The 57,671-nt window shown below is 74.3% G+C and carries 46 protein-coding genes and 1 pseudogene (1 of these 47 cut by a window edge); 23 read left to right on the top strand and 24 right to left on the bottom strand.

The features are described from left to right. Window positions 1-140, top strand: partial view of an FxSxx-COOH system tetratricopeptide repeat protein gene (gene fxsT, locus ACFP3R_RS11550; RefSeq protein WP_380635362.1) — the 3' end only. The gene continues 3,736 nt to the left of window position 1, outside the view; 140 of the gene's 3,876 nt are visible here — the last part of the coding sequence; its start codon lies beyond the left edge, outside the window; the stop codon is at window positions 138-140. A gap of 4 nt (window positions 141-144) precedes the next feature. Here fxsT and ACFP3R_RS11545 read toward each other — a convergent pair whose 3' ends face one another. From ACFP3R_RS11545 to ACFP3R_RS11535, 3 genes are all read right to left on the bottom strand, one after another. Continuing rightward, window positions 145-1,938, bottom strand: a complete 1,794-nt coding sequence (locus ACFP3R_RS11545) for an HEXXH motif domain-containing protein (RefSeq protein WP_380635360.1) — start codon at window positions 1,936-1,938, stop codon at window positions 145-147. Window positions 1,939-1,998: 60 nt separating this feature from the next. Beyond that, the gene (locus ACFP3R_RS11540; protein WP_380635358.1) at window positions 1,999-2,187 is read right to left on the bottom strand and encodes a hypothetical protein; all 189 of its coding nucleotides are present in this window, start codon (window positions 2,185-2,187) and stop codon (window positions 1,999-2,001) included. Window positions 2,188-2,306: 119 nt separating this feature from the next. Beyond that, window positions 2,307-3,221 carry an effector-associated domain 2-containing protein gene (locus ACFP3R_RS11535; RefSeq protein ID WP_380635356.1) on the bottom strand — a complete coding sequence of 305 codons (915 nt, stop codon included), beginning with the start codon at window positions 3,219-3,221 and terminating at the stop codon, window positions 2,307-2,309. 131 nt (window positions 3,222-3,352) lie between these two features. On the opposite strand from ACFP3R_RS11535, the gene ACFP3R_RS11530 reads away from it, so the two are divergent. After that, a complete protein-coding gene (locus ACFP3R_RS11530; RefSeq protein ID WP_380635355.1) occupies window positions 3,353-4,711 on the top strand; it encodes a hemolysin family protein in 1,359 nt (452 codons plus the stop codon). 9 nt (window positions 4,712-4,720) lie between these two features. Here the strand turns inward: ACFP3R_RS11530 and ACFP3R_RS11525 are convergent, their stop codons facing one another. Beyond that, window positions 4,721-6,136, bottom strand: coding sequence for an aminopeptidase P family protein (locus ACFP3R_RS11525; RefSeq protein ID WP_380635353.1), 1,416 nt, complete (start codon window positions 6,134-6,136; stop codon window positions 4,721-4,723). A gap of 171 nt (window positions 6,137-6,307) precedes the next feature. Here ACFP3R_RS11525 and ACFP3R_RS11520 point away from each other — a divergent pair, with 171 nt between their 5' ends. From ACFP3R_RS11520 to ACFP3R_RS11505, 4 genes are all read left to right on the top strand, one after another. Further along, window positions 6,308-8,791 (top strand): hypothetical protein, encoded by a 2,484-nt coding sequence (locus ACFP3R_RS11520; RefSeq protein WP_380635351.1) that lies wholly within the window; start codon window positions 6,308-6,310, stop codon window positions 8,789-8,791. A 76-nt stretch (window positions 8,792-8,867) separates the two neighbouring features. Then, complete coding sequence (locus ACFP3R_RS11515) at window positions 8,868-9,248, top strand: hypothetical protein (RefSeq protein ID WP_380635350.1); 381 nt, start codon at window positions 8,868-8,870, stop codon at window positions 9,246-9,248. Beyond that, on the top strand, window positions 9,241-9,642 hold the full coding sequence (locus ACFP3R_RS11510; RefSeq protein WP_380635348.1) for a hypothetical protein: 402 nt from the start codon (window positions 9,241-9,243) through the stop codon (window positions 9,640-9,642). The genes ACFP3R_RS11515 and ACFP3R_RS11510 overlap by 8 nt, the downstream gene beginning before the upstream one ends. Window positions 9,643-10,033: 391 nt before the next feature. Next, a complete protein-coding gene (locus ACFP3R_RS11505) occupies window positions 10,034-13,123 on the top strand; it encodes an efflux RND transporter permease subunit (protein WP_380635347.1) in 3,090 nt (1,029 codons plus the stop codon). A 211-nt stretch (window positions 13,124-13,334) separates the two neighbouring features. Here ACFP3R_RS11505 and metH read toward each other — a convergent pair whose 3' ends face one another. The 4 genes from metH to ACFP3R_RS11485 form a co-directional block, all read right to left on the bottom strand. After that, a complete protein-coding gene (gene metH / locus ACFP3R_RS11500) occupies window positions 13,335-16,943 on the bottom strand; it encodes a methionine synthase (protein ID WP_380635346.1) in 3,609 nt (1,202 codons plus the stop codon). Between the two features lie 245 nt (window positions 16,944-17,188). Further along, window positions 17,189-17,785: a LutC/YkgG family protein gene (locus tag ACFP3R_RS11495; RefSeq protein ID WP_380635344.1), complete on the bottom strand. Its 597-nt coding sequence runs from the start codon at window positions 17,783-17,785 to the stop codon at window positions 17,189-17,191. Then, on the bottom strand, window positions 17,782-19,179 hold the full coding sequence (locus ACFP3R_RS11490) for a LutB/LldF family L-lactate oxidation iron-sulfur protein (protein WP_380635343.1): 1,398 nt from the start codon (window positions 19,177-19,179) through the stop codon (window positions 17,782-17,784). The genes ACFP3R_RS11495 and ACFP3R_RS11490 overlap by 4 nt, the downstream gene beginning before the upstream one ends. Beyond that, window positions 19,176-19,904: a (Fe-S)-binding protein gene (locus tag ACFP3R_RS11485; RefSeq protein ID WP_380635341.1), complete on the bottom strand. Its 729-nt coding sequence runs from the start codon at window positions 19,902-19,904 to the stop codon at window positions 19,176-19,178. The genes ACFP3R_RS11490 and ACFP3R_RS11485 overlap by 4 nt, the downstream gene beginning before the upstream one ends. Window positions 19,905-19,970: 66 nt before the next feature. Between ACFP3R_RS11485 and ACFP3R_RS11480 the strand changes: the two genes are divergently transcribed. Beyond that, on the top strand, window positions 19,971-20,675 hold the full coding sequence (locus ACFP3R_RS11480) for a FadR/GntR family transcriptional regulator (RefSeq protein ID WP_380635339.1): 705 nt from the start codon (window positions 19,971-19,973) through the stop codon (window positions 20,673-20,675). A 167-nt stretch (window positions 20,676-20,842) separates the two neighbouring features. Here ACFP3R_RS11480 and ACFP3R_RS11475 read toward each other — a convergent pair whose 3' ends face one another. Next, window positions 20,843-21,661, bottom strand: a complete 819-nt coding sequence (locus ACFP3R_RS11475) for an SDR family NAD(P)-dependent oxidoreductase (protein ID WP_380635338.1) — start codon at window positions 21,659-21,661, stop codon at window positions 20,843-20,845. A gap of 79 nt (window positions 21,662-21,740) precedes the next feature. Then, window positions 21,741-22,277, bottom strand: coding sequence for a TetR/AcrR family transcriptional regulator (locus tag ACFP3R_RS11470; protein WP_380635336.1), 537 nt, complete (start codon window positions 22,275-22,277; stop codon window positions 21,741-21,743). A gap of 164 nt (window positions 22,278-22,441) precedes the next feature. On the opposite strand from ACFP3R_RS11470, the gene ACFP3R_RS11465 reads away from it, so the two are divergent. The 3 genes from ACFP3R_RS11465 to ACFP3R_RS11455 all read left to right on the top strand — a co-directional run bounded on the left by ACFP3R_RS11465 (window position 22,442) and on the right by ACFP3R_RS11455 (window position 25,099). Continuing rightward, the gene (locus ACFP3R_RS11465) at window positions 22,442-23,362 is read left to right on the top strand and encodes an SDR family NAD(P)-dependent oxidoreductase (RefSeq protein ID WP_380635335.1); all 921 of its coding nucleotides are present in this window, start codon (window positions 22,442-22,444) and stop codon (window positions 23,360-23,362) included. A gap of 103 nt (window positions 23,363-23,465) precedes the next feature. Then, window positions 23,466-24,530 carry a DNA polymerase III subunit beta family protein gene (locus ACFP3R_RS11460; protein WP_380635334.1) on the top strand — a complete coding sequence of 355 codons (1,065 nt, stop codon included), beginning with the start codon at window positions 23,466-23,468 and terminating at the stop codon, window positions 24,528-24,530. A gap of 101 nt (window positions 24,531-24,631) precedes the next feature. Further along, complete coding sequence (locus ACFP3R_RS11455) at window positions 24,632-25,099, top strand: hypothetical protein (protein WP_380635333.1); 468 nt, start codon at window positions 24,632-24,634, stop codon at window positions 25,097-25,099. A gap of 93 nt (window positions 25,100-25,192) precedes the next feature. Here the strand turns inward: ACFP3R_RS11455 and ACFP3R_RS11450 are convergent, their stop codons facing one another. Continuing rightward, on the bottom strand, window positions 25,193-25,954 hold the full coding sequence (locus ACFP3R_RS11450) for an SDR family NAD(P)-dependent oxidoreductase (protein WP_380635331.1): 762 nt from the start codon (window positions 25,952-25,954) through the stop codon (window positions 25,193-25,195). A 47-nt stretch (window positions 25,955-26,001) separates the two neighbouring features. Beyond that, the gene (locus ACFP3R_RS11445; RefSeq protein ID WP_380635330.1) at window positions 26,002-27,660 is read right to left on the bottom strand and encodes a glycoside hydrolase family 99 protein; all 1,659 of its coding nucleotides are present in this window, start codon (window positions 27,658-27,660) and stop codon (window positions 26,002-26,004) included. A gap of 205 nt (window positions 27,661-27,865) precedes the next feature. On the opposite strand from ACFP3R_RS11445, the gene ACFP3R_RS11440 reads away from it, so the two are divergent. The 4 genes from ACFP3R_RS11440 (at window position 27,866) to ACFP3R_RS11425 (ending at window position 31,323) form a co-directional block, all read left to right on the top strand. Further along, window positions 27,866-28,411, top strand: a complete 546-nt coding sequence (locus ACFP3R_RS11440; protein ID WP_380635328.1) for a M20/M25/M40 family metallo-hydrolase — start codon at window positions 27,866-27,868, stop codon at window positions 28,409-28,411. Then, on the top strand, window positions 28,404-29,648 hold the full coding sequence (locus ACFP3R_RS11435) for a RecQ family ATP-dependent DNA helicase (RefSeq protein WP_380635327.1): 1,245 nt from the start codon (window positions 28,404-28,406) through the stop codon (window positions 29,646-29,648). Before ACFP3R_RS11440 ends, ACFP3R_RS11435 begins: the two co-directional genes overlap by 8 nt. A 21-nt stretch (window positions 29,649-29,669) precedes the next feature. Beyond that, entirely contained in the window at window positions 29,670-29,993 is a 324-nt protein-coding gene (locus ACFP3R_RS11430) for a RecQ family zinc-binding domain-containing protein (protein ID WP_380635550.1), read from the top strand. A gap of 106 nt (window positions 29,994-30,099) precedes the next feature. Further along, entirely contained in the window at window positions 30,100-31,323 is a 1,224-nt protein-coding gene (locus ACFP3R_RS11425; RefSeq protein WP_380635326.1) for an NAD(P)/FAD-dependent oxidoreductase, read from the top strand. A gap of 66 nt (window positions 31,324-31,389) precedes the next feature. Here ACFP3R_RS11425 and ACFP3R_RS11420 read toward each other — a convergent pair whose 3' ends face one another. The 6 genes from ACFP3R_RS11420 to ACFP3R_RS11395 all read right to left on the bottom strand — a co-directional run bounded on the left by ACFP3R_RS11420 (window position 31,390) and on the right by ACFP3R_RS11395 (window position 38,043). Further along, a complete protein-coding gene (locus tag ACFP3R_RS11420) occupies window positions 31,390-33,405 on the bottom strand; it encodes a xanthine dehydrogenase family protein molybdopterin-binding subunit (RefSeq protein ID WP_380635324.1) in 2,016 nt (671 codons plus the stop codon). Continuing rightward, the gene (locus ACFP3R_RS11415; protein ID WP_380635322.1) at window positions 33,402-33,872 is read right to left on the bottom strand and encodes a (2Fe-2S)-binding protein; all 471 of its coding nucleotides are present in this window, start codon (window positions 33,870-33,872) and stop codon (window positions 33,402-33,404) included. The genes ACFP3R_RS11420 and ACFP3R_RS11415 overlap by 4 nt, the downstream gene beginning before the upstream one ends. 191 nt (window positions 33,873-34,063) lie before the next feature. Next, window positions 34,064-34,930, bottom strand: a complete 867-nt coding sequence (locus tag ACFP3R_RS11410; protein ID WP_380635321.1) for an ABC transporter permease — start codon at window positions 34,928-34,930, stop codon at window positions 34,064-34,066. Continuing rightward, window positions 34,927-35,769: an ABC transporter ATP-binding protein gene (locus tag ACFP3R_RS11405; RefSeq protein WP_380635548.1), complete on the bottom strand. Its 843-nt coding sequence runs from the start codon at window positions 35,767-35,769 to the stop codon at window positions 34,927-34,929. The genes ACFP3R_RS11410 and ACFP3R_RS11405 overlap by 4 nt, the downstream gene beginning before the upstream one ends. A gap of 9 nt (window positions 35,770-35,778) precedes the next feature. Further along, window positions 35,779-36,156, bottom strand: coding sequence for a GntR family transcriptional regulator (locus tag ACFP3R_RS11400; protein ID WP_380635320.1), 378 nt, complete (start codon window positions 36,154-36,156; stop codon window positions 35,779-35,781). 306 nt (window positions 36,157-36,462) lie between these two features. Continuing rightward, window positions 36,463-38,043 (bottom strand): substrate-binding domain-containing protein, encoded by a 1,581-nt coding sequence (locus ACFP3R_RS11395; RefSeq protein ID WP_380635319.1) that lies wholly within the window; start codon window positions 38,041-38,043, stop codon window positions 36,463-36,465. A gap of 47 nt (window positions 38,044-38,090) precedes the next feature. Here ACFP3R_RS11395 and ACFP3R_RS11390 point away from each other — a divergent pair, with 47 nt between their 5' ends. After that, on the top strand, window positions 38,091-39,497 hold the full coding sequence (locus tag ACFP3R_RS11390) for a BNR repeat-containing protein (RefSeq protein ID WP_380635318.1): 1,407 nt from the start codon (window positions 38,091-38,093) through the stop codon (window positions 39,495-39,497). Window positions 39,498-39,579: 82 nt separating this feature from the next. On the opposite strand, the pseudogene ACFP3R_RS11385 reads toward ACFP3R_RS11390, so the two are convergent. After that, window positions 39,580-39,945: pseudogene (locus ACFP3R_RS11385) on the bottom strand (transglycosylase SLT domain-containing protein); the annotation flags it as partial. 1,027 nt (window positions 39,946-40,972) lie between these two features. On the opposite strand from ACFP3R_RS11385, the gene ACFP3R_RS11380 reads away from it, so the two are divergent. The 8 genes from ACFP3R_RS11380 (at window position 40,973) to ACFP3R_RS11345 (ending at window position 50,955) form a co-directional block, all read left to right on the top strand. Beyond that, window positions 40,973-42,193 (top strand): oxygenase MpaB family protein, encoded by a 1,221-nt coding sequence (locus ACFP3R_RS11380; protein ID WP_380635316.1) that lies wholly within the window; start codon window positions 40,973-40,975, stop codon window positions 42,191-42,193. A 199-nt stretch (window positions 42,194-42,392) separates the two neighbouring features. Beyond that, on the top strand, window positions 42,393-43,595 hold the full coding sequence (locus ACFP3R_RS11375; RefSeq protein ID WP_380635315.1) for an ROK family transcriptional regulator: 1,203 nt from the start codon (window positions 42,393-42,395) through the stop codon (window positions 43,593-43,595). A 258-nt stretch (window positions 43,596-43,853) separates the two neighbouring features. Continuing rightward, a complete protein-coding gene (locus ACFP3R_RS11370) occupies window positions 43,854-45,062 on the top strand; it encodes an ROK family protein (protein ID WP_380635313.1) in 1,209 nt (402 codons plus the stop codon). After that, on the top strand, window positions 45,059-46,678 hold the full coding sequence (locus ACFP3R_RS11365; RefSeq protein ID WP_380635311.1) for a sugar ABC transporter ATP-binding protein: 1,620 nt from the start codon (window positions 45,059-45,061) through the stop codon (window positions 46,676-46,678). Before ACFP3R_RS11370 ends, ACFP3R_RS11365 begins: the two co-directional genes overlap by 4 nt. Before the next feature lie 5 nt (window positions 46,679-46,683). Next, on the top strand, window positions 46,684-47,685 hold the full coding sequence (locus ACFP3R_RS11360) for an ABC transporter permease (protein WP_380635545.1): 1,002 nt from the start codon (window positions 46,684-46,686) through the stop codon (window positions 47,683-47,685). Window positions 47,686-47,735: 50 nt separating this feature from the next. After that, window positions 47,736-48,782 carry a substrate-binding domain-containing protein gene (locus ACFP3R_RS11355; protein WP_380635310.1) on the top strand — a complete coding sequence of 349 codons (1,047 nt, stop codon included), beginning with the start codon at window positions 47,736-47,738 and terminating at the stop codon, window positions 48,780-48,782. A 35-nt stretch (window positions 48,783-48,817) separates the two neighbouring features. After that, a complete protein-coding gene (locus ACFP3R_RS11350; RefSeq protein ID WP_380635308.1) occupies window positions 48,818-49,954 on the top strand; it encodes a Gfo/Idh/MocA family protein in 1,137 nt (378 codons plus the stop codon). Further along, entirely contained in the window at window positions 49,951-50,955 is a 1,005-nt protein-coding gene (locus tag ACFP3R_RS11345; RefSeq protein ID WP_380635306.1) for a sugar phosphate isomerase/epimerase family protein, read from the top strand. Before ACFP3R_RS11350 ends, ACFP3R_RS11345 begins: the two co-directional genes overlap by 4 nt. Before the next feature lie 125 nt (window positions 50,956-51,080). Here ACFP3R_RS11345 and ACFP3R_RS11340 read toward each other — a convergent pair whose 3' ends face one another. The 5 genes from ACFP3R_RS11340 to ACFP3R_RS11320 all read right to left on the bottom strand — a co-directional run. Continuing rightward, a complete protein-coding gene (locus tag ACFP3R_RS11340) occupies window positions 51,081-51,497 on the bottom strand; it encodes a DUF6892 domain-containing protein (RefSeq protein ID WP_380635305.1) in 417 nt (138 codons plus the stop codon). 100 nt (window positions 51,498-51,597) lie between these two features. Then, on the bottom strand, window positions 51,598-52,767 hold the full coding sequence (locus ACFP3R_RS11335; RefSeq protein ID WP_380635304.1) for a cytochrome P450: 1,170 nt from the start codon (window positions 52,765-52,767) through the stop codon (window positions 51,598-51,600). Between the two features lie 118 nt (window positions 52,768-52,885). Beyond that, entirely contained in the window at window positions 52,886-54,769 is a 1,884-nt protein-coding gene (locus ACFP3R_RS11330; protein ID WP_380635302.1) for a hypothetical protein, read from the bottom strand. 19 nt (window positions 54,770-54,788) lie between these two features. Next, on the bottom strand, window positions 54,789-55,892 hold the full coding sequence (locus ACFP3R_RS11325) for a VWA domain-containing protein (protein WP_380635300.1): 1,104 nt from the start codon (window positions 55,890-55,892) through the stop codon (window positions 54,789-54,791). Next, on the bottom strand, window positions 55,889-57,671 hold a 1,783-nt coding region (locus ACFP3R_RS11320; protein ID WP_380635298.1), incomplete at its 5' end, for a DUF5682 family protein. The genes ACFP3R_RS11325 and ACFP3R_RS11320, both read right to left, overlap by 4 nt.

The raw sequence follows: 57,671 nt of genomic DNA, 5'->3' as shown, positions 1-57,671 counted from the left end.
GGGAGGAGGAGGCGGACGCCCTGCACCAGCGGACCCTGGACGCCCTGCGCGACCGGCTGGGCGACCGCCACCCGGTGATCGCCCACCTGGACGAGCGCCGGGCGCGGGCCAACTGCGACATCGACCCGATGCCGCTGTGAGCGCCTAACCCGCCGTCCCGAGCCACGCGGCGAGCCGCTCGACGTCGGGCGCCTCGTCGCGGCGGTCCAGCTCGTCCCGCACCGCGCGGACGACGTGCGGGTGGTCGAGCAGCGCCCGCGACGCCGGGCCGGGGGAGAGCGCGTGCAGCGCCAGCGCGTAGCCCGACCACGTGCCCGGACGCCCCGGGCCGGTGGCGAGCTCGGCCGCGTACGACGCGCGGGCCCGGTCGTGCTCCCCGGCCACGAGGGCGAAGTCGGCCCCGGTCAGGTCCGCGTCGACCTCGCGGGCCTCGGCCCGGGGGTTCGAGCGCATCGCCTCGAACTCCGCCCCGCCGGCGAGCCGGACCCTGGTGAGGATCGCCTTGCTGTCCAGCTTGTCCGTCGTCGGGCCCGCGACCACGGGGGAGTGCGGCGTGGTCCCGGGCGCGGGCGCGCCCCTGGACCACCGGTGCGCGCACTCCAGCACGTGCGCCCTCATCGGGTGCAGGTGCGCGGCGCGCCACGCGGTGCGGTGGTCCTGGACGGCCACCTCCGCGGCGGCCAGCGGTCCGGCGGGCACCTCGGCGTCCCGCAGCGCCGCCAGCCGCCGCGCCAGGCGGTCCGCGAACCGCCTGCCGACGTCGGTCAGGGCGGGGTGACCGCGCAGCGCCCCCAGCGCCTCGGTGACCTGCGCCCGGACGAGGGCGAACTCGAAGTGCGCCAGCTCGGCGTCCGGTCCCGTCGACAGCTCGCGCTGCCGCGCCCAGAACTCGGCGACCGCGGTGAAGGCGTGGACGCCCTGGTACAGGCCGGACACCGGTCGGGGGTCGTCCCGCCACGGCGCGTAGCAGGTGGCGCCCGCGTCCGTGGCGGTGAGGGGTGTGAGGTGGCCGATCGCGGTGAGCTTGCTGTGCTGGTGCTCGTGCACCATCGTGACCGCCAGCTGCGTGGCGTCGTGCGGTTCGGAGATCACCGCGGCGCCGTAGCCGTCACCCACCGACCCGCTGTGCGGCCGGAAGCGGTGGGCCGCGGGCCGGGGCGTGATCACCGACAGTCCGGCGGCCAGCTCCCGCGCCCAGTGCGGGTGGTCGCGCGCCAGCAGCGCCCACGCGTCGGCGAAGACCTCGCCCCACCTCGCCGCCGACGATTCGGGCAACGGGTCCGGCCGTTCGGGTATCGCCGATCCCCGGTACGGTCCGGTGTCGTCGAGGTGTACGCGGGGTGCGGCCGCGCCTCCTTTGCCCCGGAGAATTCTGATCCGGCGCCATTCGAGGGGACGGGCCGCGTCGTCGCCCGTTTTCACGGTCGACCCGGACGTGTCCGAAACCAGCACGGCGTGGTCCCAGCCGGTCGAATCGGTTACCCGCGCGGCGCCGATACCGGGGAGCACCACGATTCCGTCCCACAGCGGAATCGTGGTGGAGAAGCGCAATTCTGCGGCCAGTCCGGCCGCGGCGGCCAACGCGTGCAGTTGACCGGTGTGGAACCACAGCGGAGCGGTGTCGGAGTCCTTCCGCCGCAGGCGGCGCAGCAGGTGCGCCGACCACACGCCGACCTGGGGGCGCGCCAGGAGTTCGGCCACGGCCGCCGGGCGGACGCGCTCGGCGGCGGCCAGCAGGTCCCACGCCTCGTCCACGGGGCGCAGGGGGCCGGTGGCCGACGGGTGGTCCCGGACGTAGCGCAGCACCAGCCGCAGGGCGAGCAGGCGCCTGGTGCGCTCGACGTCGCGCAGCAGCCCGGCGGCGTCGGCGTCGAACCGGCCGGAGGCCAGCAGGTCCAGCTGCTCCGGTGTCGTCCCGTGGTTCGGCGGCAACGTCACGTGCCCGGGATCCCGGTCTGTCACCTGGTCGTCCCTCGTCATGGGGGTGCCGCCCGCCGGTCAGGAGTTGTAGCCGCCGAAGCTGGCGCTGGCGTGGTCGACCTGTCTGAGGAAACGCTCCGCCGACGCCGCCAGCGCCTCGTCGTCGAATGCCTCCAAGGCGTCGAGGGGAACGTTCGTCAGGTCCACCAGACCGGAGTCGATCCGAATTGTGGATTCATCCACCAGCGAGCCTCCCGACTTGGCCACCAGGTAGGGCGTCCCCCGTGCGGGTGGGGGATTCACCCTCGACGGCATGACTCAGTGTAATGTCGTTGAAACGGAGCGGAAGAGGTGCGTATGGCGGTATTCGGTGCTGCCGGTGACAACTAGACGTCGTCGTCCCGTTCCCCCATCAGGGTGTCCAGTTCGGCCATTTCGGTGGTGCCGGCGGCGTAGAAGCGGATCGCCTCGACCAGCGCCTTGAGCCCGCGCGGGTAGTGCGCGCACGTCCGGACGATGCTCACCGTGTCCGGCCGGTCCGCGCCGTGGCGCGGGACGGCCCTGGCGAACGGCAGCTCGCGCAGCACCAGGTCGCGGCCCTCCCTGGTGTCGAAGCCGGTGGTCTTCAGCAGCACGGTCACCAGCGGGCCCAGCTCGGTCAGGGTGAGGGGCCGCACCGGGGCGGCCGGGGTGGTCGGGGTGGTCGGGGAGGCGGGGGTGAGCGGCCGGCCGTCCACCAGGCGCACCCACGCCCGGTCGTTGATCTCCTTGACCGCCACCGCCACGGGCTCGTACTCGTCCGGGTGGGCGGCCGGGTCCTGGCTGACCACCGCCTCGTAGAACCACCGGGAGACGATCAGCACCAGGGACGCGGTGGAGTCGCGCAGCGCCCGCTTGGCCTCCGCCGCGTCGAGGATCCGGTGCACCAGGACCAGCCCCGGAGCGGTCTTGCCGCGCGCGTCGTAGGCCAGTTCGTCCGCGTGCAGCGCCATCCGCATCCGCATCCGCGCGCCGGTGGAGTGGGCGGCGTTGTACCGGCGCAGCCCGGCCGCCAGCCTGGTCGGCAGGTGGTCGGCCAGGACGGTCTTCGACACCTCCGGCGGCACGACCACCAGCAGGCTGTCGCCCGCGTCGTCGACGTCGTCCTCCGACCACGGCACCCCGCACTCGGCGAACGCCTCGCGCAGCACCCGGTACATGCCCTCGCGCAGCACGAGGCGGTCGTGGGTCGTGCGCGCCAGGTCCCCGTAGCTCTCGACGTCCACGACGACGAACGACCGGTGGACCGCGCCTGACCCCATGGGACCTCCCCGTGCTTGTTGTAGCCCACCGGGGGCGCGTCGCGGCAGCCGTGCCACTCGAAATGACCAACGCGCGAGCGACGTTGCGCCCGGGGTGGTCTGGTTCGGCCGGGTTTGGGTAAAGGGTGGGTGTGGACGGGTACGGATTCACGCTCGCGCTGGTCGCGGTGCTGGTGCTGCTCAACGCGTTGTTCGCCGGGTCGGAGATGGCCCTGATCTCGCTGCGGGAGGGGCAGCTGAGGGGGTTGGAGCGCGACGGGAAACCCAGCGCGAAGACCCTCGTGCGGCTGGCGCGCGACCCCAACCGGTTCCTCGCCACCATCCAGATCGGCATCACCCTGGCCGGGTTCCTGGCCTCGGCGACGGCGGCGGTGTCGCTGGCCCGGCCGATCGTGCCGGCGCTGTCGTTCCTGGGCACCGCCGCCGACGCGGTGGCGATCGCCCTGGTCACGGTGGTGCTGACGTTCCTGACCCTGGTCTTCGGCGAGCTGGCGCCCAAGCGGCTGGCCATGCAGTACGCGCTGCGCTGGGCACTGCTGGTGGCGCGCCCGCTGCACGTGCTCTCCACGATCTCCCGGCCCGCGGTGTGGCTGCTGAGCTCCTCCACGAACCTGGTGGTGCGCGTGTTCGGCGGCAAGCCCGACGCCGAGTCCGAGGAGATGTCGGCCGAGGAGCTGCGCGAGCTGGTGCACGCCCAGCGCGGCCTCAACGCCGAGCAGCGGATGATCATGACCGGCGCGCTGGAGATCAACGAGCGCCGGCTGCGCGAGGTCCTGGTGCCGCGCCGGTCGGTGGTCACCCTGGACGCCGCCCTGGACGTGCCGTCCGCCCGCGCCGAGCTGGCCGCCTCCGGCCACTCCCGCGCCCCGGTGGCCCGCGGCGGCCACCTCGACGACGTGGTGGGCGTGGTGCACCTGCGCGACCTGCTCGACGACGACGCGGAGCTGGTCGACCTGGCCCGGCCGCCGGTGGTGTTCCCCGACTCGGTGAAGGTGTCCGACGCGCTGCGCCGGTTCAAGGCCGAGCGCGAGCAGCTGGGCCTGGTGGTCGACGAGCACGGCGCGGTGGACGGCATCATCGCGCTGGAGGACCTGCTGGAGGAGATCGTCGGCGAGATCCTGGACGAGACCGACCGGGACGTGATGGCCGTGCGCAACGGCGCGGACGGGTCGATGGTGCTGCCCGGCACGTTCCCCGTGCACGACCTGGGCGACATCGGGGTGGAACTGCCCGACGCGCCGGCCGGCGACTACGCCACCATCGCGGGCCTGGTGCTGGTGCTGCTCGGGCGCATCCCGGAGGCGCCCGGCGACCGGGTCTCGGTGTCCGGCTGGACCGCCGAGGTGCTGGCCGTGGAGCACCACGCCATCACGTCGGTCCGGTTGCGCCGCCAGGAGTCCGGCGCGGAGGAGCCCGGCGCGGAAAAGCCCGGTGGGGAGGAGTCCGGTGGAGGGAACGGGCCCGCCCCGGAGGACGGGCCCGGCCGGTAGGGCCCCGGGTCAGCGCCCGGCGGCCGCCACCCACGCCTCCAGCCCGGCGGCGTCGGACGGCAGGGCCGCGGACAGCACCCGGTTGCCCTCCGGGGTCACCACCACGTTCTCCTCCAGCCGCACGCCGATGCCGCGCAGCTCCGGCGGCACGGTCTCGTCGTTTGGGTGGAAGTACAGGCCCGGCTCGACGGCCAGCGCCATGCCGACCTCCAGCGTCCCGTCGTGGTACGCCTCGGCGCGCGAGTTCGCGCAGTCGTGCACGTCCAGGCCCAGGAAGTGCCCCACGCCGCAGGCGATGTAGCGGCGGTGGTGCTGGCCGTCCGGGTCCAGCGCCTCGTCCACCGACACCGGCAGCAGGCCCCAGTCGTGCAAGCCCTCGGCCAGCACGCGCATGGCCGCGCGGTGGAAGTCCCGGTACTCCGCGCCCGGCCGGACGGCGGCCAGCGCGGCCACCGACGCGCGCTCGATCAGCTCGTGCACCCGCCGCTGCGCCGGGCTGTAGGCGCCGGACACCGGCAGCGTGCGGGTGATGTCGGCGGTGTAGAGCGTGTCCAGCTCCACGCCCGCGTCCAGCAGCAGCACCGCGTCCTCCGGCACCGGGCCGTCGTTGCGCACCCAGTGCAGCACCGGCGCGTGCGGCCCGGCCGCCACGATCGAGGCGTAGCCGGGGCCGTTGCCCGCGGTCCGCGCCCGCCGGTCGAACGTGCCCTGCAACCAGCGCTCGCCACCGCCCTTGACCGCGGCGCCCAGCTCGGCGGCGACGTCGGCGAAGCCCAGGACCGTGGCGTCCACGGCGGCCTGGAGCTGGCCGATCTCCCAGTCGTCCTTGACCCGCCGCAGCTCGGCCAGCGTGGTCCGCAGCGCGGCCGTGTGGTCCGCGCCGGCCAGGGCGTCCAGCAGCGGGTCCACGCCCACCGTCGCGTGCACCGCGGGCAGCCTGCCGCGCAGCGCCGAGGGCAGCTCGTGCAGCGGGCGGCACCGCACGCCCAGCGCCCCGGACCACGCGCCCAGGTCCGGCACCGGGCCGATCCACAGCTCGCCGTCGCGGGCGTTGGCGAAGAAGTCGGGCTCGTCGGGGCCCGCGGGCGGGCGCAGGAACAGCTCCGCCTCGTGCCCGTCGCCCACCGGGTGCATGACCAGCACGGCGCCCTCGGCGGAGCAGCCGGTCAGCCAGGAGAAGTCGCTGTCGGGGCGGAACCCGAAGTCGGTGTCGTTGGACCGCACCGGCGCCCAGCCGGCCGCCACGGCGATGCGCGCGCCGGGCAGGGCGGCGCTGAGCCGGGCGCGGTGCGCGGCGGCGGCACCGGCGGCGCCGGGCGCGACGCGCGCGGTCCGGTCGGCCGGGCCCCAGCCGTCCCGGACGAACTCGCGGAAACCCCGGGCGTCGACGAGGTTGCTCGGGTCGCGGCGGGCGGGTTTGGTCACGGTCGGCAACCTTTCGGGGTCGGGGCTCGTCGCTCGTCCGGTCCCGATCGGCGAACGGACGCGCACGGGCATGCTCTCATCGTCACCCGTTCACCCGGCCGAGTGCCTCCCGGGGGGAAACGCCCTCGCCGGAGGGGGCGATCCGGTAGGCAACAGCCGGGAGGTGTCCGCATGAAGCCAGAGGAAGTCGTCGAACTGCGGGTCCACGGCGTCTCCGGCACGCCGCCGGAGCACGTGCTGGGCGATCCGTTCCCCACCCCCGTGGCGGGGGACGACGTGGCCAGGTTCCTGCGGGCGGGCCGGCCCGTCGCCACCCTGCCCGGCGAGCGGCCGGCGCGGGAGCGGGTGGTCGAGGCGTTCCACTGGGGCCGGTTCACCTCGGGCGGCGCGAGCCGGGCGCTGTGGCTGCTGATGGCCCCGTTCGCGGTGCTCAACCTCGCCCGCTACGCGCTGCTGGGCGCGGGCCGGTTCGCCGAGGCGGTGCTCCGGCTCCTCGGCCTGGTGCTGACCTGCATGTTCGTCACGACCGTCGGGTACGTGTCGCTGGAGCTGGTGGTGCGGCAGTGCGCGGCCGCCGCGGCGTGCCGGGCCGAGCACACCTGGCTCGGGTCCTTCGCCGACTGGCCGTTCGGGGCGCTGCTGCTGCTCGGGACGGCGCCGCCGGCGCTGGTCGTCGCGGTGCTGTGGTGGTTCGGCCGGCAGACCTTCCTGTACGAGCCGCGCGGCACGCACCACCGGTGGGAGACCCACACCGGCAGCCTCGGCGACTACGCGTTCTGGCACACCTCGCCGCGCACGCCGGTGCTGCGCGACGCGCACGTGGCCGCGTCCTGCGTGGTGCTGGGCGTGCTGCACGCGGGCGCGCTGCGGACCGCGCTGCCCGACGGCGCGCTGTCGTGGTCGGTGATCGGCCTGGCCGTGCCGCTGCTGGCGTGGGTGGTCGGCTGCGTGGTCACCTCCCCGGACCGGCGCGCCGCCAACACGCGGCCGCTGAAGTGGGCGGCGGCGGTCTACCTGCTGCTCACGGCCGGGTTGGCGGCGGCGTTCCTGTGGCGGCTGCCCACCGATCCCGCGCCGCCGCTGGCGGGGTTCGAGGCGGTGACCAACGTGCTGGCCGCGCTGGCGATGCTGCTGCTGGTGGCGCTGCTCGCGGCGTGCGCGCGGATGCGGCGCTCCCCGCGCGGGGTCGAGCTGATGGCGGTCGACGCGCGGTTCCGGCCGATGTGGCACGGGTACGGGGCCGCGGTGGTCGCGGCGCTGGCGACCACGCTGGCGGTCGGGTTCAGCGGCGGCCTGGCCTACCGGGTGGTCGAGTGGCTGGGCGACCCGGCCCCGACCGGGCGGCCGGGCCTGGGGCTGAGCACGAGCTACCTGTTCGGGGCCGGGCTGTGGGGCGTGCTGGCGATCGGGTTCGCGCTGCTGCTCGGCCCGGTCGTGGCGGCGATGGTGGGGCAGGTGTCCAGCGCGCTCGTGCTCGCGACCGGGTCCTCGCTGGCCTGCGCGGCGGTGGTGCTGCGGTGGGCCTCCGCGCCCGGCTGGGCGGTCTGGGGCGGCCTGGCCGGCGCGACCGTGCTGTACGCGGTGGGCGTGTGGTCGGGCGTGCACCACGCGGTGGGCGAGGCGGTCCGCGCCGGGGTGTGCGAGGACTACCCCGGCCCGCCCACCCGGCCCGGCGTCACCAAGGTCGCCCTGAGCAGGCGGCTGGCCTCGGCGAAGTTCCGCTACCACTGGGTGCTCGGCGCCCTGGCCGTGCTGGGCGGGGTGCTGGTGGTGGCGAGCGGCGGAATCGCGCTGGCGCGGCTGGCGCACCCCGGCTGGCGGGCCGCGCCGCCGCCCGGCCTGGCCGACTGGCTGTCGTCGCGGCCGGCGCAGGAGCTGGGCGGGCTGGGCAGCCTCGCGGTGTCCGGGTTCGTGGTGCTGCTGGCGGTGCTGGGGCTGCGGTCGTGGCAGAGCGGCAAGATGCGCACGGCGGTCGGCGTGGTGTGGGACCTGGTGGCGTTCTGGCCGCGCGCGGCGCACCCGATCTGCCCGCCCCCGTACGGCGGGCGGGCGACCATCGAGCTGACCTCGCGGGCGGTGCGGCTGGCCGGGCACCACGGGGTGGGGGCGGTCGTGCTGTCCGGGCACAGCCAGGGCAGCGTGGTGTGCTTCGCCGCGCTGGCGCTGCTGCGGCGGGAGGCCGAGCGGCCCGACCCGGCCGACGGGCGGCGCTACATCGGGCAGGCCGAGGCGGCGGAGGCGCTGCGCCGGGTGGGCCTGGTGACCTACGGGTCGCAGTTGCAGTGGGCGTACTCGCGGCTGTTCCCGCACTTCCTGGGGCACGCCGAGCTGTGCTCCCTGCACCGGGAGCTGGAGGGCCGGTGGTGGAACGTGCACCGGTTGACCGACCCGCTGGGCGGGCCCGTGGAGGCGTGGGAGGCGACCGAGGACGAGCGGGTGTGCGCGGGGGACAAGCTGTGGGGCGTGCGGTGCGGGTACGACGTGCGGTTGCGCGACCCGGAGTTCCTCGACCCCGACCCGGACATGGTCGCCTCGCCGCTGCGCGGGCACGGCGACTACTACCGGGACCCGGTGTTCCACGAGGTGGTGGCCAGGGTGGCGGAGGCGGTGGTGGAGCGGCGCGAGGCCGAGGTGCTCAAGGCGCTGAGCCCGTAGTGCGGGAAGGCCCCGGCGGGGCCCTCTCCCGCGCGGGGTAGGTTGCCCGGGTGGTCCACCACCCCGGGAAGACCCGATGATCGAAGTCCTCGCGACCGCGCTGGTGGTCGTGGCCCTCGTCGCGGCCGTGTGGTCGCTCGTGCTGGCCGTCGCCGACCGGCCCATCACGCTCGCCACCAAGCCCACCCTCGGCCTGGCCGGCGTGGTCGTGCTGCTGGAGGTCGGCCTGCTGGCGCAGCTCGTCGCCGGCGTCGTGAACGTGGTCGGCACCGATCGGGAACTCGACGTGCCCACCTTCCTCGGCTACCTGGTCGGCGTGGCGGTGGTGCTGCCGCTGGGCGCGTTCTGGTCCCTGGCCGAGCGGTCGCGGTGGGGTGCGGGGGTGCTGGCCGTCGCGTGCCTGAGCGTGCCGGTGATGGTGCTGCGGCTCAACCAGCTGTGGGCCGGCCATGGGTGACGCGCTGGCGGAGACCACGCGGTCGGGTCCGGGCCGGATGCTGATCGCGGTCTACGCGATCTTCGCGCTGGCGGCCACCTCGCGCTCGGCCGTGCAGCTGGCCACGCGCTTCGACCAGGCGCCGCTGGCCTACCTGCTGTCGGCGTTCGCGGCCGTGGTCTACGTGGTGGCGACGGTCGCGCTGGCGGGCGCGGTGCCCCGGGGGCTGGCCTACCTCGCCTGCGGGGTCGAGCTGGCCGGGGTGCTGCTGGTCGGCGCGGCGAGCCTGGTGTTCCGGGAGGCGTTCCCGGACGCCACGGTCTGGTCGGGCTTCGGCAGCGGTTACCTGTTCGTCCCGCTCGTGCTGCCCGTCCTGGGCCTGCTGTGGCTGCGGCACACCGACCGGACGCGCTGAACCGGACGCGCTGAACCGGACGCGCTGACCCCGGCGCGCTGACCCCGGCGCGCTGAACCGATCCCGGGTCGCCCGCGTAATGCAGTCGGCGGTCGGGGGCCGGACCTCGGCCGGCGGGTCCGCGGCGGGGCCGAAATCGACCTCGGGTGTCTGGCAGGGCACACCGCCGCGGACCACGGGGTCGGGGACGCGCTCGCGTCCCCGACCTCCGTGATGAAGATCACTCGCGCGTGCGCACGATTGGGTGACGGGAATTCCCGCAGGTCACGAGGATGGGAACGGTTCGACCCTGAGCCCGTTCTCAGCCGGGGTGTGCGAGCGTTCGCGCACCGACCCGCGGACCGCGCGCGAGGACGCGCCGGCCGGTCCGCCCACCAAGGAGATGCCCAAGATGTCCGTGCTGGCTCGGCTCAGCCTGGCCAACCGAGGTCTCGTCGGGCTGCTCAGCCTCGTCGTCATCGGTTTCGGCGTGCTGACGCTGCCCTCGATCAAGCAGCAGCTGTTCCCCTCCATCGAGCTGCCCGCCGCGGTGGTCGTCGCGCCGTACCCGGGCGCCTCCCCGGACCTGGTGGACAGCCAGGTCGCGGGGCCGATCCAGGCCGCCGTGCGCGGCGTCGACGGGGTCGAGGAGGTGATCACCCGCTCGCAGGAGAGCTCCGCCACCGTCCAGGTGATGTTCACCTACGGCACCGACATCGACGCCGCCGTCGCGCAGATGCAGCAGGCGGTCAACCGGCTCGGGCCGCGCCTGCCCGAGGGCGTCGACCCCACCGTGGCCCAGGGCGGCACCGACGACATCCCGGTCGTCGCGCTCGCCGCGACCTCCGGTGACGACGACATCGCCACCGCCGCGCGCCTGCGCGCCGAGGTCGTGCCCGAGCTGGAGGCCGTTCCCGGCGTCCGCGAGGCCGCCGTCAGCGGTGAGCGCGAGCGCGAGATCACCGTCACCGTCGACTACGCCCGCCTGGGCGCCGCCCGCGTCGACCCGCAGGCCCTGACCGCCGCCCTGGCCTCGGCCGGCGCCGCGGTACCGGCGGGCACCGTGCCCGAGGCGGACAAGACGCTGACCGTGCAGGTCGGCGGCCCCGTCACCTCGGTCGACGACCTGCGGAGCCTGCCCCTGACCTCGCCCGGCGGTCCGGTCGCGCTCGGCGACGTGGCGCGCGTGGAGTCCGCGCCCGCCGCCGCGACCGTGCTGACCCGCACCGACGGCGAGCCCACCCTCGGCGTCACCGTCACCATGAACGCCGACGGCAACGCGGTCGAGATCTCCCGCGCCGTGCGCGACCGGCTCGACGAGCTGGGCGAGGCCGCGGGCTCGCGGCTCACCGTCGCCTTCGACCAGGGGCCGGAGGTGGAGAAGGCCATCAGCGGCCTGACCACCGAGGGTCTGCTGGGCCTGCTGTTCGCGGTCCTGGTGATCCTGCTGTTCCTGCTGTCCGTGCGGTCCACCCTGGTCACGGCGGTGTCCATCCCGCTGTCCGTGGTGGTCGCGCTGATCGCCCTCTACACCGGCGACCTGTCGCTGAACCTGCTCACCCTCGGCGCGCTGACCATCGCGGTGGGCCGGGTGGTCGATGACTCGATCGTGGTGCTGGAGAACATCAAGCGCCACCTCGGCTACGGCGAGGACAAGCAGCGCGCCGTGCTCGACGGCACGCGCGAGGTGGCGGGCGCGGTGACCGCGTCCACGCTCACCACGGTCGCGGTGTTCCTGCCGATCGCGTTCGTCGGCGGCATCGCCGGCGAGCTGTTCGGGCCGTTCTCCATCACGGTCACCGTGGCGCTGCTGGCCTCGCTGCTGGTGTCGCTGACGATCGTGCCGGTGCTCGCGTTCTGGTTCCTCAAGCCCCCCGCCGTGCCGGAGGACCCCGAGGCCGCCGAGCGGGCCCGGCAGGCGGCGCTGGACAAGGAGCGGCGCAGCCCGCTGCAACGCGCCTACGTGCCGGTGCTGCGGTTCGCCACCACCCGCCGCTGGCTCACGCTGGTGCTCGCGGTGTTCATCTTCGGCGGCACGCTCGGCCTGGCCGGGACGCTGGAGACCAACTTCATCGACAACTCCGGCGGCACCGCGCTCCAGGGCAGCCAGAAGATGCCGCCCGGCACCAGCCTGGCCGCCCGCGACGACGCCGCCCGCGAGCTGGAGGGCGTGCTCGCCGAGACCGACGAGGTCGAGACCTACCAGGTCACCATCGGCACGGACAACAGCCTGGCCGCGTTCGGGTTCGGCGGCAGCGGTGACACCTCGGTGAACGCCACCGTGCGCGAGGGCACCGACCTGGAGGCGTTGCAGGACCGGCTCACCGAGCGGTTGGCGGGCACGCCGGGCACCGGTGAGGTCACCTTCGGCGCGGCCGCCGCCGGGTTCGCCTCCGACAGCATCGACGTGCTGGTCACCGCGTCCGACGCGGACACCCTGCGCGACGCGGCCGACCGGGTCCAGGCGGCCGTCTCGGGCGTCTCGGGCGTGGGCGAGGTGACCAACGACCTGGGCGTCAGCGCGCCGCGCGTGCAGGTCACCGTCGACCAGGACGCGGCCGCCGCGCGCGGCCTGAGCAGCCAGAGCATCGGCCAGTTCGCGGCGCAGGCGCTGCGCGGCGTGCCGGTGGCCGAGCTGCCGGTCGACGGGCGACCGCAGCGGGTCGTGCTGCGCACCGGCGCCGTCCCGGGCGACGTGGAGGCGCTGCGCGCCCTGCCGCTGCCCGGAGGCGTCGCGCTCGGCCAGGTCGCCGAGGTGTCCGTGGTGGACGGTCCGGTGCAGGTGCGGCGCACCGACGGCGCGCGCAGCACCACCGTGTCGGCCAAGGCCACCGGGTCGGACCTGGGCGCGGTGACCGCCGACCTGACCTCACGGCTGGAGGGGCTCGACCTGCCCGGCGGGGCGTCCTACCGGATCGGTGGCGTGAGCGCCGACCAGGCCGAGACGTTCGCCGACCTGGGCCTGGCCATGCTCGCGGCCATCGCGATCGTGTTCCTGATCATGGTGGCCACGTTCCGCAGCCTGGTGCAGCCGCTGATCCTGCTGGTGTCGATCCCGTTCGCGGCGACCGGCGCGATCGGCCTGCTGCTGCTCACCGGCACGCCGCTCGGCCTGCCCGCGCTGATCGGGATGCTGATGCTCGTCGGCATCGTGGTGACCAACGCGATCGTGCTGATCGACCTGGTCAACCAGTACCGGCGGGACGGGATGCCGGTGCGCGAGGCCGTGGTCGAGGGCGGTCGGCGGCGGTTGCGGCCGATCCTGATGACCGCCGCGGCGACGATCTTCGCGCTGCTGCCGATGGCGCTGGGCATCACCGGCGAGGGCGCGTTCATCGGCAAGCCGCTGGCGATCGTGGTGATCGGCGGCCTGATCAGCTCCACGCTGCTGACGCTCGTGCTGGTGCCCACGCTGTACTCGATGGTCGAGGGGCGCAAGGAGCGCAAGGCGGCGAAGCGGGCGGAGCCCCGGGTGGACGAGCGCGAGCCGGTCACCGTCTGAGGCGGTCCGACGACGGGCCCCGTCCGGGTAACCGGGCGGGGCCCGTCGCCGTGGAAAACGATTTACCAGAGCGGTGGAAACCGCTCATCAGGGCCGTGGAAAACGATTTACCCCGGGCGGGACCCGTCGCCGCGCGGGCCGGCGCCGCCTCAGGCCGCCGGCCCAAACCTCGGGTTCAGGCCGCCTCAGACCCCAGGCTCAGGCCGCCACCTCAGACCTTCGCCTCGACCTCCGGCTCGTAGGCCAGGTTCGGGCGCAGCCAGCGCTCGGCCTCCGACAGCGGTACACCCCGCCGGCGCGCGTAGTCCTCGACCTGGTCGCGCCCGATCCGGCCCACCGTGAAGTACCGGGAGTCCGGGTGCGCGAAGATCAACCCGCTCACGCTGGCCGCCGGCGTCATGGCGAACGAGTCGGTCAGCTCGGTGCCCTGCTCCTCGGCACCCAGCAGCGCGAACAGCTCCCGCTTCTCGCTGTGGTCCGGGCTGGCCGGGTAGCCGAACGCGGGCCGGATGCCGCGGAAGCGCTCCGCGTGCAGGTCCTCCAGCGCCGGGTCGGCGTCCGGCTCGAACCACTCGCGCCGGACCCGCAGGTGGACGTGCTCGGCGAACGCCTCGGCCAGCCGGTCGGCCAGCGCCTTGACCATGATCGACCGGTAGTCGTCGTACTCGGCCTCGTACGCCGCCGCCAGCTCCTCCGCGCCGTGGATCGACACGGCGAACCCGCCCAGGTGGTCGCCCTCCGGCGCCACGTAGTCGGCCAGGCAGCGGTTGGGGCGGCTCGGCGGCTTGCGCGTCTGCTGGCGCAGCATCGGCAGCCGGACGCCGTCCACCACGACGTCGTCGCCCTCGGCGTGCGCGGGCCAGAAGCCGTACACGCCCCGGGCCCGCAGCGAGCCGTCCGCGACGACCTGGTCCAGCATCGCGTTGGCGTCGTCGAACAGCTCCCGCGCGGCCGGGTTCTCCAACACCTTCGGGTACTTGCCCTTGAGTTCCCAGGCCAGGAAGAAGAACGTCCAGTCGATCATCCCGCGCAGCTCGGCCAGGCTCGGCTCGACCACGCGCACCCCGGTGAACGCCGGCGTCGGCAGCTCGTCGAACGGCACGTCCTCGGCGTTGGCGCGGGCCTGCTCGACGGTCAGCAGGGGCGTGCTGTGCCGGGTCTCGTGCTCCTCGCGCAGCCGCTGCTGCTCGACCCGGTTGGCCGCGGCCAGCTCCTCGGCCCGGTCCCGGTCCAGCAGCGCCGACACCACGCCGGTCACCCGCGACGCGTCGAGCACGTGCACCGTGGGCTCGTCGTAGGCGGGGGCGATGCGGACCGCGGTGTGCTGCCGGGACGTGGTCGCGCCGCCGATCAGCAGCGGCAGCTTCAGCCCGCGCCGCTGCATCTCCGCCGCCACCGCCACCATCTCGTCCAGCGACGGCGTGATCAGGCCGGACAGCCCCACCACGTCCGCGCCCTCGATGACCGCGGTGTCCAGGATCTTCGCCGCGGGCACCATCACGCCCAGGTCGACGACCTCGTAGTTGTTGCAGCCCAGCACCACGCCGACGATGTTCTTGCCGATGTCGTGCACGTCGCCCTTGACCGTGGCCAGCACGACCTTGCCGTTGCCGCGCGGCGCGCCGGGGTCGCCCCCCGCGGCCTCCCTCTCCGCGTCCATGAACGGCTCCAGGTGCGCGACCGCCCGCTTCATCACGCGCGCGCTCTTGACCACCTGCGGCAGGAACATCCGGCCCGAGCCGAACAGGTCGCCGACGACCTTCATCCCGTCCATCAGCGGGCCCTCGATGACGTCCAGCGGGCGCTTCGCCTGGAGGCGCGCCTCCTCGGTGTCGTCCACGATGAAGTCCACGATGCCGTGCACCAGGGCGTGCGACAGGCGCTCGGCCACCGGGCCCTCGCGCCACGACAGGTCCACGGTGCGCTTGGTGCCCTTCCCCGCCACCCCCTCGGCGAAGGACACCAGCCGGTCGGTGGCGTCGGGGCGGCGGTCGAACAGCACGTCCTCGACCAGCTCCAGCAGCTCGGCCGGGATGTCCTGGTAGACCGCGAGCTGACCGGCGTTGACGATGCCCATGTCCAGGCCCGCGCGCACGCCGTGGAACAGGAACGCCGAGTGCATGGCCTCGCGCACGGTGTCGTTGCCGCGGAAGGAGAACGACAGGTTCGAGATGCCGCCGCTGATCCGCGCCCCCGGGCAGCGCTCCTTGATCCGCGGGATCGCGTCCAGGAACGCCCTGGCGTAGCCGTTGTGCTCGGGGATGCCGGTGGCGACCGCCAGCACGTTCGGGTCGAAGATGATGTCCTCGGCCGGGAAACCGGCCTCCCGGGTGAGCAGGTCGTAGGCGCGGGCGCAGATCTCCACCTTGCGCTCGGCGGTGTCGGCCTGGCCCTTCTCGTCGAACGCCATCACCACCACGCCCGCGCCGAAGTCGCGGATGCGGCGGGCCTGGGCCAGGAACGGCTCCTCGCCCTCCTTGAGGCTGATCGAGTTGACCACGCCCTTGCCCTGCACGCACTTCAGCCCGGCTTCCAGCACGCTCCACCGGGAGCTGTCGACCATCACCGGCACGCGGGCGATCTCCGGCTCGGTGGCGATCAGGTTGAGGAACGTGGTCATCGCCCGCTCGCTGTCGAGCAGGTCGGCGTCCATGTTGACGTCCAGCAGGTTCGCGCCGCCGCGCACCTGCTCCAGCGCCACGGTCACCGCGCCCTGGTGGTCGTCGGACTCGATCAGCCTGCGGAACTTCGCCGAGCCCGTCACGTTGGTGCGCTCGCCGATCATCACGAACCCGGTGTCCGGACCGATCTCGAACGGCTCCAGGCCGCTGAACCGGGTGCGGTTCCCGATGCGGGGCACCGGGCGCGGCGCCGCGCCCCGGACCGCCCGCGCGATCTCCGCGACGTGCTCGGGGGTGGTGCCGCAGCACCCGCCGACGACGTTGACCGCGCCCTCCTCGGCGAAGCCGCGCAGCAGCTCGGCGGTCTCCTCCGGGGTCTGGTCGTAGCCGCCGAACGCGTTGGGCAGGCCCGCGTTGGGGTGGCTGGCGGTGTAGGTGCCCGCGAGGCGGGCCAGTTCCACGACGTGCGGGCGCATCTCGGCCGCGCCCAGCGAGCAGTTCACGCCCACCACCAGCGGGTCGGCGTGGGCGACGGAGTTCCAGAACGCCTCGACCGTCTGACCGGACAGCGTGCGGCCGCTCAGGTCGACGATGGTGACCGAGATCCACAGCGGCAGGTGGGGCGCGACCTCGCGGGCGGCGGCCACGGCGGCCTTGGCGTTGAGCGTGTCGAAGATCGTCTCGATGAGCAGCAGGTCCACGCCGCCCTCGGCGAGCGCGCCGATCTGCTCGGCGTAGGTGGCCTGGACCCGGTCGAAGTCGACCGTGCGGAAGGCCGGGTCGTCGACGCGCGGCGAGAGCGAGAGGGTGACGTTGAGCGGGCCGACGGAGCCGGCGACGAACCGGCCGCCCACCTCGTCGGCGGCCTGGCGGGCCAGCCGCGCGCCGCTCAGGTTCATCTCGCGGACGTGCTCCTCCAGGCCGTAGTCGGCCTGGGCGATGCCCGTCGCGGTGAAGGTGTTGGTGGTGGTGATGTCCGCGCCCGCGGCCAGGTAGCGGCGGTGCACGTCGAGGATGACGTCCGGGCGGGTGATGTTGAGCAGGTCCGGGTCGCCGGTGACGTCGTGCGGGTGGTCGCCGAGCAGGTCACCGCGGTAGTCGGCGGGGGAGAGGCCGGCGGACTGGAGCATCGTGCCCCACGCGCCGTCGAGCACGGCGACGCGCTGGTCCAGCAACTCCCGCAGGGCGTTTTCCGACACGAAGCCTCCCGTGGTCTCCTGGGAGGCGCCCTTCACCGTTGCTCGCGACCGAGCGTGGCGGGCTAGTCACCCGTTGCAGCGCCTCTCGACCGCACGTGCGATGGTAGCGCTCCTCACGATTCCGGACACTTCCTCCCACCCCCTGGAACATCCCAGCCCATCCACGCGAGTCGTACGCTCAGACCGACCGTGTCGTACGTCCAGGACCCCCGAATTCCACATTCGCGCATGGTCACGCACCGTGATCACAGGGCGATCACCACTTCGAGGGTGCGGGGCCCGTGGACGCCCTCGACGCGCTCCAGTTCGATGTCGCTGGTCGCCGACGGCCCGCTGATCCACGTCTGGGTGGCCACACCCGCCAGGGCGGCCACCGCGTCGGGCACACCGGCCACCACCTGGTCGGCCCGGACCACCACCAGGTGGTAGTCGGGCACCAGGGTCAGCGCGCGGGGCCCCTGGTCGGCGGCGGCGTGGTCCAGGACGATCGTGCCGGTCTCGGCGACGGCGACGTGGCACGCGGTGAGCACGGCGTCGGCGCGTTCGAGGGCGTCCACGTCCACCGGCGCGCGGGTGGCGTCGGGCGCCCAGTCCAGGGGCACGCCGGGCGCGGCCACGACCCGCCGCGCGCCGCGGTCGCGCAGGGCGGTCGCGACGGCCTCGCCCAGCTCCGCCGCGGGCACCACGCGCACCCGCGCCCGGTAGTCCCGCAGGCGCTCGGCGAACAGGTCCACGTCACCGGGCCCCCGCGAGCCCGCCGCCCGGTACTCCCGGGGCACCGGGCCGACCGCGCCGCCCTTGGCCCGCCGGACCCGGGCCAGCACCTCGTCACGCGCGTTCACCGGTCCTCCCACCAGTCGCGGAACGTCTGCCGCGGCGGCTGCGGCAGGTCGCGGGCCGTCGACCACCCCGGCAGCGGCACGTGCCTGCTCGCCGCCCGCCCGAACCGCCCCAGCCGCGCGAACCGCCGCCACCGCCGCCCGTCCGACATCGCCCACGCCAGGGCGCGCATCGCGGTCGACTCGGGCGTGGCGCGCCGGGACTCGACCACCCGGCCCCGCAGGTGCACCAGCATCGACGGGATGTCGATCGCCACCGGGCACACGTCGTAGCAGACCCCGCACAGCGACGAGGCGAACGGCAGCGTCGGGTTCCGCGCCACGCCGGTCAGCTGCGGCGACAGCACCGCGCCGATCGGACCGGGGTAGGTCGAGCCGTACGCGTGACCGCCCGTGCGCTCGTACACCGGGCACGAGTTCAGGCACGCCGAGCAGCGGATGCACCGCAGCGCCGCCCGCCCGCCGGGGTCGGCGAGCGTGGCCGTGCGGCCGTTGTCCACCAGCACCACGTGGCTCGTCTGCCCCTCGGTGGGGCCGGTCCACACCGACGTGTACGGGTTCATCCGCTCGCCCGTGGACGACCGGGGCAGCAGCTGGAGGAACACCTCCAGGTCCCGCCACGACGGCAGCAGCTTCTCGATGCCGACCACGCTGATCAGCGTCCGCGGCAGCGTCAGGCACATCCGGCCGTTGCCCTCGGACTCGACCACCACCAGCGACCCGGTGTCCGCGATGCCGAAGTTCGCGCCCGAGACGGCCACGTCCACGGTGAGGAACTTCCGCCGCAGGTGCGCGCGCGCCGCCTCGGCCAGGGCCCGCGGGTCGGCGGTCAGGTCCGGGTCCACGCCGGGCATCCCACGCCGGAAGATCTCCCGGATCTCCGCCCGGCCCCGGTGGATCGCGGGCACCAGGATGTGGCTCGGCCGGTCGTGGCCCAGCTGCACGATCAGCTCCGCCAGGTCGGTCTCGACGGCGTGCACGCCCGCCTCCGCCAGGGCCTCGTTGAGGCCGATCTCGGCGGTGGCCATGGACTTGACCTTGATCACCTCGCCGGTGCCGGTCGCGGTGACGAGGTCGGTGACGATCCGGTTGGCCTCGTCGGCGTCGCGCGCCCAGTGCACGTGGGTGCCACGCGCGGTCAACGCCTCCTCGAACCGCACGAGGTACTCGTCCAGGTTGGCCAGCACGTCGTCCTTGATCGCCGCGCCCGCCGCGCGCAGCTCGGCCCAGTCCGGCAGCTCGCCCACGACGGCCGCGCGCTTGGCCCGGATCGTGGAGGTGGCCTTGGCGAGGTTGCGGCGCAGCTGCGCGTTGCCGAGCGCCTCGCGGGCCGCCTCGGGGAACGGCGGGCCGGTCAGGTTGCCGCGGCCGGTGGGCAGGCCCAGGAACGTGCTCATCGCGTGTGCTCCAGGATCTGGGCGAGGTGCAGCGGGCGGACGCCGCCGCGCAGCCTGCTCAGGCCGCCGCCGATGTGCATCAGGCAGGACGAGTCGCCGGCGGTGAGGACGCCCGCGCGGGTGCTGATGACGTTGCTCATCTTGTCGGCCAGCATGGCGGTGGAGGTGTCGGCGTTCTTCAGCGCGAACGTGCCGCCGAAACCGCAGCACGTCTCCGCGGCGGGCAGCTCGACCAGGTCGATGCCCTCCACGGCCTCCAGCAACCGCAGCGGGCGGTCGCCCACCCCCAGCACGCGCAGCGAGTGGCACGTGGGGTGGTAGGTGACGCGGTGCGGGAAGTACGCGCCGACGTCGGTGACGCCGAGGACGTCCACCAGGAACTCCGACAGCTCGTAGGTGCGCCTGGCGGTGTCCTCGGCGGCGTCGGCGAGCCCCGCGTCACCGTGCTCGCGGGCGACCGCGGCGTGCTGGTGGCGCACCGAACCCGCGCACGAACCGGACGGCACGACGACCACCTCGGCGTGCTCGAAGGCTTTCACGTGGTTGCGCACGATCGGCAGCGCCTGGCCCGCGTAGCCGGTGTTGATGTGCATCTGGCCGCAGCACGCCTGGGCCGGTGGCACGACCACCTCGTGGCCGAGCCGTTCCAGCAGCCGGACGGTGGCCTTGCCGACGTCCGGGAACAGGCCGTCGACCAGGCACGTGACGAACAGCGCGACTCTCACGTCCGCGGAGTCTAGGCTCTGTGGTCAGACCACACCAGGGTGTGGTCTGACCACAGGAGGTGTGCGGTGTCCGGGTACGACGCGGTGCTGCGGCACGTGGAGTCGGAGCTGACCGCGGGCCGGCTCGGCGTCGGGCAGCAGCTGCCCGGGGAGCGCCGGCTGGCCGAGGGGCTGGGGGTCAGCCGGGCGACCGTGCGCGAGGCGATCCGGGTGCTCCAGGCGATGGGCGTGGTGCGCAGCGGCGTCGGCTCGGGGCCCGACGCGGGGACGACGGTGATCGCGGACCCGGCGGGCGGCCTCGGGTCGGCGCTGCGGCTGCACCTGGCCACGCGCCGGTTGCCCATGGCGGACCTGGTGGACACGCGGGTGATGATCGAGAGCCACGCGGTGCGGGCCGCGGCCGCGACGCCCGACCACCCCGAGCTGGTGCGGGCCGCCGACCTGCTGGTGCGCATGGACGCGCCGGACCTCGACGCGGACGCGTTCCACCTGCTGGACGCGGACTTCCACGTGGCGCTCACGGCGGCGGCGGGCAACGCCGTCAACACCGCCGTCATGGCCGCCCTGCGCGACGCGATCCACCGGACGGTGCTGGACGCGGTGCGGGCGTTGCCGGACTGGTCGCGCACGGCCGTGCGGCTGCGCCGCGAGCACCGGGGCATCCTGCGGGCGCTGCGGGCGGGGGACGCCGAGCTGGCGGCGGAGCGGGTGACCCGGCACGTCCGGGGGTTCCACCGGGAGTGGGTCCGGCACGCGGGGTCCGTCGGCTGACCTGAACGTGGAACTCGGGGGTCCTGAGCGTTCGACTCGCGCGGGCTGAGCGTTCGACACGGTGGGCGTGAGGGTTCGACTCGCGGGCTGGACGTGTTCTGAACGTGTAACTCGGGGGGTCTGGGCGTACGACTCGCGGGGTCTGGAGGTACGACTCGCGCGGTTGGTCAACGCTTGAAGCGGTTGACCACGGTCATGTACGAGGTGGGGAACAGGCGGGCCAGGACGTCCGGGGCCACGGCGCTCCACGCGATCAGCACGCGTCCCCTGCGCTTCCGCACGCCGGTGAGGATCTGCTCGGCCGCCTTGTCGGCGGGGTAGGTGAGCAGCTTGGCGAAGCTCGCCCTGCCCTCCGCCGCCTCGGCCGCGTTCGCGCCGCTCGCCACGCGCGCGGTCTCGGCGATCCGGGTGCGGATGCCGCCGGGGTGGACGCTGGTCACGCCGACGCCCCGGTCGGCCAGCTCGTGCCGCAGCGCCTCGGTGAAGCCGCGCAGCGCGAACTTGCTGGCGGAGTACGCGGTCTGGCCGGGCGGGGCGATCAGCCCGAACAGGCTGGATACGTTCACCACGTGGCTGCCCGGCGACTCCAGCAGGCTGGGCAGGAACAGCCGGGTGAGCGCGACCGGGGCGCGGAAGTTGACGTCCAGCACCCAGTCGAACTCCTCGGCGCCGACCTGGTCGAAGGTGCCGCCCAGGGCGACACCGGCGTTGTTGATCAGCAGGGTGGGGCGCGGGTGCCGGGCGAGCACGTCGGCGGCGAGTGCGTCCAAGCCGGACACGTCGGACAGGTCGGCCACCACCGGGTCGACCCGGACGCCCCGGATCCGGCCGGCGACCTCGGCCAGCCGCTCGGCGTCCCGGTCGATCAGGACGAGGTGGCTGCCCCGCCTGGCCAGGCCGTACGCCATCTGCTCGCCCATGCCGCTCGCGGCGCCCGTGAGGACGGCGGTCCCGCCGGCGAACCGGTGAGGGGGGAGCTTGGACATGCGGCCTCCTTCGGTCGTGGTCCGCACCAGTGTGGCGGGGTGGTGGGGGTGGGTGTGGGGGTTTGAGGTGGAGCGCCGGTCAGGGGCGGTAGCGGAGGCCGTCCAGGACCAGGTCGAGCATCCCGCCGGGGTCGCCCAGCTGGGTCGCCGCGCCGGCGATGCCGCTGATGGTGACCAGCACGTCGGTCGGCTCCAGGTCGGTCCGGCCCATCGCCGCCAGCAGCCTGCCCATGGCGCCGACCAGGAGGTCACGGCTCTCCGAGTACGGGTCCGAGCCGGAGGCGACGACCGCGCGCAGGGCGTCGGCCATGCCGTGCTTGGTGGCCGTGTAGTCGACGAACCGGTCCATCCACACCCTGGTCGCCCGGTCCGGCGGCAGGGTGTCGAGCAGTTCGGGCACGGCGTCGCACAGCTTGCCCAGCTCGTTGCGGTAGACCGCCTCCACCAGCGCCTCACGGGTGGGGAAGTGGCGGTAGAGGGTGCCGATGCCCACACCGGCGCGCTTGGCGACCGACTCCAGCGCCACGTCCGCGCCCTCGGTCGAGAACGCCTCCAGCGCGGTGGCCAGCAGGCGGTCCCGGTTGCGCCGGGCGTCGGCGCGCAACGGACGCGACACCGTGCCTCCTCGTGCTCGGGGTGACGTGTATCACCATGAAAACGGAGGAGCCTCCGGTTAGGTTGGAAGTACCGGAGGGCCCTCCGCTTCAGTGTAAGGCCACGTACGACGACGAACGACAACCAACGACAACCGACGACAACGGACGACAGGCGGAGCAGAACATGAGCGAGCGCATCACCACACCGTTCGGTGCGGACTCGACCGCGGCGGAGGTCGTCTCGGGCATCGACCTAGGCGGCCGGCGGGCCGTGGTCACCGGCGGCTCCTCCGGCATCGGCGTCGAGACGGCGCGGGCGCTGGCGGGCGCGGGCGCGGAGGTCACCCTGGCGGTGCGCGACACCGCCGCCGGGCAGCGGGTGGCCGGGGAGATCGGCGGGGACGTGCGCGTGGCGCGGCTGGACCTGGCCGACCAGGCGTCCGTGGCCGCGTTCGTCGCCGGCTGGGACGGCCCGCTGCACCTGCTGGTCAACAACGCGGGGGTCATGGCGACGCCGGAGACCCGCACGCCGGAGGGCTGGGAACTCCAGTTCGCCACCAACCACCTCGGGCACTTCGCGCTGACCACCGGGCTGCACCGGTACCTGGCCGCCGAGGGCGCCCGGGTCGTGCAGGTCAGCTCCAGCGCCCACCACCGGTCCGGCGTGGTGTTCGACGACATCCACTTCGAGCGGCGCCCCTACGAGCCCTGGTCCGCCTACGGCCAGAGCAAGAGCGCGAACGTGCTGTTCGCGATCGAGGCGACCCGGCGGTGGGCCGCCGACGGGATCACCGCGAACGCCCTGATGCCCGGCGGCATCATGACCAACCTCCAGCGGCACGTCACCGAGGAGGAGATGACCCGGCTGCGGGCGCAGGTCGGTGCCACCGACTTCAAGTGGAAGACCCCGGAGCAGGGCGCGGCCACCTCGGTGCTGCTGGCCACCTCGCCGCTGCTGGAGGGCGTCGGCGGGCGGTACTTCGAGGACTGCGACGAGGCGCTGCCGGGTATCGGCGACCCCCGGCACGGGGTCGCGGCCCACGCGCTGGACCCGGAGGCCGCGACCCGGCTGTGGGCGGTGACCGAGGAGACCCTGGCCCCGTGATCGGGCAGGCCGGGGCCGGTGAACGGGTTGCGGGGTTCGCCGGACCGGCCTCGGGACCGGGAGGGCTTGACCTTCAGGTTGGCTGAAACCCGATGATGGCCGGGTGCCGAAGTCCGAACTGCTCACCATCGGCGGCTTCGCCCGCTCCAGTGGGCTGACCACCAGCGCGCTGCGCTTCTACGCCGACTCGGGCCTGGTCGAGCCGGCCAGCGTCGACCAGGCGTCCGGCTACCGCTACTACGCGCCGGACCAGGTCGAACGCGCGGTGATGATCCGCCGGCTGCGCGAGATCGACATGCCCCTGGAGCTGATCGCCGAGGTCCTCGACCCGGGGTGCCGCGAGGCCGCCCGGATCGTCGACGACCACGTGGCCGGCCTGGCGCACCGGGCCCACCGGGCGCGGGAGACGGCCGCGGCGGTCAAGGCCCTCCTGCGGCCGGCCCCGCCGGTCCCGTCGGTGCGGGTGAACGGGTCGGTGTTCACCGCGGCGGTCGAGCAGGTCCTCACCGCGACGACCCACGAGCCGGGCCTGCCCGTGCTCAACGGCGTGCACGTCGAGGTCTCCGCCGACGGCGTCGTGCTCACCGCGACCGACCGGTACCGGCTGTCGACCCGCACGCTGGTCCCGGTGCGGCCGAGCGGGTCCGACTGGTCGGCCACGCTCGACGCCGACGACCTGCGGCCGGTGCTGCCGTGGACGCGTCGCCAGCACGGGCTGGGGCTGGGCGCGGGGTCCGGGAGCGTCCTGCTCCTGGGCGACGCCGACGCCCGCGAGTGCCGGGCCCTGGCCGAGCCCTTCCCCGACCACCGGCTGGTGCTGGCGGCGCTGCCCCCGGTGCTGACCCGGGTCCTGGTCTCCCGCAACGCGCTGGTGCGCAGCCTGGAGGGGCAGCACGACCACCGGGTCCGGCTGGACGTGGCCGGGGCCGCGGTGACCGTCTCGTCGGGGGAGGCGGTCCCCGCCACCGTCACCGGCCCCCCGATCGGGATCGACTTCGCCCTCTCCACGCTGCACCCGGCGATCAGCACGGCCGTCGGTCCCGAGGTGATGCTCGACCTGGCGGGACCGGACCAGCCGGTCGTGGTCCGCTCCGCCGACGACGGTGACCTCACCACCCTGGTGATGCCCCTGCGACCCGAACCCACCGCACAGGAAGGCCCGGCATGACCGCCGCACCACCGGACGAACCCGCGACGACGGATTCCGCGACAACTGATTCCACGACAACTGATTCCGCGACCACGGATTCCACGCCGACGGATTCCACGATGACCGACATCGTCGCCGCCGTCGCGCTCGCGCACGCGGGTGACGCCGACGCCGCGCGCGCCCGCCTGCACGACCTCTGGGACCGGATCGGCCCGGTCGGCGACGCCCTGCACCGCTGCACCCTCGCCCACCACCTGGCCGACCTCTACGACGACCCGGCGCAGGCCCTCGTGTGGGACGTGCGGGCGCTCGACGCGGCGGCGGTGCTCACCGACGAGCGGGCCCGCCGCCACCACGAGAGCCTGAGCGTCGCCGGGTTCCGGCCCTCGCTGCACCTCAACCTGGCCGACGGCTTCCGCCGGCTCGGCTCGTTCGAGGCCGCGCGCGAGCACATCACCGCCGCGCGGGAGCACGAGCACGCCCTCGCCGACGACGGGTACGGCGTGCTGATCCGGCGGGTGCTCGGCGAGGTCGCCGAGGCGATCGACCGGCGGTCCACGGAGAAGCGCGCGAGCGCGCCCGGCTGACGCGGGGGAAGCGGGGCGCGGCAGGTCGGCGGTGTGGTCGGGGCAGGCTGGTCGGGTAGGTGTGGTCGGGTCGGTGTGGTCAGGCCGGTGTGGTCACGGCAGTGCGACGCCGGTCAGTTCGGCGCACGCGGCCAGCAGGCGTTCCTGGACCTCCACGTCGTAGGCGGCGGGGTTGGCCCGCAGCTCCTCGCGCCACTTGAAGTAGCGGCCGGTGACCAGCGCCGCCGGGTCGTCGGAGGTGGCCAGCCAGACCTGCGTCTCCGCGCCCCGGGGCAGCCCGTCGGTGGCGTTCGGGCCGCCCAGCTTGGTCTTGATCCAGCCGGGGTCCACCGCGTTGGTCGGGGTGCCCGGCCACCGGCGGGCCACGGCGAACGCCAGCACGACGTCGAGGAGCTTGGAGTCCGAGTACGCCTGCATCCCGTTCCACGGCCCGCGCTCGTGCTGGAGGTCGTCGAGGTCCGCGACGCCCTGCGCCTCCAGCCCGGAGGTCAGGTAGACCAGTCGGGCCGGGCGCGGCATCAGGGCGGTGAGCAGGTAGGGCGCCAGGACGTTGACCTGGAACAGCAGTTCCAGGCCGTCCTCGGTGACGACCCGCTCGGGCAGGCCGCCGCCGAGTCCCGCGTTGTGCACGACCACGTCGAAGGCCCCGGCGGACCCGGCCAGTTCCCGGGTCCGCGCGAGGGACGACAGGTCGCCGACCACGACGCCGGCGGCGCCGGGCACGGCGGCCAGCGCCTGCTCGGCCCGCCCGGCGTCGCGCGCGTGCAGCACCACGCGGTGGCCCTGGCCCACCAGCGTCGCGGCGGTCTCCCGGCCGATGCCGTCGGACGATCCCGTGATCAGAACGCTCACCATGGTCGGGAGCGTACCTGGGAGCGCTCCCAAGCTCCGGGGTCCGCCCCTCAGCCGTAGACCTTCAGGCTCGCCAGCTGGGCCGCGGGCCACCCGGTGTTCCCGGTGAAGCGCAGCCGCACGTAGCGGGCCCGCGCGCCGGTCGGGAGGGTGATGGTCGCGGTGTTGCCGGTGGCCGGGTCGAAGGTGTGGCCGGCGGCGGCGACGAGCGTGGTGAACGCGCCGCCGTCCGCGCTCGCCTCGACCGCGACGGTCTGGGTGCGGCGGCCCCACGCGGGGTTGGGCGGCAGGCCGAGCACCAGGCGGGTCGGCGCGGCGACGGCGCCGAGGTCGACCTGGAGCCACTGGGGGAAGGCGGAGTTCGCGCTCTCCCAGTAGCTGTGCGGGTCTGCGTCCACGGCGAGGTGGCCGCCGTAGTGCTGGTTCTGGCTGCTCTGCGCCGTGGGCCGGCCCGCGGCCAGGTCCCGCTCGACGGGCGGGGTGCCGTCGGGCATCGGCTTGGTCGGGCGCACCGCGGTCAGCGCGATCTGGCCCTTGAGCATCCGGCCGCCGTCGCCGGTCAGGCGCAGGTAGTAGTCCGAGGAGCAGCGGGTGCCGTCCTCGTCCAGGGCGAGGAAGCCGGAGCCGACCGGGATGCCCGCCTGCGTCTCCGGGGTCTTGGCGATCTGGTTGGCCTCGTTGTACTCGTCGAACATCGAGATGTAGACGCCCTGCACGCCCAGGCGCACCACGTTGTAGAACTGCCGCCACATGAAGTCGCCGTGCGCGCGGTGCCGCCGGGACAGGTCGCCGGGCAGCACGCACGGCTGGTAGTCGATGCCCAGGCGGTTGCACTCGGCCTGGTCGGGGCCGTTGACGTTGGTGTAGAAGTGGTCGGCGTCCGCGACGTTGCCGATCCGGCCGACCATCCACGGCGAGAGCATGTGGAAGCTGCGGTAGACGCCCGCGAAACCCGGCCGGGAGTCCTCGACCTCGCGCCGCCAGTGCGTGGGCACGCCGCCGATCAGGTAGACGCCCTGCCCCTTGAACCAGTCGACGACGTCCTGGCACTGCTGCGGGGTGAACGGGCGGCCCGGGTCGTTGAAGCCGAAGCCCCACACGCACACCACGGGCTTGCCGTTCTGCCGCGCGTACATGGGGGAGGAGGTGTGGGCGCGCATCTTGTTCAGCCAGTCGGCCTTGATCTCCGACTGCATGTTCGACCAGTTGGTGACGTCGTACATGATGTAGAACTTCACGCCGTGCTTCTCGGCCGCCGTGCGCACGTGCGCGGTGACCGCGTCGCGGATGGGCCCCTCACCGCCGGTCGGGTTGAACCGCTGGAGGGCGGCGGTGTCGCAGCCGTACTGCTTCATCCAGCCGAAGTGGACGTCGACGGTCTGGAAGTCGTGGTTGGAGAACACCGTGGCGGGCCGGCCGTCGCCCAGCGAGCCGAACGCGGTGGTGTACCGGTTCGCGTAGTCGGTCATGTCCGGCCACGACATCAGCGCGTGGTTGGTGGGCGACGGCGGCTGTCCCCAGTTGTCGCTCCAGTGCCACCAGCCGTCGAGGGGTGAGCGGTCGCCCCGGGCGGCGAACCAGCCCTGGTAGCCGACGGTGATCTTGCCGACCACGTCGCCGGGTGGGCTCGCCGCCAGGGCGGGGGTGGCGGCACCGAGGGCGGGGACGGCGAGGGCCGACCCGAGGAACGTCCTGCGCGACAGGGACACCGCAACTCCTTCGTTGGAGGGACGGCATCAGCATGGAAGAAGTGAGCAGCATTACGCAAGAACTTGACAGGATTAACCGGAGGTGGTGATCGGGGCCGTCGCCTCGCCGGGGTCCGCACGTTTGATCGCCCCGAGCCGGGCAACACACGGGCATGTCGAGCGCAGGGGAGGTGGCACCCGCGGTGCCGATCGGGGTGAGCGACTCGTGAGCGACGTCCACGACTACCTGAGCGCCCACCGGGAGCGGCTCGTCGGGCAACTGGTCGAGTGGTGCCGGGTGCCCTCGGTGGCCTCCCTGCCCGAGCACGAGCTCGACGTGCTGCGGTCGGCCAACTGGCTGGCCGCCGCCGACCTGAGCATCCGCACGGTCGCCGACCAGCGCGTCGTCGAGGTCGGCGAGCAGCTGCGGCAGTGGCCGGCCAAGACCGTGGACGACCGGTACGAGCACGAGGTGTCGGTCACCGACGACACCGCGCAGGAGGCGTACCGGACCCCCGAGGACCTGCCCGAGCTGGAACTGCTGGTGGAGGCGGTGCGGGAGGGGTTCGGCCGGCCGGTGGGGCGGATGGGCAACGCGGGCGGCGGTCCCGCCGCCCTGCTGGCCGAGCGGGTGGGCGCGCCGGTGCTGTTCTTCGGCACCGGTCTGCCCGAGGACCGCTGGCACGACAGCGACGAACGCGTGTCGGTGGACGTGCTGCTCGCGGGCGCGGCCACCCTGGCGCACTTCTGGGAGCGGGTGGGTCGTGGGTGACCGGGAGCGCCTGTGCGCGGCGGCGTCCGAGGTGTTCGGGTGGCCGGAGCTGCGCGCCGAGCAGCTGGACGCGATGGAGCAGGTCCTCGCGGGCCGGGACGTCTTCGTCGTGCTGCCCACCGGGGCGGGCAAGTCGGCGGTCTACCAGGTGCCCGGTGTGCTGCTGGACGGGCTGGTCGTCGTGGTGTCGCCGCTGATCGCGCTCCAGCGGGACCAGGTGGCCGCGCTGCGCGGGGCGGGCGCGTCGATGGCGGTGCTGGTCAACTCCGGTCAGTCCGAGGGGGACAACGCGAGGGCGTGGGAGGCGGTGGAGAGCGGCGAGGCGCGGTACCTGTTCGTGTCGCCCGAGCAGCTGGCCAACCCCGAGGTGCTCGACCGGCTGGGGAAGCCGGCGCTGTTCGTGGTGGACGAGGCGCACTGCGTCTCGGCGTGGGGCCACGACTTCCGGCCGGACTACCTGCGGCTGGCGGGCGCGGTGGAGCGGATCGGCCGGCCGCCGGTGCTGGCGCTGACCGCCACCGCGGGCACGACCGTGCGCGAGGACGTGATCACCCACCTGGGGATGGATGACCCGGCCGTGGTGGCGATCGGCTTCGACCGGCCGAACCTGTCGCTGGAGGTGCGGATGTTCACCTCCGACGACGACAAGCGCCGCGCGGTGCTGGGGTGGGTGCGCGAGGCGCCCCGGCCGGGCCTGGTGTACGTGGCGACCCGCAAGGACGCCGCCCGCTACGCGGAGGAGCTGGGCGCCGAGCCGTTCCACGCCGGCATGGGGGCCGCCGAGCGGGAACGCGTGCAGGACGCGTTCATGGGCGGGTCGACCGACCTGGTGGTGGCCACCTCGGCGTTCGGCATGGGCATCGACAAGCCGGACGTGCGGTTCGTCGCGCACGCGTCCGCGCCGGGTTCGCTGGACGCCTACTACCAGGAGATCGGGCGGGCCGGGCGCGACGGCGACCCGGCGCGGGGCGTGCTGTTCTACCGGTCGCAGGACCTGGGGCTCCAGCGGTTCCTCCAGTCCCGGCACGTGGACCGGGACGACCTGCTGGCGCTGGCGGCGTTCGTCGGCGAGCGGCCGGGGCAGCGGGTCACCGAGCTGACGCGCGGGTTCGGCAGCTCGCGCCGCAAGGTCACCACCGGGGTGAACCTGCTGGAGCGGGTCGGCGCGGTGGTCGTGGAGCGCGCGCGGTTCCGGCTGGTGGTCGAGCCCGCGCGGGCCGCGGACCTCGCGGTGTAGGAGGCCGAGCGGCTCCAGCGGCTGGACCGGTCGCGCATCGAGGTGCTGCGCGCCTACGCCGAGACCAGGGCGTGCCGGCGGCAACACCTGATCGGGTACTTCGGCGAGGTGCTGGAGCGGGCGTGCGGCAACTGCGACACGTGCTGGAGCGGCGACGCGGGCACCGGCGTCCCGGCCAACCCCGAGTACCCGGCGCAGTCCCGGGTGCGGCACGCGGAGTTCGGCGCCGGGACCGTGGTGCAGAGCGAGACCGACCGGTTGACCGTGCTGTTCGAGGAGGTCGGCTACAAGACGCTGTCGCTGGAGGCGGTGCACGCGGCCGACGTGCTGGGCCGGCACCCCTGAGGGTCGCGGTCCCGGCTCCCGGGGTTCGCGTTCCGGGGGTTCGCGGGCCGCCCGGGAGCCCCGACTCGTCGTGCACCCGCCCGCGACCCTGCCTAGCGTCGGGGCCATGGTTGAGGTGGTGGTCGTCGGGGCCGGGCTGGCCGGGCTCACCGCGGCGCGCGAACTGGCCGCGGCGGGGATCGGCGCGGTGGTGCTGGAGGCGGCCGACGACGTGGGCGGCCGGGTCCGGACCGACGTGGTCGACGGGGTGCGCTTCGACCGGGGCTTCCAGCTCCTGCTGCCCGCCTACCCGGCGCTGGCGGGGGTCGACCTGGACGCGTTGGACCTGAGGCACTTCCGGCCGGGTGCGTTCGTGCAGCGCCGCGGGCGGCACGACCTGCTGGCCGACCCCCGCGACGGCGCGCACGCCTGGCGCGGCGCGGTGGCGCAGCGGGTGCTGGGGCCCCGGGACCTGCTCGCGCTGGCCGCGCTGTCGGTGCGGGACCTGGTCGGCCCGGTCCGGGCCCTGCTGGACGGGGACGACCGGAGCACGCGCGAGGAGCTGGCCCGCCGGGGCCTGTCCGACCGGGCCGTGGACGAGGTGCTCCGGCCGTTCCTGGCCGGGGTGTTCCTGGAGCGCGAGTTGACCACGTCGGCGCGGTTCTTCCACCTGGTGTGGCGCAGCTTCGCGCGCGGCGGCGCGGCGCTGCCCGCGCTCGGCATGGGCGAGCTGCCCCGGCAGCTCGCGCGAGGGCTCGACGTGCGGCTGGGCGCGGAGGTGGCCGAGGTGACCGGCAGCGGGGTGCGACTGGCGGACGGCACGAGCGTCCGGGCCCGGCACGTCGTCATCGCCACCGACGGCACGACCGCCGACCGGCTGTGGCCGGGGCTGGGCGCGCCGACCTGGCACGGCGTCACCACGTGGTACTTCCGGCCGCCCGCCTCGCCGCTGCGGGACCCGACCCTGGTGGTCGACGGCGACGGCGGGCCGGTGGTCAACACGGCGGTGCTCTCCGAGGTCGCGCCCGACTACTCGCCGAACGCGCCGCTGGTGCAGGCGTCGGTGCCGGGGGAGGCGACCGAGGGGGAGGTGCGCGCGCGGCTGGACGTGCTGTACGGCACGTCCACGCGGAACTGGGAGGTCCTGGCGCGCTACGAGGTCCCGAGGGCGGTGCCGGCCATGCCCGCGCCGCACCGGCTGCGCGCACCGGTGCGCCTGGCCCCGCGCCGGTACGTGTGCGGCGACCACCGGGACACCAGCTCGATCCAGGGCGCCCTGGTGTCGGGCCGCCGCGCGGCGCGGGCGGTGCTGGCCGACCTGGGCCGACCCGGTCCCACCGGGACGGGGTGACCGCGACCGACGAGGACCCCCGAGCGGCTCGCGCGGGCCGCCTGCCGTTCGACCGGCGGTGTCCGGCTACCCGATCGCCACGCCCACCGGCATCCCGGTCACCTCGTGCCCGGACGCGGAGGCGAGGGCCGCCGCGGCGGGCGGGTAGGCCAGCTCGCCGAGCCCGCCGACCGGCGCGTCCGACGGCACGACCACCACGTCCACCTCCGGCGCCCGGTCGATGCGCAACCACGCGTAGTCGCGGAACGACGACTCCACCACCCGGCCGTCGCGCACGGTGACCTGCGCGCCGAACACGGTGGACATCGCGTCCACCACACACCCCTCGACCTGCGCCCGCACCCCGGACGGGTGCAGCGCCAGGCCCACGTCCACGGCCGCGACGACCCGCCGCACCCGGCCGTCGGCGTGATCGGCCACCACCGCGCACACCGAGCCGTAGTCGTCGTGGCAGGCCACGCCGCGCCGGGTACCGGGCGGTGTCGCGCCCGCCCGCGCCGCCGCCGCGTCGAGCACCCGCCGCAGCCGCGAGTCGGCGGGCAGCAGCCGGCGGCGCAGCTCCACCTGGTCCACGCCGGCCCGGTCGCCCAGCGCGCTGAGGAAGACCTCCTCCGCGTACTGGAGGTGCCCGGCGTAGACCGACCGCCAGAAGCCGGTGCGCAGGGGCGCGGGGAGCGTCGCCACGTCCACCCGTCCCGGCACGGCGTAGGGGAACCGGTCGCCGTTGAGCCGCACGAAGCCCGGGGGCAGGAACGGCGCGACGGTCAACGGCCAGGTGGCCACGGCGTGCGACCGCCACGTGGGCACGCCGGAGCCGTCGACCACGGCCGAGAGCCGGTGCGCCGACATCGGCCGGTACGAGTCGTGCCGCGTGTCGTCGTCGCGGGTCCAGAGCACGGCCACCGGCGCGCCCGCGACCCGCGAGCAGGCCACCGCCTCCAGCACCGCGTCGTTGTCGAAGCGCCGGCCGAACGCGCCGCCCATCAGCGAGGTCTCCACGCGCACGGCCGCCTCGGCGAGGCCGGTCCGGCGGGCCAGGTCCGCGCGCAGGCCGCCGGGGTCCTGGGTGGGCGCCCACACGGTCAGCCCGGTCGCGGTCAGGTGCGCGGTGGCGTTCATCGGCTCCATCGGCGCGTGCGCGAGCAGCGGCAGCCGGTAGGTCGCCTCGAACGCCACCGGTCCGGGCGCGACCGCCGGCGCGGGCAGCGCCGCCTCCAGCTCGTCGAGCCACACCCGGCTGTCGGCGGTCGGCGTGCCGCCGCTCCACGTCACGCGCAGCGCCTCGCGCCCGCGCAGCGCCTCCGGTGTCGACCGCGCGACGACCGCGACCCCGCCCTGGCCCGCCGTCCCCGGCTCCAGGGTGGTCACCGCGACCACGCCGGGCACCGCGCGCGCCGCGGCGTCGTCCACGGCGGTGACCCGGGCGCCGATCCACGGCGGCCGGAGCACCACGGCGACCAGCGCGTCCCGCGGCCGGTTGTCGATGCCGTAGCGGGCCCGGCCGGTCACCACGTCCCTCGCGTCCACGCGGCCCGCGCGGGTCTTGCCGATCAGCCGCCACCGCTCCGGCGGCAGCGTCGCGACCGGCACGGAGGCCGGGTCCAGCGCCGCCGCGTCGCGCACCAGCTCCGCGTAGGACAGCCGCCGGCGGCGGTGGTGGACCGCGCCGTCGCGGGCCGCGCACTCCTCGACCGGCACGCCCCACCGCGCCGCCGCGGCGGCGACCAGCAGGCACCGGGCCGTGGCGGCGGCGGTGCGGATGGGGGTGTCGAGCTGCCGCACGGAGCCCGAGCCGCCGGTCATCTGCGACCCGTACCGCGCGGTGTCGCCGGGCGCCTGCTCCACGCGCACATCGTCCAGGTCGACCACCAGCTCCTCGGCGACCAGCAGGGCGACGACCGTGCGCACGCCCTGCCCGGAGTCCGACTTGGGCACGGTGGCGGTGATCCGGCCGCGGCCGTCCAGCCGCACGAACACGTTCGGCGCCAGGTCCGCCGCCGGCGCCGCCGACGCCAGGCCGGGCAGCGCCACCGGCGCGGAGACCACCAGCACGCTCCCCAGGAAAGCCCGTCGGTTGATCACCGCTCGCCCCGCTTCAGCTGGGCCGCGCGCCGCACGGCCGACCGGATCCGCGAGTACGTGCCGCAGCGGCACACGTTGTCCCGCAACGCCGCGTCGATCTCCGCGTCGTCCGGGTCGGGGTTGTGGGACAGCAGCGCCACCGTCGACATGATCTGCCCCGGCTGGCAGTAGCCGCACTGGGCCACGTCCAGCTCCAGCCAGGCCCGCTGCACCGGGTGGTCGCCGTCCTCGGACAGCCCCTCGATCGTGGTGATCCGCTTGCCCTGCGCGTCGGCGACGGGGGTCACGCACGGCCGCGCCGCCCGGCCGTCCACGAGGGACGTGCACGCGCCGCACGCGCCGACGCCGCAGCCGTACTTGGGACCCAGCACGCCCAGCTGCTCGCGCAGCGCCCACAGCAGCGGTGTGTCCGCCGGGACGTCCACCACGCGCCGCTCACCGTTGACGTGTAACCGGTACCGACCCACGGTGGCCTCCTCGTTGATCCCGCCGTAGGCCCATCGTGGCGTTCACCGACGCATTGGGCAATGATCCATCGCGATCGGCTCACACCCGCCTCACACCGGTGGAACTGTTGCGGCGAAACTGTTGCGGCGGAACCGTTGTGGCGGAACATTCGTGGTGGAACGTTCCCCCACCCCCGGTCGTCGTCGCCCGATCAGCCCAGCCGCAGGCGCTTGTGCAGCGCCCACGCGCCCACGGCGAGCAGCGCCGCGCACAGCGCGGCGAACAGCCCCGCCTCGATCGCCTGGAAGGACCAGAACCGGTCCGCCGGGTGGAAGGCCCACCGCACGGTCAACCCGCGTTCGGCCAGGCACTCCTCGAACCGGCCGACGCACCCCGCGACCCCGGACGGGACCTCGTTGCCGGCGCCGTCGAGGAAGGTCGTGCCCCTGCGCCAGGCGCCCTCCGGCAGCCGCGGCGCCACCTCCGACACGGGCGTCGCGTACGACGGGCGCAGCACGCTCGCCACCACGCCCACCAGCGGCACGTAGGCCACGATCGTCAGCACCATGGCCGCGAGGCCGTTGCGCAGCAGCAGACCCAGCGCCGCGCTCAGGGTGAACGCCAGCGCGGTGTACGCGGCCGGCACCAGGCCCTGCACCTCGAACATCGGGGTGTTCAGGCGGCTGTTGTAGGTCAGGGCGCCCAGCACCTGGTCCGACCACGAGCTGACCAGGCCGAGCACCGTCATCCCCAGCACGACCGGGACCCCGGCCAGCTTCGTCGCCCACCACCGGTTCCGGCTGATCCCCTGGGTCAGGCCGAACACGTGGGTGCCCCGCTCGATCTCGGCGGCGAACAGCGGCGCCCCCGCGAAGGTGCCCATGAGCACCGGCAGCGCCAGCAGGACCAGGCGCTGGTAGTCCACGTACCGCTCGTAGGTCGCCTCGACCAGGGCGGGGTCGTGCGCGATGGCCGCCGCGCCGAAGCGCACCCACGTCATCACCGCCGCGAACGCGACGACGACACCGAGGCACACCAGGATCTGGAGCCGCTGCTGCCGCCAGGCCACCCAGGTCATGCCGCCGCCTCCTTCGGGGATCGCAGGTAGCCCAGCGCCAGTTCCTCCAGCGAGGGCGCGTTGTTGTCCCAGCCGGGCACGTCGCCGGTGCGCGCCAGCACGGTGGCCTGGCGCCCGGTCGCGCGGAACTCGACCACGCCGGGCGGCGGCTCCAGGTCCCGGGAGCCGATCAGCACGCGGTGCCCGGCCAGCAGCTCGTCGACGTCGCCGTGCAGCCGCACCCGCCCGTCGGTCAGCAGCACCAGGTGGTCGCACACGCCGTCCAGGTCGGCGATCACGTGGGACGACAGCAGCACGGTCAGCTCGGTGTCGGCGACCTCGGCGAGCAGCGTCTGCATCACCTCCTGGCGCGCCACGGGGTCGAGGTCGGCCAGCGGCTCGTCGAGCAGCACCAGCCGCGGCCGCCTGCCCAGCGCGAGGGCCAGGGCGACCCGGGTGCGCTGCCCGCCGGACAGGGTGCCGATCCGGGCGTGCGCCGGCACGCCGGCCTCGCGCACCAGCCGGTGCGCGTACTCCCGGTCCCACGTCGGGTTCAGCTCCTCGCCGGCCCGCAGCATCTCCGCGACGGTGAAACCCTTGTACAGCGGCTTGTCCTGCGCGAGGAACGCGAGCCCGGGGTGCGCGCCGCGGTGGGTCGGTTCCTCACCGAGGACGCGGATCGCGCCGCCGGTCGGGCGCAGCAGGCCGGTGGCGATGCGCATGAGGGTGCTCTTGCCCGCGCCGTTCGGGCCGATCAGCGCCGAGATCCGCCCGGCGGGCAGCGTGAACGCGCAGTCGCGCAGCGCCCAGCCGCGCCGGTAGCGCATGGCCAGCGCCCCGGCTTCGAGTGCGGGGGTCAACGTGCTCACTCACTTTCCTCCGTAGTGCTCGTCGAGGCGTGCTGTGACGAGGGCTTCCACGTACTCCCGGTCCAGCCCCTGGGCCTTGGCCCGGCGCACCCAGTCCGCCAGCTCGGCGCCGATCTCGGCGGCGTCCGGCTGCGGCGGGGCCGAGGACACGAAGGTCCCCACGCCGCGCCGGGCCTCCACCAGGCCCTCCCGTTCGAGCTCGCGGTACGCCTTGAGCACGGTGTTCGGGTTGATGGCGGTGGCGGCGACCACCTCCTTGGCGGTCGGCAGCTGGTCGCCCGGTCGCAGCAGTCCCAGGCGCAGGGCGTGCCTGGTCTGGTTGACGAGCTGCTGGTAGGTGGCGACACCGGAGCGCGGGTCGATCCGGAACTCGATCACCCATGACCCTTTCACTAATTAATTAGTGAAAGTAGGTTGGCGTACGGCGGGGTGGCGTGTCAAGGCGGGGGTGGGGGCGCGGTGGGGGTGTGGGGCGTGGGTGGGCCGGGCTGGGCTGGGGCGATGCGGGCTGGGCCGGGCGTGGGCGGGGCGTGGGCTGGCGCGGTGCGGGAGTGGGTGGGGCGCGGTGCTGGGCGGGCGGTGCGGCCGTGCCGTGTGGTGCGGCCGTGCAGTCGTGGGTGCATGGCGCGGCCGTGCGGTTCGGCGCCGGGTCGCGCGGCGTGTACCTCGGGTGGTGCCTGCCGGCTAGGCCGAGTGGTGCCGCGGCGTTCCGCAGGACTCGCGCACGGTCAGGCTGGGCCACAGCGCGACGCGGTGGACCGGCCGGTCCAGCGGGTCGGCCACCCGGGCCAGCGCCAGTTGCGCCGCCAGCGCGCCGAGCCGGTGCTTGCTCGGTCGCACGGCGGTCAGCGGCGGGTCGGCAGCCGCGGCCACCTCGTCGTCGTAGGACACCACCGCCAGCTCGTCCGGCACCGCCGGCCCCCGGTCGCGGGCGCGTTCCACCAGGCCGATGGCCTCGCGGTCGGCGTGCACCAGCAGGGCCCGCACACCCGCGCGCACGCACCCGTCCAGCACGTCGTCGCACACCGCGGGCCAGTCGGCCGACCCGAACGGCGGCACCTCCACCACCGGCGCGGGCCGCAGGTCCAGCGAGGTCACCGCCTCCCGCCACCCGGACCGGATCGCCTCGTGGTGCGGGCTCGGTCGCGACACGACCAAGCCCACTCGCCGGTGGCCCAGGGTCGCCAGGTGCCGCACCGCCAGACCCGCGCCCAGCGCGTGGTCGGTGACCGCGGCGTCCAGGCCGATGGTGGGCAGTTCCGGCGGCGGCACGCGCTCGATCAGCACCACCGGCACGGGCAGCGCGCCCAGCCAGCGCATCAGGTCCACGCCCGCCGGGCCGTCCGTGCTCGGCGCGACCAGCAGCGCCTGCACGCCCCGGTCGAGCAGCGTGATCACCTGCCGCCGGTCCTCCGCCGCGTGGTAGCAGGAGGTGCGCAGCGCCAGGCGACCCCCGCCCGCGCCGACGGCGGCCTGCGCGCCCTGGATGACGGCGGGCCAGTAGTAGTCCTCCGACGGGGCGACCATGCCGACCAGGACGTGCCCCGGCGGGGCCTGGCCCGACGCCTGCCCCGGCAGGACGTGCCCCGAGAGGACGTGCCCCGAAAGGGCCTGCCCTGAGAGCGCCGGGCCGGACAGGCCCTGGCTCGGCAGGGCCTGCCACGTCCGCACGACCGCCTGCGGTTCGCCGTGGCGCGGCATGGTGACCCCGCCGTGCACGCGGGCGACCAGGCCGCGGTCGGCCAGCGCGGTGACGTCCCGGCGCACCGTCACCACCGTGACGCCCAGTTGGTCCACCAGGTCCGCCAGCCGCACCACGCCGTTCGCGCGGACCGCCGCCAGGATCAGGTCACGTCGCTGCGCCGCCAGCCTCATCGTCGGTTCCGATCGACTTTGATCGTTCCTGTTCGGTTCGTTGACCTTGAGTGTGCCACGGGATGGAGTGGGCGACACCACTCCAGCAGGGGGATCGGCGATGACGCTGCACTCTCGACGCACCGTGCCGCGCGCGGTCGCTGTTGGGCCACCCGTGGCGGCCTGTTGGAGTTCCGCCGCCGCGTTCTCGCGTGCCGCCGACGGCCCGCCGCCTGCCGCCAGAAGGGCTGCCTGCTGGGCGACGAGGTCCGCGCGGCGGGCAGGGTGCTGTGGAACTCCGAGCACGGCGACGGCGTCACCACCCGCTGGTCCACGGCCACCCCGGGCTCTGGAAATCGTTGTACCCGGCGGCAGGGCCTGCGGGTGTCGGGCCAGCAGCTGCGGATGCATTTCACGCAGGCAGAGGGGCAGATGATCCGGATGGACGGGGTGGCGGCATGAGGCGGAAATCGTTTTACCAGGGCGCCGTGGTGGCGCTGGTGCTGGCCGCGTCGGTCGGCGGTCCCGGCGCGGCCCACGCCGCCCCTGCGGTGACCCCGCTGTCCGACACGCCGCTGGACCAGTCCGCGCTGTACTTCGTCTCCTACGACGGCCTGGTCAACAACAACGCCTTCCAGGACGGCCTGATCACCCACAACGGCCACCAGTACGCGGCCTGGTACACGGCGAGCCGCAACGCGGTGGTCGCGCGCCGCGCGCTCGGCGGCGCCTGGGAGACCGCTGTACTGCCGCACCGGCTCAGCGCCGACGACTCGCACAACGTGATCTCCCTGGGCGTCTCGCCGCGCGACGGCGTCCTGCACGTGGCCATGGACACCCACAACACCCGCGTGCACTACGCGAAATCGATTTCCGGCCTGGTGTCCAGCCCCGGCGCGCACCGCTGGTCGGCCTCGCTGTTCGGGTCGGTGCAGCGGACCCTGGGCGGGGTCGAGCTGGGCAACATGACCTACCCGCAGTTCGTCGTCACCCCCGAGGGGGTGCTCCAGTTCAGCTACCGGACCGGCGGCTCGGGCAACGGCGTGAACGAACTGGCCGAGTACACCGACGGCGCGTGGCGCAGACTGGGCGCGTGGTCGTCGGCGACCGGCGACTACACCGGTCCCAACGGGGTCGTCTCCACGACCCGCAACATGTACGTGCACGGTCTGACCTACGACCGGCGCGGTCGGCTGCACGTCTCGTTCACCTGGCGCGAGGGCAACGCCGGGGTGCTGTGCAGCTCCGGCGGCCTGACCAACCACGACACCGGCTACGTCTACAGCGACGACCGGGGCCGGACGTGGCGCAACGCCGCGGGGGCGGTGGTCGGCACGACCGGCGGCACCGGCGTCTCGGTCACCTCGCCGGGCCTGGTCGTCGACCCGCTCGACCCCGACCACGGGCTGATGAACCAGGAGGGCCAGGCGGTCGACTCGACCGGCATGCCGCACGTGGTGATCAGCTACGTGCCGGGCCGGTTCACGCAGTGCGTGTCGAACTACGCCCAGCAGCGCGCCCAGTACGGCCGCACCTTCCACGTGTTCCGCAACGCCGGCGGGACGTGGACCAAGCGGGAGGTGCCCGTGCCGCCGGGCAGCACGCAGCGCACCAAGCTGGTGTTCGACCGCGACGACAACGCCTACCTGGTGATGCCGCGCGGCCGGGTCGTCTCGGCGAGCCGGGCCTCCGGCTGGACGGACTGGACCCTGGTGTTCGACCGGCCGTCGATGAACGCCTTCGGCGAGGTCAACGTGGACCTGTCGCGGGTCGCGGTGGACGGCGTGCTGTCGTTCCAGTACCAGCAGCGCTCCAGCGGCACGACCCCGTCGCCGATCCGCGTGGCGGACCTCCGGCTGGGCTGAACCCCTGGCCGGGCCGAACCCCCGGTAGCGGCGCGGTACCGATCGCGCCGTCACCAGAGGGGCGTCGCCAGCCCGGGTGGGGTCAGTAGCCCAGGTAGCCGGAGCCGGCGGCCATGGAGACCAGACCGGGGTGGTTGTGGAAGCCGCCGTAGCGCGCGTAGGTGTAGCGGACGCCGGCGATGATGTTGTCCACCGGGTTGTAGATGTCGTTGTGGCCCGACAGCTTGTACGCCTGGAACGTGGGGTCGATGCACTGCATCAGGCCCTTGGACGGCGTGCCGCGCATGGCGTTGGAGTCCCAGGTGTTGACGGCGTTCGGGTTGCCGTTGGACTCCTTGATGATGATCGTGTAGATCTCGTCGAGGCTGCCCTCGTCGATGGCCGTGCCGTTGGCGGCGAGGATGCCGATGGCCTCGCGGATCCAGCCCTCGACCTGCCGCTGCTTGGGCGGCTTGGCCGCCTCGATCGCCTCCTTGGCCGCCTTCTCCTCAGCCGCCTTGCGGGCCGCGTACCCGTCCTGGGCGAAGGTGCTGGCCTGGTTGAACGCGTGCAGCGCGGTCAGTTGCTCCTGGCGGATGATGCGGGCGGTCTCCGACCCCAGGTTGATCGCGTGGACGGTGTCGACCTTGCCGGTCCGGACGCTGGTGTCCGGCACCACGGCGAACTCCGCACCGCCCGCGACCGGGGTGAACTGCCCGGTCATGGTGGCCGCGGCGGCGCCGGCGCCACCGCCCACGACACCGACGGCCACGGCGACGCCGGCCAGGCGCTTGGGCAGGACCCGCTCAGGCTCGGCCCGGTGCGCGCCCCGGTAACCGGGAGGGGGCGGCAGTGGGACCTGGAACCGGAAGGTGTCCTCGCTGTTGTTCTTTGGTCGCGCGTGCCGAGCCAACGGTGCAGCCTCCTGCGTCGGGGAATTCCGGCACCGGGCCTGGCGGGGGATCCAGGTGGTCGGGGCCCGGTTTTTCGGGGGATTCGGGCCCGTGTCCGTTCGGTGACAGAACCGTGATCTGCGCGCGGAAACGTAACCGCTCGTGATTTCCGGGGGCAAGGACAGATCCGTTATGGGTGACGCGCGTCACGTTACCTAGGGGGTGTCTGTCACTCTCCGTTGAACCGGGGGTTACGGAGGTCTCAGAAAAGCAACGAACAGGGATTCATCCTTTGGAGTCGCAGGCGTCTGAAGACCCCGAGCCGCCGCCCGCCCGCTGACGCGCCTGCCCGGGTCCTGCCCGGTCTGCCGCTCCTCGTGCCGGGCGGGTCCGCCCGTCGTCTCCGGACCGGCTTCACCGCGCTCGACGGCACCGCCATCCGCCCCGTTGCACCCCTCGGGGGGACGCAGGCCGGGACCCGACCGATGCGGACAACCCACGCTGGGTGTCACTCCCGCTCCGCGCTTCACCGGATCGTGTTCTGGTCTCCGGTGCGCACGAAGAGTGAGGTGGTTATCACCTACATGTGAAGGGCGGGTCCCCGTGTTCGACGCAGCCGCTTTCGACGCCCTGAAGTTCCAGGGCGACCCGCTCGCCGACGCGGTCGTGGCCGACCTGGTCGCCACCAACCGCGTGAGCGTGGTGAACGAGGTGCTGGAGCACTTCCGCGCCAACGACCAGCCCATCCCCGAGCAGTTGCCCGACCTGGTGCGGGACTTCCTGGTCGCCACGGACAACCCGCCGGACTGGGTCGACCACGACCGGGTGGCCAGGGCCTACGGGTTCTTCGTGGACGACGGCGTGCACGTCGCCTCGGTGCTCACCTTCGGCGCCATGGTCAACTGCTACGCCCAGCCCCGCGCCTCGCGGGTGCTGACCCTGACCCACGGCCTCAACCAGCCCCACCGGCGGCTGTCGGAGACCTCGCAGTTCGTCATGAACATGATGGGCCGCGACGCCTTCGGCTCGGGCGGGACGTTCGTGCCCACCATCCAGAAGACCCGCCTCATCCACGCCGCCGTCCGGCACTTCCTCACCACGTCCGGCCGCTGGGACGTCGAGGCCGACGGCGTGCCGGTGTGCCAGCAGGACATGGTCGGCGCGCTCCTCATCTTCTCCGTGCAGGTGATCGAGGGGATGCGCCGCATCGGCATCTCCGTCACCGAGGAGGAGGCCGCCGACTACTACTACGTGTGGCGGGTCACCGGCGCGATGCTCGGCATTCCGGTCGAGGCCCTGCCCGAGTCGCTGGAGGAGGCGCGCGAGCTGAGCACGGCGGTGGTCGAGGCCGCCTACGGCCCCTCCCCGGATGGTGTGGTGCTCACCCGTCACCTGCTCGACCTGTACGAGCGGCTGTTCCCGGGCAAGGTCTTCGACGGCGTCGTGGCCGCGATGGTCCGGCAGGTGGTCAACCCCGAGGTCGCGGACTGGATGGAGGTCCCGAACTCGCGCGGCTGGGGGCGGGTGGTCAGCACGGGCGCCCGCCTGGTGCGGGCGCTGGAGCGCTCGGAGGACAACAGCGCCCTGGCCACCGCCATCCTGGACCGCGCGGGCGCGCTCCTGCTCGGCGGCAGCGTCCGCGACCTCACCAACGGCCAGTCCACCACCCTCAGCATCCCGACCGACCTGCACGAGCGGTGGGCGGCGGCCGGCACGTGCCCGGTGCCGGCCCAGGCCGGACCCGCCAGGGTCGACCTCGCCGAGCCCGGACCCGTCCAGCCCGGAGCGGCCTCGGCCGGAGCCGCCCAAGCCGGACCTGCCTAGACCGGTCTGCTCAGGCCGGACCTGCCGGAGCCGGACCTGCCGGAGCCGGACCTGCCCGAGCCGGACCTGACGCCTCCCTCCTCGACGCCGCCGGCCGGGGCCGCGCCGGGGGTGAACCCGATCTGTCGAACCACCCGCCCGGGGTCGGGCCTAGATTGGTGCGGGGGCAACGGGATCGGACTTCGGGCGGGGTAACGCGATGAGCGCGACGGGCAGCGGCAGGCAGCCGCACGTGGTCTCCGGGGAGCAGTCGGAGCTGCTGGCGGTGCTGCGCGACGAGGGCGCGATGTCCAGGGTGGCGCTGGGCGAGCGGCTGGAGCTGCCCCGGGCGAAGCTGACCGGCGAGCTGGCCAGGCTCGTGGACGTCGGCCTGGTCCAGGTCGGCGGTCCGGCGGCCAGTCGGGGCGGGCGGCGTTCCACGCTGGTGCACCTGGCCGACGACCTGCGCGTGCTGGGCGTGGACGTGGGCGCCACCTCGGTGCGGGTCGCGGTCACCGACGGCCGGTGCGAGGTGCTGGAGAGCCGCAGCGAGGAGTGCGACGTGCGGGGCGGGCCGGCGCGGGTGCTCAGCCGCGTGGTCGAGCTCGCCGACGTCGTCTACGCCAAGGCGCCGGGCCGGCTGATCGGCGCGGGCATCGGGCTGCCCGGTCCGGTGAGCTTCCGCGACGGCATGCCCGTGGCGCCGCCGATCATGCCCGGCTGGGACCGCTACCCGGTGCGCGACGAGCTGGCCGGCCGGTGGGGCTGCCCGGTGACGGTCGACAACGACGTCAACGCCATGGCGCTGGGGGAGCGGCACGCGGGCGTGGCCCGGTCGCTTGAGGACCTGATCTTCGTCAAGGTCGGCACGGGCATCGGCTGCGGGATCGTGCTCGGCGGGCGCGTCTACCGGGGGGTGGCGGGCACGGCCGGCGACATCGGGCACATCCGGCTGGACGACTTCGGGCCCGCGTGCGCCTGCGGTGAGGTCGGGTGCCTGGAGGCGTACTTCGGCGGCGCGGCCCTGGCGCGGGACGCGACCACGCTGGCCCGCAGCGGCCGGTCGGTGGCGCTGGCCGCCGCGCTGGGCGGGAAGGGCTCGCTCAACGCCGAGGACGTGGGCGCGGCGGCCGCGGCGGGCGACTTCGCGGCGGCCAACCTGGTCCGCGAGGGCGGCCGGCGGCTGGGGCACGTGGTGGCGTCCCTGGTCAGCTTCCTGAACCCGGGGATGGTGGTGATCGGCGGCGGCGTGTCCCGGCTGGGGCACTCGCTACTGGCCGAGGTGCGCAGCGCGGTCTACCGCCGCTCGCTGCCCCTGGCGACGGGCAACCTGCCCATCGTGCTGTCCGAGCTGGGTGACCTGGCCGGTGTGACCGGCGCCGCGTGGTCCGGCACGGACCGCGCCTTCTCCGCAGCGGGCTGACCCACAGAGATCCGATCTCTCCTCCGTGAAGTCGAGCGGGACTCACGGAACAGCGGCATGTCCGGAATCGGCTGCGCTCGGTGTCGGCACACCCCTCCTTCTGTCATAAATGGACCGACTTTTGCAACGAACTGACAAAAGTCGGCCCGAGTTCTTGTCAGCTCGCCTGCCGAACTGTCAGGATCTGCCGCAACTCACCCGGGAACGTGAGCTGGACCACCTCCTTTGATCGGCTCCCTCGACGAAGTCGGAGACGCGATGCAGGCGCAGACCGAGAGCAGGCGCGAGGCCAACCTCGCCCTCCTCCTGCGCACGCTCCGTGCCCACGGCCCGGTCTCCCGCGCCCAGCTCGCCGCGAGATCGGGTCTTTCGAAGGCGACGCTGTCCCCGCTGCTGGTCGACCTCGACCACCGGGGCCTCACCCAGACCGCGGGCACCACGACCACCCAGGGCCGTCCCGGCGGCCTGGTCCGGCTCCGCCCCGGCGCGGCCTGCGGCATCGGCCTCGACATCCGTCCGGGCAGCCTGGGCGCGACCGTCACCGACCTGACCGGCGAGGTCCACCTGCGCCGCCGGCGGGCCTGCGACACCACCGTCCCCGAGCACGCCCTCGACCAGCTGGCCGACCTGACCCGCCGGGCCCTGGACGACGTCGCGCGGGCCGGCTGGACGGGCGTCACCGTCGCCGTGCCCGGTCGCGCCGACCACCGCGCCGGCACGGTCACCGCCACCCCGCTGCGCTGGCGCGGGGTGGCCGTGGTCGACGGGCTCGCCGCCCGCACCGGCCTGCCGATCGACCGCCTGGACGTGGACAACGAGGCCCACCTCGCCGCCCGCGCCGAGCACGACGCCGACCCCGTCGACGACCTCGTCTACCTCAACGGCGACCACGAGGTGGAGGCGGGCGTGATCACCAACGGCGCCCTGGTGCGGGGCGCGGACAACCGCGCCGGCGGGATCGGGCACATGGTCCTGGACCACTTCGGCCCCCACTGCGGCTGCGGCAAGCGCGGCTGCTGGAACACCAGGGTGGGCCTCGACGCGTTCCTGCACGCCTGCGCGCCCCGGCACGACCAGGTGCACGACCCGCACCTGTCCCGGGGCGAGCGCATGTGCATCCTGCGCACCCGCGCCGAACGCGGCGACGCGCGCACGGTCGACGCCCTGCACCGCACGGCCGAGCACCTGGCCACCGGCCTGTCCGTGCTGACCGCGCTGCTCAACCCGAGGCGCATCGTGCTCGGCGGCTACTTCGCCGCCCTCCAGGACTGGCTGGTCGTGCCGCAGCGCCAGGAGGGCACCTCGATCACCGCGTCCACGTTCGGCTTCACCGCCGGCGCGCGCGGTGCGGCGCTGGCGGCGCTGCGGCGCGTGCTCGACGACCCGACCCTGGTGCCGGTGAGGGAAAACGATTTACCGCACGGCGCGGACCAGGAAGGCACCCGACAGGAAGGCACCCCCGCATGACGTTGCTCAGGATGACGGGCATCGGCAAGACCTTCCCCGGCGTGCGCGCGCTGGACGGCGTGGACCTGGAGGTCGCCGAGGGCGAGGTGCACTGCCTGCTCGGCCAGAACGGCGCGGGCAAGTCGACGCTGATCAAGGTGCTGGCGGGGGCCCACCAGCCCGACCAGGGCGAGATCACCTGGCGCGGCCGGCCCACCACCCTGTCGTCGCCGGTGGCCGCGCTGCGGCTCGGCGTGGCGACCATGTACCAGGAACTGGACCTGGTGCCGGGCATCTCGGTGGCGGAAAACGTTCTACTCGGCCACGAACCCAACCGGTTCGGCTTCACCAGCGGCCGCGCGGCGCGGCAGCGGACCCGCGCGCTCATGGCCCGCCTCGGCCACCCCGAGATCGACCCCGACCGCGAGGTGGGCTCGCTCTCGGCCGCCGGGCAGCAGCTGGTGTCCATGGCCCGCGCGCTGGCCCACGACGCCCGGCTGATCGTGATGGACGAGCCCACCGCCGCGCTGGCCGCCGACGAGGTGGACAACCTCTTCCGCATCGTCGCCGAGCTGACCGCCGACGGCGTGGCCGTGCTCTACATCTCCCACCGGCTGGAGGAGATCCGCCGCATCGGCAGCCGCGTCACCGTGCTCAAGGACGGCCGCACGGTCGCCGCCGGCCTGCCCGCCGACACCCCGACCTCCGAGCTGGTCGACGTGATGTCGGGCCGCGCGGTGGACACCGTTTTCCCGCACCGCGACGTGTCCACAGTGGACGTCACCCGCGAGGTGCTCACCGTCGAGGGGCTGACCCGCGCCGGCGAGTTCCGCGACGTCACCTTCCACGTCCACGCGGGCGAGGTGCTGGGCATCGCGGGCCTGGTCGGCGCGGGCCGCAGCGAGATCCTGGAAACCGTTTTCGGCGCCCGCAAACCCGACGCGGGCGTGGTCAGGGTCGACGGCAGGCCGGTGAAACCGGGCAGCGTGCCCGCCGCCGTGCGCGCGGGCATCGGGCTGGCCCCGGAGGAGCGCAAGGCCCAGGGCCTGCTGCTGGACCTGAGCGTGGCGCACAACGTCACCCTCTCCAGCCTCCCCGCCTACAGCACCGCCGGTTTCGTCGACCGCGACCGGGAGCTGCGCGACTCGCGCGCCACCCTGGAGCGCCTCGACCTGCGCCCCGCCGACCCCCGGCGGCTGGTGGCCGAGTTCTCCGGCGGCAACCAGCAGAAGGCGGTGGTGGCGCGCTGGCTGGTCCGGGGCTGCCGGGTGCTGCTGCTGGACGAGCCGACGCGCGGCGTCGACGTGGGCGCGCGCGCCGAGCTGTACCGGGTGATCCACGAGCTGGCCGCCGCCGGGGTGGCCGTCGTGCTCGTCTCCAGCGAGGTCGCCGAGGTGCTCGGCCTGGCCGACCGGGTGCTGGTGCTGCGCGACGGCGAGGTGGTCGCGGACCGGCCCGCCGGCGAGCTCACCGAGTCGGCCGTGCTGGACATCGTGCTGGCGGGCAGCGCCGTCACCGAGCGGGACATCACCGAGCGGGACGCCACCGAGCGGGACGTTCCCGAGAGCTTCCCCGCCGGGAGAACCCCCACCGACAAGACCCTCACCGAGAAGGCCGTGACCGAGGAGGTCCAGTGACCGAACTGAGGGTCCTCGACCCGAAATCCGCCCCGCCCCGGGAGCAGCCGCCCCGCCGGCGCGCCCTGGACCTGCGGCTCACCGGCCTGCTGGGCGTACTGGTGGTGCTGTGCGCCGTCGGGTACGCCACCCGCCCGGACAGCTTCCTGACCGAGGCCAACATCTCCACCATGCTGCGCCTGGCCGCGGCCATCGGCGTGGTCAGCGTCGGCATGACGTTCGTGATCATCAGCGGCGGCATCGACCTGTCGGTCGGGTCGATCGTGGCGCTGTCGAGCGTGTGGATGACCACCGTCGCCACCCAGTCCTACGGGCCCGTGGTGATGGTGCTGTGCGCGCTGCTCGTCGGCCTGGGCTGCGGCCTGGTCAACGGCCTGCTCATCTCCTACGGGAAGATAGTGCCGTTCATCGCCACCCTGGCCATGTACGCCTCCGCCAAGGGCCTGGCCGAACGCCTGTCCGGCCGCCGCACGCAGGTGATCACCGAGACCGGGTTCAGCACGTTCTTCCGCGGCGACCTGCTCGGCGTGCCGGTGCTGATCTGGCTGCTCGCCGCGGTGTTCGCGATCGGCTGGGTCGTGCTCAACCGCACCACGTTCGGTCGCCGCACGTTCGCCGTCGGCGGCAACGCCGAGGCCGCGCGCCTGGCGGGCATCGACGTCAAGCGGCACACCGCGCTCGTGTACGGCATCGCGGGCCTGTGCTGCGGCATCGCCGCCCTCATGGTCGTCGCCCGCACCACCTCCGGCGCGTCCACCAACGGCATGTTCTACGAGCTGGACGCCATCGCCGCGGTCGTCATCGGCGGCACCCTGCTCACCGGCGGCCGCGGCTCGCTGATCGGCACCCTCATCGGCGTCCTCATCTTCACCGTCCTGGGCAACATCTTCACCCAGAACAACCTCGACACCGACATCCAGAACATCGCCAAGGGCGTGATCATCGTCGCCGCGGTGCTCCTCCAGCGCACCACCGCCGCACGTCGCCGAGGCACGCGCACCACCTAGCCGCACCACCCCGTCCGGAAACACCCGACACCTCGCCCGGGAGTACCACCATGCCCTCACTCGACCGCCGCCGCTTCCTCTGGGGCACCACCGCCGTCGGCACCGCCGCCCTCCTGTCGGGCTGCACCTCCAACCAGTCCGGCAACACCGCGCCCGACGCCGTCGCCGCCGGGTCCGGCCAGAACGCCCAGCCGGGCAAGGCGGTGACCATCGGCTTCTCCGCGCCCGCCGCCGACCACGGCTGGATGGCCGCCATGACCAAGAACGCGCGGGCCCAGGCGGAGCGGTTCTCCGACGTGACCTTCAAGGCCACCGAGGGCACCAACGACGTCAACCAGCAGATCAGCCAGGTCGAGACGCTGATCAACGACAAGGTCGACGTGCTGGTCGTGCTGCCCTTCGACGGCAAGGCCCTCACCGAGGTCGGCCGCGAGGCCATGGACGCGGGCATCCCGGTCATCAACGTCGACCGCGTCTTCGACACCCCGCTCGCCTACCGGACCTGGATCGGCGGCGACAACTACCGCATGGGCGTCAACGCGGGCGAGTTCATCGCCGCGCAGATGAAGGCCAAGAACATCGGCAGCCCGATCATCGGCGAGGTCGCCGGCATCGACTCCCTGCCGCTGACCCAGGAGCGCAGCCGCGGCTTCAAGGACGCCCTGGCCCGCAGCGGCTTCCAGGTCGGCCCGCGCGTGTCCGCCCAGTTCACCTCCGAGTCCGGCGAGCAGCAGACGGCCAACCTGCTCCAGTCCGCGAGCAAGCTCGACGCGCTGTGGAACCACGACGACGACCAGGGCATCGGCGTCATGGCCGCCGTCGACAGCGCCGGCCGCACCGAGTTCGTCATGGTCGGCGGCGCCGGCTCGCGCAACATGATGGACCTGATCAAGGCCGACAGCGGCGTGATGAAGGCGACCGTGCTCTACAGCCCGTCGATGGCGTCCTCGGCGATCGCGCTGGCCCGCCTGCTCGGCCAGACCAAGGGTATCGGCGACCTCGCGGAGCACGACATCCCCGCGTCCATCACCACCTACTCCGCCGTGGTGACCAAGGAGAACGTCGACCAGTACCTGGACGTCGGCTTCGACTCCTGATCCTTTCACCCCTGCTGTCGCGGAAAGGCTGCTCGATGACGGAAGAGATCGGCGTGGGCATGGTCGGCCACGCGTTCATGGGCGCGGTGCACTCGCACGCCTGGCGCAACGTCCACCGCTTCTTCGACGTGCCCCTCGCGCCGAAGCTGGCCGCGGTCGGCGGGCGGGACGCGGTGCGCACCAAGGAGGCCGCCACCCGGTACGGCTGGGCCGCCGCCGAGACCGACTGGCGCGCGCTCGTCGACCGCGACGACGTCCACCTCGTCGACATCTGCACGCCCGGTGACACGCACGCCGAGATCGCGCTCGCCGCGCTGGCCGCTGGCAAGCACGTGCTGTGCGAGAAGCCGCTGGCCAACACGGTCGAGGAAGCCGAGGCGATGACCGCCGCCGCCGAGGAGGCCGCCCGCCGCGGCGTCCGCTCGATGGTGGCGTTCAACTACCGGCGCGTGCCCGCCATCGCCCTGGCCCGCAAACTCGTGGCGGACGGGGTCGTCGGCGACGTCCGGCACGTGCGCGCGGTCTACCTCCAGGACTGGCTGTCCGACCCCGAGGCGCCGATGACCTGGCGGCTGCGGCGGGAGAAGGCCGGTTCCGGCGCGCTGGGCGACCTCGGCGCCCACATCGTCGACGCCGCCCAGTTCGTCACCGGCTCGCTGATCACCGGGGTGAGCGCGACGCTGGAGACGTTCGTGCCCGAGCGCCCCGACGGCGACGGGCGCGCCGCCGTGACCGTCGACGACGCGGCGGTGTTCCTGGCGCGCTTCTCCTCCGGCGCCCTCGGGACGTTCGAGGCCACCCGGTACGCCCTGGGCCGCAAGAACGCCATGCGGCTGGAGGTCAACGGCAGCCGCGGCAGCCTGGCGTTCGACTTCGAGGCCATGAACGAGCTGTCGGTGTTCCAGTCCGACGGCCCGGACGCCGGGTTCCGCCGGGTCCTGGTCACCGAACCCGACCACCCGTACGTGGGGGCGTGGTGGCCGCCCGGCCACCTCCTCGGCTACGAGCACACGTTCACGCACGAGGCGGCCGACTTCCTGACCGCCATCGGCGAGGGCACCGACCCCGCGCCCAGCTTCGCCGACGGCCTGCGCGTGCAGCGGGTGCTGGCCGCGGTGGAGGAGAGCGCCGGGAGCCGATCCACGTGGACCACGATTGGAGAACCCCGATGAGCCGACCGGTCACGCTGTTCACCGGCCAGTGGGCCGACCTGCCGTTCGAGGAGGTGTGCCGGCTCGCCGCGGGCTGGGGCTACGACGGCCTGGAGATCGCCTGCTCCGGCGACCACTTCGAGGTGGACAAGGCGCTGGCGGACGACGACTACGTGACCGCCAAGCGCGCGGTGCTGGAGAAGCACGGCCTCCAGGTGTGGACGATCTCCAACCACCTCGTCGGGCAGGCCGTCTGCGACGACCCGATCGACTTCCGGCACCAGGCGATCCTGCCCGCGCGCGTCTGGGGCGACGGCGAGCCCGAGGGCGTGCGGCAGCGGGCGGCGGCCGAGATGGCCGACACCGCCCGCGCGGCCGCCCGCCTGGGCGTCGACACCGTCGTCGGCTTCACCGGGTCGAAGACGTGGAAGTACGTGGCGATGTTCCCGCCGGTGCCGCAGTCGGTGATCGACGAGGGGTACACCGATTTCGCCCGGCGCTGGAACCCGATCTTCGACGTCTTCGACGAGGTGGGTGTCCGGTTCGCGCACGAGGTCCACCCGTCGGAGATCGCCTACGACTACTGGACGACCAAGCGGGCGCTGGAGGCGGTCGACCACCGCCCCGCGTTCGGCCTGAACTGGGACCCGTCGCACTTCATCTGGCAGGACCTCGACCCGGTCGGCTTCATCCTCGACTTCGCCGACCGCATCTACCACGTGGACTGCAAGGACACCAAGAAGCGCTTCGACGGCCGCAACGGCAGGCTCGGCTCGCACCTGGCGTGGGCCGACCCGAGGCGCGGCTGGGACTTCGTCTCGACCGGCCACGGCGACGTGCCGTGGGAGGACTGCTTCCGGGCGTTGAACGCGATCGGGTACCGGGGGCCGGTGTCGGTGGAGTGGGAGGACGCGGGGATGGACCGGTTGCGCGGGGCGGAGGAGGCGGTCGGCTTCATCCGCCGGCACCTGTTCGACCCGCCGGCCGCGTCCTTCGACGCCGCGTTCAGCACGGAGAAGTAGGCGGGGTGCGGCGTCCCGCCCCGGTGGTGGGGCGGGACGCCGCGCCGTGGTCGACGTCGCGTCCGCCCGGCACGGGGCCGCGGCGGGGCGGCACGGCGAGGTTCCCGGTGCGGTGGCGGCCGGTGTCAGAGCCAGTCCGCCTCGATCCCGCGGGCGCGCAGCGCCTCCAGCGCCTCCTCGTCGCCCGTGTAGAACAGGGTCATCGACTTCAGGTTGGGGAAGTGCCGCAGGTCGGCGAACTCGTCGACGTCGAACAGCCCGTCCTCGCCGTCCCAGTTCGGCGCGATCTCCAGGTAGATCTCGTTGCCGCCGTCCATCCCGATCCCGGTGACCTTCTCCGCGAGCTCGACGGGGACGTCGAGCGCCTCGAAGTAGGCCAGCGCCTCGGGCACCGGTCCGACGCTCCCGTCGTCGTAGGTGAAGCCCTGCTCGGCGGCGTGCTCGCGCAGGTCGAACCTCGGCAAGAGGCCCTGGTCGTACATCAGCTCCTGGACGACGGCGAGCTTGAAGTTGGTGTCGGCGAACGGGATCGACTGGCTCATGCCCGAACCATATAGGCGGCGGATGATACCGCCACCCGGTGCCCGGATCGAGCCGCCGGGTCGTGGCGAGCACGGGGACGGTCCGGGTCGGCGGGGCGGGTCACCAGGTCACCGGCAGCGACCGCAGGCCGTAGATCGGGGCGTCGAACCGGAACGCGACCTCCTCGAACGGCACGGCCAGGCGCAGGTCCGGCAGCGCGGTCACCAGCGCGCGCAGCGCGACCCGCATCTCCAGCCGCGCCAGCAGGTGACCGATGCACTGGTGCACCCCGCTGCCGAACGCCAGGTGGGACTTCGCCGACCGCCGCAGGTCGAGCCGGTCCGGGTCGGGGAACTCGGCGGGGTCGCGGTTCGCGGCGAACAGGGAGGCGATGACGCCCTCGCCCTCCCGCACCGGGCAGTCGCCCACCCGCGCGTCGCCCGCCACGGCCCGCACCACGCCGTGGTGCACGGGGCTCAGGTAGCGCAGCAGCTCCTCCACCGCGTCGTCCACCAGGTCGGGGTCGGCTGCCAGCGCCTCCCACTGCGCGCGGTCCCGCAGGAGCGCCAGCACGGACAGCGCGATCGAGTTCGCCGTGGTCTCGTGCCCGCCGACCAGCAGCAGCACGGTCATGCCGACCGCTTCCCCGACGGTCAGCGACGGGTCCGCCACCAGCCGGCCGACCAGGTCGTCACCCGGCGCCGCGCGCCGGGTCCGGATCAGGTCCTCCAGGTAGGCGTGCAGTTCGTCCAGCGCGGTCCGCACCTGGTCGGCGGTCAGCGACCGGTTCAGGTGGGCGCGGCTGCGGGTGGAGAAGAACTCCTGGTCCTCGACCGGCACGCCGAGCAGCAGGCAGATCACGTCCGACGGCACCGGCAACGCGAACCCGGCCACCAGGTCGGCGGGGCGCGGGCCGGCGAGCAGCGCGTCCAGGCGCTCGCGCGTGATCCGCTCCACGTGCGGGCGCAGTTCGTTCATCCGCCGCACGGTGAACTCGCCGGTCAGCATCTTCCGGTACCGGGTGTGCTCGGGCGGGTCGGTGACCAGGAAGCTGCCCGGCGCGGCCTTCCGGTCCACCACGGGCCGCAGCTGGGGGAACCCCGGCCGGGCGGGGTCGGAGCTGAACCGCTCGTGGTCGCGCAGGACCGCGCGCACGTCGTCGTACCGGGTGACCAGCAGGGCTTCCTGCCCGTGCCGCAGCGACACCGGGCACACCGGCGCGGTGGCGCGGAGCGCGGCGAACTCGTCGGGCGGGTCGAACCCCGGGCGACGCGGAATCGGGTAGTCCACGGGGATCGACCTTAGCCGCGTGCGGGGACCGCGGGCGGGACCGGGCCGGGGGCAGGTTCGGTGGCGGTGGGGTTCGGTGGCGTTCGGGTCCAGGGCTCGGGTTCAGCGGTGGCCCGGTTCAGCGGCGTTCGGCGGTCACCACCAGCCGCAGGTGGGCGCGGTGCCAGGTGTCCGGCGTCGGCTCGTCGGCGAACGCGGCCACCAGGTCGCCCGCGGTCGTCAGGCCGAGGCGGCGCAGGTCGTCCGCCGCGCCGCGGGCACGGTCTAGCAGGGGCGGCGGCAGGTGGCGCAGGCCCCGGTGGGCGGCCTCGGCGCACAGCGACAGCGCACCGTCCACAACGGACGTCAGCGGGTCCGGCGCGGGGGCGTCGCCCGGTGCCATCGCGGTGGTGCCGGTGGCCAGGTCCGGCACGACCAGGCCGTCCGGGGTGAGCACCGCGATCGGGTCGACCACCAGGCCGCCGCGGGACCGGCGGACCTCGCCGCTCACGTGTGTGGCCACCGGCAGGGCGCGGGCCAGGGCGTCCAGGGCCGCGGGGCAGTGGGCGCGGTGCGTCGCGGACACCGCGGCGGTGGCGCCCGAGGCGTCGAGGACCACGGCGTCGAGCCGCTGCGCGCCGGGGTGGTAGGCGATCCGCCCGACCGCGGCGATCCGCACCACCCGCACCAGCTCGGCGGCCACCCGGGGGCGGACCACGCGGGGCGGCAACTCGTCCCACTCGCGCCCCGCCGCCGCGTAGTCGTGGACCACGAGTTCGTCGGGCAGCGCCTCCCACGCGCCGCCGAGCGGGGTGATCGACGTGCTCGACGCGCGGCCCGAGATCCGCACCAGGCGGCCCGCGCTGCGGCTCCCGGACTCCGACACCACGTTCGAGGCCGCAAGGTCGGCCAGGGACGTGCCGCGCACCCGCCGCGCGGCCAGGTCGTGGCCCATCGGGCGCCCGTCCTCGCCGGCCGGCCACCGGTGCCGCAGCACCAGCACCGTGCCGCCGTCGGCGAAGAACACCTCGGCGGTGCGGTCCTCGGCCGTCGCGCGGACGCGGCAGCCCAGGGACGTCAGCCGGACCCGGCGCAGCGGGGTCTCGGCGGGCTCCTCCGCGCCGAGCACCTGCGAGCGCGGGCCGGTGGCCCGGTCGCGGGCGTGCAGCTCGGTGACCAGGTCGGCCACCCGCGCCGGGTCGTGGTGCGCGCTGCGCCCCCGGTACGCCCGCAGCTGGTCGGCCAGCTCCCCGACGGCCAGCGCGGGCCAGTGCAGGCGGGCCGCGGCCAGGTCCGCTCGGGCCCGCTCCAGGGCCGCCTCGAACACCGGGCCGGCGGTGGCCGCGCCGTCGCGCAGCAGCGCGGCGACCAGCTCCGGCACCGGTCCGAGGCCGGGACCGCCGGTCTCGGCCGGGGGCCCGCCCACGTCGAGCCGCACGACGTCGTCGACGAGTCCTCGCTCGTCGGCCTCGCGGAACGCCCACACCGCGAGCACCGCCCACTGGTCGCGCGCGGCGGCCGCGGCGTCGGTGTGGGTGTAGCCCAGTTCGCCGGGCACCAGGAACCGCACCGTGCACGACGGCAGCTCGGCCGTCGCCACCGGGTCGGCCCCGGTGGGGCGGCGCAGCCGCACGGGCACGCCCGACCCGCGCAGCCTGCGGGCCGCGGCCAGCACCCGCTCGCCCAGCAGCTCGCGCAACCGGTCGTCGGTGATGTCGCCCGGCGACCACGGGGCGAACTCCGCCGCACCCTCGTGCTCCCGCTGGTAGGCCAGCACGACCGCCACCCGGTGCCGGCACACGCCCGTCGCCCCGCACGTGCAGCCCGCCCGCTCCAGCCCGGCGCCCGGCGGCAGCGTCGCCACCACGCCGTCGGCGAACCGGCCCGCCACGGTGTCGCCGTCGACCTCCAGCACCGGTCCCGCGCCCGCGTCCAGCTCCTTGGCCGCCCGCTTCACCAGGCCCCGGTTGGCGAGGGCGGCCAGCGCGTCGGCGCTCAGCGACAGCAGGTCCGCGCGCGTCACGCCGGCTCCCCGAGCCCCATCAGCCCATCCTCTCCGCGACGAACTCGGCCAGCTGCCCCGGCGTCATCGCGCCCACGTGCGCGCCCGCGTCCGCCCACCGCTGCGCCAGGTCGCGGTCGTAAGCGGGGTTCGCGTCCTCGTCCAGCGCCGCCAGGCCCAGCACCCGCGTGCCCTGCTCGACCAGGCCGCGCACGGTCCGCACGAGCCGGTCGGCGTCGCCGCCCTCGTAGAAGTCGGTGACGACCGCGACGATCGCCCGCCGCGGGTTGTCCACCAGGCCGGCGGCGTAGTCGACCGCGCGGGCGATGTCCGTGCCACCGCCCAGCTGCACCTTCATCAGCAGCTCCACCGGGTCGGCCACGTCGGACGTCAGGTCGACCACCTCGGTGTCGAACGCGACCAGGTGCGTCTTGAGCCCCGGCAGCCCCCACAGGCACGACGCGGTGACCGCCGAGTGGATCACCGACCCGGCCATCGAGCCCGACTGGTCCACCACGAGCACCAGCTGCCACCGGTCGACGTGCCGCCGCGTGCGCGAGGTGAACCGGGGCCGCTCGATCAGCAGCCGCTCGTGCTCGGGCTGGTAGTGGGCGAGGTTGGCGCGGACCGTGCCGCGGAAGTCGAAGTCCCGGGCGAGCGTGAGGTTGCTCGGCCGCCGCGACCGGGTGCCGGTGAACGACCGCCGCACCTCCGTGGCCAGCCTGCGCACGAGCTCCCGCACCACCGCCTCCACGATGCGTCGGGCCAGGGCGAGCACCTCGGGGTTCATCAGGTGCTTGGTCCGCAGCACCGCGCGCAGCAGCGCCGCGTTCGGCTCGATCCGCTCCAGCACCGCCGGGTCGGTCACCACCTCGGTGATGTCGTAGCGCTCGACCGCGTCCCGCTCCAGCCGCTCCACGGTCTCCTTCGGGAACAGCCGGTGCACGTCGTCGAGCCAGTCCACGGTGGTGAGCACCGAGCCGCCCGTGCCACCGGTGCGCACCCCCCGCTCGGCCAGGTCGGGATCGCGCCCGTAGAGCCACTCCAGCGCCGCGTCCCGCCGCGCCGCCTCCTCGGACAGCGGGCCGCCCACCCGCGACGCGGGCTCCCCGAGGATCAACCGCCACCGCTCCAGGTCGCTCACGACAGGCCCTCCCGCACGAGCACCCGGTCCACCTTCTCCTCCAGCGCCCGCGCCTCCGCGACCAGCAGCGGGTCCGCGGGCGTCCGCAGCAGCGCCCGCGCCGACCCCCGCGCGCCGCGCCGGGCGAGCAGCGCCGCCGCGATCGCCTCCCGCTCGGCGGGCGGGAAGTGCGCGAACGCCTGCCGCAGCGCCGGGAGCGCCACCAGGAAGTCCTGTTCGGACAGTTCGCCGACGACCTCGTCCAGCACGCCGACCACGGCCCCGTCGGCGACGACCTCCTGCCGGGCCAGCGCGAACAGCCCCGTCAGCCAGTCACCGAGGACGGTCGGGGCGGCCATGCCGCGCACCACGCCGGCGACGCCCGCGGGCTCCGCACCGCCGCCCAGCGACCAGGCGAACCCGAGGGCCGCGCCACGCAGGTCCGGTGGCGCGTCGGGGGCCGCCGCCACGCGCCGCGCCACGTCCACCGCCCGCGCCCGGTCCGCGCTCAGCACGTCCGCCGCGTGCGCGAGGGCGTCGCGGGCCCCGACGAGCGCCCGCAGCCGACCGGGCTCGGCGGGCGCCGGACCGCCGCGCAGCCCCTCCACCAGCCACAGCACCCGGTCCACCGCCGCGTCCAGCACGGCGGCCAGCGCCGGGCTGCCCGCCGTGCCCAGCAGCCGGTCGTGCCGCCACAGGCCCAGCACGTCGGTCAGCACCCCGCCCAGCGGGTCGAGCGAGCCCGCCGCGGCCACGCCCCGCGCCAGGGCGTCGGTGACCCGGCCCGACAGCTCGTCGACGCCGCACAGCGCCGCGTCGAACAGCACCCCGGCCAGGCCGGTCACGTCCGCGCCCGGCACCCGGTCGCGCAGCACCGCGCCGGCGGCCTCGACCGGGGTCGCCCCGTGCGCCGCGGCCTCCACCAGGGCGGACTGCCGGTCGTCGTCCGGGGTGGGGTCCCAGCGCTCGGCGGCGACGGCGGTCGTCCCGCCGGACGGCCCGGAGCGGCGGCGGAAACCCGGCACGCCGAGCACGCGCAGCCGGTGCAGGACCCGGCTGCGCTCCAGGTCGAGCGGGTCGGTCAGGTCGAGGTCGAGCCGTTCGCGCCCGTCGAGGCCGAGGCGGGCCAGTTCCGCCGCCACCTCCGCGACCAGCGGTGGCGCCGGGGTCGCCGGGTGCAGCCTGCCCACCCGGTCGCCGCTGAGCGCCGCCACGACCTCGACCACGGCGGGGTGGGTGCCGGGGGCCAGGGGACCGCGCACCGACCACGGCGGCGGTTGCGGCAGGTCCTCCGACACCAGGGCGCTGACCAGGCCGTCGAGGACGTCGACCCGGGCCGGGTGCTCGTGGCCGCGCAGCCTGGCCAGGCCCTCGGCCTGCACGCGGGCGGCGATCAGGTCGGCGGTCGACACCGGTTGCCGCCGCGCCCGCAGCCGCGTCACGACCGACTCGACCAGGGCGGTGGCCGCGGCTTCCGGGCCGTCGGTCCACAGCCGGTGGTAGTAGCCGGGGGACGGCATCCCCGACTCGTAGCCGGTGAAGGCGTCCAGCCGCCGGTGCGAGTACGGGACCAGGTAGCTGGCTCCGATCGAGCCCGGCGGGGGCGCGGGCACCTCGGGCCGGTGGGGGAGGTCGGCCGAGGTCGGGGGTGGGGTGCCGGGTGCGGTGGGGTCGGGTGCAATGGGGGCGGAGGTGGTGGGGTCGGGTGCGGTGAGGTTGGGCGCGGTGAGGTTGGGCGCGGTGAGGTTGGGCGCGGTGAGGTTGGGCGCGGTGAGGTTGGGCGCGGTGAGGTTGGGCGCG

The organism is Saccharothrix lopnurensis (assembly GCF_042658445.1).
GTDB lineage: Bacteria > Actinomycetota > Actinomycetes > Mycobacteriales > Pseudonocardiaceae > Actinosynnema > Actinosynnema lopnurensis.
Note: the sequence above shows the minus strand (reverse complement) of the source record. Positions and strands in the feature narration are given on the sequence as shown.

Coding starts and splice junctions, on each gene's coding strand:
- ACFP3R_RS11535 (WP_380635356.1), bottom strand. CDS start 3,221: ATGGGGTCAGGCGCGGTCCACCGGTCGTTCGTCGTCGTGGACGTCGAG.
- ACFP3R_RS11520 (WP_380635351.1), top strand. CDS start 6,308: ATGAAGCCAGAGGAAGTCGTCGAACTGCGGGTCCACGGCGTCTCCGGC.
- ACFP3R_RS11515 (WP_380635350.1), top strand. CDS start 8,868: ATGATCGAAGTCCTCGCGACCGCGCTGGTGGTCGTGGCCCTCGTCGCG.
- ACFP3R_RS11510 (WP_380635348.1), top strand. CDS start 9,241: ATGGGTGACGCGCTGGCGGAGACCACGCGGTCGGGTCCGGGCCGGATG.
- ACFP3R_RS11505 (WP_380635347.1), top strand. CDS start 10,034: ATGTCCGTGCTGGCTCGGCTCAGCCTGGCCAACCGAGGTCTCGTCGGG.
- ACFP3R_RS11490 (WP_380635343.1), bottom strand. CDS start 19,179: ATGAGCACGTTCCTGGGCCTGCCCACCGGCCGCGGCAACCTGACCGGC.
- ACFP3R_RS11475 (WP_380635338.1), bottom strand. CDS start 21,661: ATGTCCAAGCTCCCCCCTCACCGGTTCGCCGGCGGGACCGCCGTCCTC.
- ACFP3R_RS11465 (WP_380635335.1), top strand. CDS start 22,442: ATGAGCGAGCGCATCACCACACCGTTCGGTGCGGACTCGACCGCGGCG.
- ACFP3R_RS11455 (WP_380635333.1), top strand. CDS start 24,632: ATGACCGACATCGTCGCCGCCGTCGCGCTCGCGCACGCGGGTGACGCC.
- ACFP3R_RS11450 (WP_380635331.1), bottom strand. CDS start 25,954: ATGGTGAGCGTTCTGATCACGGGATCGTCCGACGGCATCGGCCGGGAG.
- ACFP3R_RS11425 (WP_380635326.1), top strand. CDS start 30,100: ATGGTTGAGGTGGTGGTCGTCGGGGCCGGGCTGGCCGGGCTCACCGCG.
- ACFP3R_RS11410 (WP_380635321.1), bottom strand. CDS start 34,930: ATGACCTGGGTGGCCTGGCGGCAGCAGCGGCTCCAGATCCTGGTGTGC.
- ACFP3R_RS11395 (WP_380635319.1), bottom strand. CDS start 38,043: ATGCATCCGCAGCTGCTGGCCCGACACCCGCAGGCCCTGCCGCCGGGT.
- ACFP3R_RS11390 (WP_380635318.1), top strand. CDS start 38,091: ATGAGGCGGAAATCGTTTTACCAGGGCGCCGTGGTGGCGCTGGTGCTG.
- ACFP3R_RS11375 (WP_380635315.1), top strand. CDS start 42,393: ATGAGCGCGACGGGCAGCGGCAGGCAGCCGCACGTGGTCTCCGGGGAG.
- ACFP3R_RS11370 (WP_380635313.1), top strand. CDS start 43,854: ATGCAGGCGCAGACCGAGAGCAGGCGCGAGGCCAACCTCGCCCTCCTC.
- ACFP3R_RS11365 (WP_380635311.1), top strand. CDS start 45,059: ATGACGTTGCTCAGGATGACGGGCATCGGCAAGACCTTCCCCGGCGTG.
- ACFP3R_RS11355 (WP_380635310.1), top strand. CDS start 47,736: ATGCCCTCACTCGACCGCCGCCGCTTCCTCTGGGGCACCACCGCCGTC.
- ACFP3R_RS11350 (WP_380635308.1), top strand. CDS start 48,818: ATGACGGAAGAGATCGGCGTGGGCATGGTCGGCCACGCGTTCATGGGC.
- ACFP3R_RS11345 (WP_380635306.1), top strand. CDS start 49,951: ATGAGCCGACCGGTCACGCTGTTCACCGGCCAGTGGGCCGACCTGCCG.
- ACFP3R_RS11340 (WP_380635305.1), bottom strand. CDS start 51,497: ATGAGCCAGTCGATCCCGTTCGCCGACACCAACTTCAAGCTCGCCGTC.